Origin of the sequence: uncultured Roseobacter sp., assembly GCF_947493125.1 — a bacterium.
Classification (GTDB): domain Bacteria; phylum Pseudomonadota; class Alphaproteobacteria; order Rhodobacterales; family Rhodobacteraceae; genus Roseobacter.
Window position 1 is genome coordinate 397,970 of record NZ_CANLQB010000002.1, and the last position, 57,671, is coordinate 455,640.

A 57,671-nucleotide genomic window follows, 5' to 3' on the forward strand; every position below is an offset into this window, starting at 1 on the left:
TAGCTCTGATCATGCAGCACCTTGCTTGACCGCTTTCAAAGCATCTTCGAGCTCTGCAAAGCTGGGTCGACAGTGAGACGGTGTATTTTGCCGACCTACTTCAATACAGATATTGGTGGCATGCGCATGAAGGTTCGCCACAAGAACTTCGCGGATCAATTGATAGAAATGTCCATCGTCCTCGGTGATAGTTTTCACCTTGGCGGCAAAAGGGCCAACAAATCCATAGGCGAGGAACACTCCCAAAAATGTTCCGACAAGTGCACCGCCGATCAGCTTACCAAGGACTTCTGGTGGCTGGTCGATGGATCCCATAGTCTTGATGATGCCCAGCACAGCCGCGACGATGCCCAATGCCGGCAAGCCGTCAGCAACAGTCTGCAGCGCATGCGCTGAATGCATTGCGTGGTGCATGTTGGCTTCCATACGCTTCTCAAGAACCTCTTCGACCTGATGCGGGTCGTCGTAGTTCATTGACGCCGACCTCATTGTGTCGCAGATCAATGCGATGGCTTCCCGATCTTTTAGTATCTTGGGATACTTCGAAAAAATCGAAGATTCATCGGGCGCCTCGATATGCTCTTCAATTGCGACCGGGTTTTGGCGTGCCAGTCGGATCAGTTCGAATAGGAGGCAAAGCAGATCTTTATAATCATCATGGGCCCATTTCGGACCCTTGAAGACTTTGCCCATATCGCGGGCAGTCTGCTTGATCGCTGAGGAATCGTTACTGATCAGAAAGGCGCCGAGCGCGGCACCGCCGATCATCGTCATTTCAAAGGGCAAAGCTTTGAAAATAATGCCCATCTTGCCTCCAGCGGCCAGATAGCCGCCAAAGACCATTGCGAACACACATACAATACCAATGATTCCGATCATCTCGAACCCCAGTCATTACCGAGCGGTAGTGTCGCAAAAGGAAGTTAAAAAAGCCTCTGCGTCACTCTAGGTTTCTGGGACGTCCGCATTGCGGCCGGCTAAGATGACACTGATCGAATATGCAGTTTGCGGAGACAAGCCAGCCATAACACCGGCGGCTGCATCAGGTCGCATGCGACCGAGAAAGCCTGCGGCAAATGCCGGCTCCATCTCCTCAAACAGAGCGGCGGCTTCCTTCGGTTTCATATTTTCGTAAACCGAGGTCAACCGCGCCAAGTCGTCTTCTGCGGCGGTGTTTGCGAGCGCGAGCAGTTCTCGCAGAGAGGCTTCGGCCTGCTGCAGGTTGACCAGTCGCCGTTCGATCTCTTCGTCTGCGACGGAGAGAGCTTTCATTCGCATGTCAATCTGCTCTTCCCGTTGGGCGAGCCGAGCTTCGCGTTCTTGGAAGGCCTGCAACATGTTTGATAGCCGATCCTTCTCGTTGGGCTCCATGGGCGTTTCATCAGCCATCGCTGTTTCAATTGCTGCAGATGGGTTTTCTGTCGCAACCGCCTGCCCTGCCCCAATCCCGATCCTCAGAACAGCGGATCCTACGAGAAGACTGGCGATCAACATGATGGACCCACGCCCGTTTCGAGCCATAAGAAATTTTGGGAGCTTCATCAGTGGGTCTCCGTGCCGCGGTGGCGGACAAACATGGGTTCGCTTGCAACGGGAGCCGGGGCCGGTGCCGGGGTGTGCTGTGGGCCGGGTGTCGGTGATTGCGGAACATCAGGGACGTCGTGAAGAGACGCCATCTGCAATTCAAGCTTGCGAGACATGTCTTCCGCCCGCTTTGTCAAATCGGTCAAGGTTTGCGCCGATGTCGCCGCGGTCGCCTGCGCGGCTGAGAGCGTCTTGGTCAGATCATCGACTTGCGCCGACAGGACTGCGACAGCCCCGCCAACTCCTTTCTCCAGATCGTTGAACCTGTTGAGTCGTCGACCGAGCACAAGACAATAAAGGCCAGCTCCAAGAGCTCCTGCAGCCAAAAGGACATCCGCTATAAGTTCCATGTCACCCTCCTTAATTCAGTACAAATTCCATAATGAGCAGGTCTTTCACTTGCTCGGGGCCCGTGATCACCTGGACCCGCCTAAGCATCTGCGCTCGTAGCCGCGTCAGAGCCGAGGGATTTGTGATATCGTTCGCTTCGATGGCCCTTAGGTAGCCATTCAACACATCGATGATCCTTGGCAGAACGGCTTCAACATCGGATGCGTGCTCTTGAGCGACTTCCAGCTCGGCGCGAAAGCGAAGGTGGCTTTGCGCGCTGCCGGGAGGTAAAGACACCGTGATCGGATCAATCGGCACGAATTTGATCGATGGTCCGTCTTTCTCCTCGACCACTTCCGCTTTCGGCATTTCTGATTCGCCGCCAAAAAGCAGTCCGCTCCACGTCGCATAGAAACCGCCCCCGCCGCCGAGTACAAGCAAGACAAGCCCAAGTATCAAAGGCATTTTTGATGGTTTTGACTCACTTTCGTCTTCAATGGTCGCTGCGTCTGCCATGGCTATCCCATTCTTGGTTACGAAATTTGTTATAAGCGCGATTGCACTAACCGATTGTTAAGCCAGATCGTTCATTGCTGTGCGCAGTGCTGAATAGAATGTTCGGCTTAACGGAGGCGATTGTGCAGCAATTACTGAACGCGTGGACGGGACTTGATTTACGCCGTCAGATCATCGTGATCGTAGCGACTGTGGCCATGTTTTTCGGAATTCTTGCGATGTCCCGCATGGCAACCGCTCCTTCCATGACTTTGCTGTACGCTGGGCTGGAAAATGGTGCCGCTGGCGATGTCGTGCGCGCTCTTGAACAGCGTGGTGCATCTTTTGAGGTTCGCGGCGGCTCCATCTTCGTGGCTGCGGACGAGCGCGATCAACTCCGTATGACATTGGCCAGCGAAGGCCTGCCTGCCAACTCCAATCGCGGGTATGAATTGCTCGATACGCTATCTGGTTTCGGCACGACATCGCAGATGTTCGATGCAGCATACTGGCGGGCAAAAGAGGGCGAGCTGGCCCGTACAATCGTGTCCAGCCCACACATAGCGATGGCACGCGTTCATATTGCAAGCACCGGATCGAACCCCTTCCAGCGCGGCGTAACCCCAAAGGCGTCGGTGTCGGTGACGCCGACCGGAGCTGCAATAACAGCACCGCAAGCAAAGGCGATTCGGTTTCTTGTATCATCGGCCGTTGCTGGTCTGGCGTCCGAGGATGTGGCTGTGATCGATGCAAATGGAGCGCTCATAGGCACGGCGGATGAGGTTGCTCCAGCCGCTTTCGATGACAAAGCGCAGGTTTTGCGTGACAGAGTACAGCGATTGCTCGAGGCGCGCGTTGGTTTCGGGAATGCCGTCGTAGAAGTGAGCGTCGATACGGTCACTGAAAGCGAGGCGATCCGGGAACGGACTTTTGATCCCGAGAGCCGTGTCGCCATCAGCACCGATACCGAGGAGCGAAACAATACCTCGAGCGAAGCTGGCGGCGGGAACGTCACCGTTGCGTCGAATCTGCCAGACGAAGAAGGTGGAAATGGAGAGAATTCATCATCGCAGAACAGCGAAACGCGCGAGCGGATCAACTATGAAGTCTCCGAAACCGAGCGTGAAATTGTCCGAGTACCTGGTGCGATAAAGAGGCTAACGGTCGCAGTACTCGTCAACGATGCGATCGTCGAAGACGAGAATGGTGCGCAGGAGCTGGCGCCACGCGATCAGGTTGAACTTGATGCCCTGCGAGATCTGGTGGCCTCAGCCGTTGGCTTTGACGAAGCCAGAGGTGACATCATTACGATAAAGTCAATGGCGTTGCAGAGCGTGCCACCACAGGGCACGGTCGCGAGCACATCTTTCTTCGATGGGATGCACCTTGATGTGATGTCAGCGATCCAGATGGCGGTTCTGGCATTGGTCACGTTGATACTTGGTCTCTTTGTGGTCCGGCCACTGCTAAGCAAACCGGCGCTGCCAGAAGAGCAAGATATTCCGGCTCTACCTCCCGGGGACTTGGCTTCGGCCGATGATGCTGGCCTGAACGGCGAGGTAGAGTCGGATGACTTCGAGCTGCCGGAATTGCCAATGATCTCTGGTTTTGGCGGTGACCCTTCAGGTGAGCTTCCGGAGCTGCCTATGGGTGGAAGCATGTCGGAAGATCCGGTTGATCGCCTAAGGTCCATGATCGGAGAGCGCCAAGAGGAAACGGTTGAAATTCTTCGAAGCTGGTTGGAAGACAAAGAGGAGAATGCCTGATGTCACTCTCGCACAGGTATCGGAACTTTGGTGGACCAAAGGCGCCGGATCCGCAGGAAGCGGAAGCCAACATTGCAGTGACAGAGGATCAACAACTGGAAGCTTTCGAAAAAGGCTACCAGGCGGGTTGGGATGACGCCGTCAAAGCGCAGTCAGATTCGACAGCGAAGATAAGCGCTGAACTCGGTCAAAACTTGCAGGATATGTCGTTCACCTACAACGAAGCTCTGTCCAAGCTGACGCTGTCGCTCAAGCCCATCCTGACAGAAATCGTTGACAAGCTTTTGCCGTCTATTGCCCAGAGCACACTTGGTCCGAAAATCGTCGATCAACTTATGGAGATGATCAAAGAGCAGCCACATCAACCGATTGAGATCGTGGTCTCTCCAGTAAATATCGAGGCAATACAAACCCTTGCAGCCGAGAAGCTTAAGGACCCGTTCGAAGTTGTCGGGGAGCCGTCGTTGGGCGACGGCCAGGCTTACGTCCGGATCGGAGATACCGAACGCAGTGTCGATTTGGAGGCTGTCCTGTCGGGTGTCAGCAGCGCACTGACGGCGTTTTTCCATGAAACCGAGCAGGAGAACAAAAATGGATGATGCACCCACGGCCCGGAACGCCAGCGCTGAAACAAGCAATCCCTTTACGTCTGTTCCGATTGAGGTGAGCGTTTGCGTGGGCAAAGCGCGTCCATTGATTCGCGATTTGGTCGCATTGGGAGAAGATGCAGTTTTGCCTCTGGACAAGACCGTCGATGACCCTGTCGAACTCTATGTCGGAGATCGGTTGATCGCCCGCGGGACGCTAGAGGAAAAAGATGGCGAGAGCAGTGGACAACTTGTCGTGCGACTGACCGAAATTGTCGATCTGCAGGCTGGTCACTAGAACCAAATGCGCCCCATACGGTTTTCATGGCTCTTGGCTGCAGTCTCGCTGCTGTCGCCCACAGTGGCGGTTGCACAGGAGATCTCTTTTTCTCTTGGAGATGATGGATCGATCAGTGCGAGAACTATCCAACTCTTCGCACTGATTACTGTCCTTAGCCTGGCGCCTGGATTGGCGATCATGGTGACCTGTTTTCCATTCCTTGTAACGGTGCTCTCAATTCTCAGACAAGCTATCGGCTTGCAGCAATCGCCACCGAATATGCTAATCGTCAGCTTAGCTCTCTTTCTGACCTATTTCATCATGGAACCGGTATTTACCGATGCTTGGCAAAACGGCATCGTGCCCCTCAATGACGATCTTATAGATGTCGAAACCGCTTTCACGCGCACTCTGGAACCGTTCAGAATCTTTATGGCGGGACGTTTAGATCCTGAGACCTTTTACGCCATGGCCGAACTTCGACCAGACACGGTCGACGCTACCCCAACGCCGGATGCGCCATTGTCGGTACTGGTGCCCAGTTTTTTATTGTCTGAGATATCTCGCGCATTTCAGATTGGCTTTTTGATATTCCTGCCGTTTCTGATCATCGATCTTGTCGTTGCCGCCATCTTGATGTCCATGGGGATGATGATGGTACCGCCTGTGATCGTCTCCTTGCCATTCAAGCTAGCCTTTTTTGTAGTCGCTGATGGCTGGAGCCTCATTGCCGGCAGTTTGGTGCGAAGTTACTTCTGACCACTACAATTTTGGCATCGCCGGAATATGGCGTAGTAACTTATCTTTAGGAGGACACAAATTTCTTGATCTGAAGTGCTAGTTGCCAGCTCAAGAAGTTCTACAAAATCATGTTGATAGTAATAGGATCTACGTGAGCCACCGACCCCGCAACAAAAGCTTTGGGAATCTGGGCAAAAGCCAATGCAAATTGATCGCACCGCCTTCCATTGCCTAATGTCTTTGCCCAAAATCTTATTGAGCAGAAGGATTTACGATCATAGCACAATCACTATTTTTTGCATAATCGCTTGAACGCAATATCACTATTAAACTAAGCTGGAAAACCGGCTTGGTATCTGGTAGAGTTTATTTGATTTTGCATTTCCCCAAATATAGTTATTCACATATTTTGGTCGTTGCTTCTTCATTTTTTCCCTAAACTCAGGCAATTTGATATTCTCTTCTGCAAGTATGAATTGATTTCGCAGCTCCTGATACGATGCCAGCGTCTTTTCTCGCCGGACTTTGTCGACGTCAACAGCTCCGCCGATGACCATGTCATCCATAAAGCCATTTTTGTTTTGCGTTCTGGTGACGATGTCAGTGAAGTCGCAGAACTTCAAATGGATGAGATAGAGATCATCAGACAAAGTGCGTGGTCCGAGGTTGTTCCGATGCCCGCCGGGGCCAAAAATCACCGGAGCACGAACAAGGGTTGGCTTGCTGTAAACCCGACTGGGGTAGAAGTAGCGACGGCGGGATAGGATCGTTTGATCTGAAACGATCGGCAAGGGCTCCTCCTCCGGTACATGAACAATGTTCAACCCAAGTGGGCTTATACTGGTCGGCGCGGTAGAAATATCGCTGAATTTGCTCTCCAGATACTCGACGAGCGAGGGTGATACCTCTGGATCAACAGCAAAAATCTCGTCGATATCGGTGACCAGCATCCAGTTGTAATAGTTCAGATATCCGCTGGCAAAGTGACTCATCATTCGCCAACGGCGCGCGTCGAATTTGATGACATCACGGTCTCTAGGCACGCCAATCACATGCGCGCCCTTGGCTATGGCGTGGTGCTGTGGATCATTACCGTGGCTGAAGAGATACAGGTTTTCAGCGCCGACTTGCGCGGCATAATAGTCAAACCACCTTTGCAGCATAGCATAGTCGCCGAAAACCATACCGATGACACCAAGTGGTCTTTTCGAATTGTCCATAGAGGTGCCTTTCCGTCTGCAGACCGGCCGGCAAAGCGGCTATTCCAACTCATACTCCATCCCGTATTCGGCGCAGGTCGAGATCAAGCTATCCTGCATCTCGGCAAAGGCCGGGTGGTCTAACCCCAAGCTTTTTAAGTTCCAGATATCATCTGTCAGGTCAAAAAGCTGTGTGCTCCCGTCCATATATCGCGCAAAACGGAAACTACCCTTCCGAACGGAAGCGTTATCATAGCGAAAGGTGGGCACTGCGCGATCCGGCAGCGATGCCCCAGCTATCTGCTCGCTCAAGGAGCGGCCGATCATCTGCTCGGACGGTAAAATACCTGCGTATTCGAGAATTGTGGGGCCAACATCCAGCAAGGCCACAGGGTCGTTGACCACTGTAGCAGCATGTTCCGGATCATAGATGATCAGCGGAACACCGGCAGATTGCTCCCAGACAGTGCTCTTGTAGAAGCGGTTTCGCGCACCCAGAAGAAACCCATGATCAGTCAGTATGATGACAATCGTGTTCTCGGCGAATCTGGAGGAATGAAGCGCGTCCCAAACTCGACCAAGATGATAATCACCATGACTAAGGCCGGAGAAATAATTGCGGACGTTGCGGCGCCACCAGTCCTCATTGCCCGATGCGAGCGCAGGCGTTTGCGGCCAGTGCTCTTCAGTATAAGGATGATCATCAAATCCGGTGCGCCAAACCTCCGGTATCTCGAACTTGTCAAGAGCGTATATCTCCTTGAACCGAGCCGGCGTGAAGCGTGGACCGTGCGGGCTGAAGAATCCGACTTCTCGATAGAAGGGCTCGTCGCGATCATAGGATTGCAGGAATTCAATCGCCGAATTGGCAGATTTTGCATCATAATAGATATCATCGTCCAGTGGGTCCGTGGTGCCCCAGCCGCCTCTTATCCCGCCATAACGCTGTTTGGCCACATCGGGCGGCAACGAGAAGTCGCTACCAAAACGTTTTTGTTCGTCGGAATAAAGAACATCGTGAATTTGTTTTGGAAGCGGGCTGTAGCCGTGATGGACCTTTCCACCGGAAGAGCAATAATATCCGCTTTCCTTGAGTTGATAGGACCATATGTCTTTGGGCCCGAGTTTTTGAAAAACGTCGTGATCGTTGTTAAACAACTGTAGCTGATGCGGGGTCCGACCGCTCATCAGGCTCGCGCGAGACGGGCCGCAGATCGGGGCCTGGCAATAGGCCGACTGAAATTGCGTGGCGGACGCCGCAATTCGGTCAAGGTTTGGGACCTGCAAGGTCTCCCCAAAGGCGGACCGATAGTGGTGATAGGCAAAGCAATCGTCGAAGCTGATGAGCAGAATGTTCTTGCGCGGATCGGTCATGTCCCAAGACCCCGCAGAATGTGTATATGGCTGTCGCGGATCTCCATCATGGCATATTCATCTCGAGCGGGGGTCACACGTAGTGGCTCTGAACCACCGGAGAGGGTGCGTGGTCCCGTGGCTGTTTCTGTACAACATAGAAGATGAACTGCGGCGTCTCATAGCGATGCTCGGCGCCCCGGGCGCGATGGGTCGGATCTTCGATCACGCGGGGGGCTCCCCGTCCCGCACGATCAAATGTCCAGCACCCCAGCATGTTATAGCCCATGCTGGCCACCCAGTATCGCCACGGGACATCCGGGCCAATTTGGTAAAACCCATGTCCAAACCACCCATCTGATCCCACACAGGACACGAAAATACCGCCGTCCATCAGCATCTGGTCCACGTTACGAAAGGATTGCGCAATATCGAAGACATGCTCGGTTGTGCCACCGTCATAAACCAGGTCAAACCTTCCAGACAGCCTATCGTCGAGCGCACGGTTCAGGTCGTGAACATACTCGGCCCCTTCCGCATCGGTGAAATCCAGGCTGTCGAGTTGTGGCCAGCCGATAGTCTCGAGATAGGTCTCGCAATAGCCATCAGGCTGAAAAATGTCTTCGGGCGTTGCGTTAATGCCCAACCGTCCGAGGCTCTCGATCAGGCGCGGCGTCCAACCCCGGGGAGCGAAATGCATCTTTTGGCGGCCCAGCATGACTCCGTTTTGGCAGCGTGACACGAGAGGGGCAATTCGAGCGAGCTGTGTCGCGATATTTATGCTGATACCCATGTCAGCCTACTCCGTCGGATTGGCCCAAAAGGTGAAGTCTTGCCGCGCATGCGCTTGGATGTGCACTTTCTTTTCGTACGATAGGGATAACTCGACAAGCGCGACCTAGGAGATAAACGGCAAGCGCGGCATATTGGCCATAGACGTCTGCTAAAGTGGCTATTGGGGCAGCCTATTGACCGTCGAGCCGTTGCCGCTTTTACCGCCTTCATGTTAGCGTTGTGGTCCATGATACGCATTTGGAAACCCCATACCAGCAGAACTCTGGGCTGCTATCACATTGACCTGGTTTAATTATTCCCAAGCTCTCCAACACAGCTTCGGCGGATAGAGAGCCACTTCATGTCACTCACGCTTTTTTTCATCGTTGAGCCGCCCGCGTATCAATATCTTGCTTGCTATCTTGCGGCTTCGATCCGAGAAAACTTACCGGACGAGGTTCAACTGGTCGGCTACTGTCCGGCGCATCGTTTGGCCGAGGTTGATCCGGACGCTGCCGAGACGCTGCGGCGCATGCGGTGCGACTTACGCACGATCCAGGCTGAGGGCAGGTTTGCCCCAGATTATCCGCACGGGAACAAGATTCTGGCCTGCCTGGAGCCTCGAGAAACCGAGTATTCCGGATTTATGGACTCAGATGTTCTGATGATCCGGCGGAATAGCATCGAGACGCTCATCAAGCCCAATCATGTGTCAGCTTCTGCTGCCGCGTCGATGCACTGGGCGCCGCAGAGTATCTGGGAAACGATCTACGATGCCTTCGATATGGAGATACCGACCGAGCGGATCACCCTTATGCGCGACAAACGCAAACCGGTCGTTCCCTACTACAGTTCGGGTTTTGTAGTTTTCCCAGAAGGTTATCGAACGACGCTTGGCCTCAGCTTTCCGCAGATATGGATGGACACCGCTCAGCGGATCGACGCCATCGACGGTTTGATCCGCAGGCGTCCCTACCTCGACCAAATGAGTCTGCCATTGGCCATTCGGCGGTCTGGCCTTGCGTGGAATGAATTCCCGGAGGAACAGCATTACATCCTAGGTGGGCGATTGCGTGGGAAGCCTTTTCCAAAGACGCGTGAGATTTTCACCGTGCACTATCGCAAATGGGAGGTCCTAAAAGAAAACGAACTCGCCGAGCGAGGTTATAAATATCTCAAGCGACAGGTCGGCGCCCGCAGGGTCAGCAACATCAGCGGCAAACCGCTGCCAGCAGGAATTGCCCCAAATCCAAACTACTCAGGGAACGACCATTTTCAGTTGTGAGCTTTTGCGTATAGCAGAGCGGCTACACAACCGATTGGGTATTTGGGCGATGTGGGCCTTCAAGCCTCCAACCAAATCTGCGCAAAAAAAGCTGATGGAAGATATCACCCAGCCGCTTTACCCTGCTATTTGCAGCGCACCGACAGCGTATTAGGAACTCTGGATGGCTGATGCCCGCAGATAAAACGGATGCCCTCAATCAGCCATCGGTCGTTGCGACAGCGCAGATCGCCGCCGCAAAGGACTCGTTTGTGCTCAGCACAGACCTAGTGGATGCGCAGTTTCACCGTCGCTCACCAGTTCTTTTTGTCACCTTTGACAATCTCGGGTCCGTCGGTGAATACGACCCTCCGCAACCTTGGTTACATGCTCGCGTGGCCAAGGCAGGGTTTTCGATCCTCGGGCTCATCGCCCGTCGAAAGGACTGGTATCGAAACGCCGATACTCCACGCCTGCTTGAAGACCTGCGTGATGCCGGCCTTTTCGACGGCTTTCAACGCATTGTTTTTACGGGCACTTCAATGGGGGCCTACGCCGCGCTGACCTACGCGCGCATCGTTCCAGGATCTGACGTTCTGGCTTTCAGTCCGCAGACGACACTGAACCAAAAAATTGCGCCGTTTGAGCACCGATTCAAATACGCACTTCGCAAATGGGACTGGGAGGCCCCTGCGTTTTTGGACGCCGCCGAAGCGATCCCGCGAGCCGGTCAAATTCTCCTATTTTACGATCCTTTCGTACGCGAGGATCGTGCGCACGCGATGCGCCTGCAAGATCCGCGTGTCATCCATGTCAAATGCCGACACTTCGGTCATCGACTGATCCGGCAACTCAAATCTTGCGGAGTTCTTGAGGATCTGATTGCACACGTCGGCAATGGTCGGTTTGACGAAGTCGCATTTCAAAAGAGCCTGCGAAACCGACGTGATATACGCGCTTGGTGCCGCGAGATGCTCGAAAACAGCATCAAGGCCCATCATTTGAAGCTCACCGACGCTGCCCTCGGTCATCTTGAAAAACGTGAACCTGGAGCGCGCCACCTGGCCAAACTACGCGACAGGCTTGATGCGCGGCGTGCGATCCCAATCGCGCGGGACATCATTTATACAGACGGTAGCCCGCAGCAGCCATTCTCTGGACGAATCGTCAAAGCCGGTTACGCAAAAGTCGTTCCGGAGCGACCGCATGACACCAAGCTCGCATCCGGCGTATTGCTTGCCGATGGTCGCTATTGCGACCTGTCTCGCACGTGGATCCGTGCCTCAAAAGCGACACCGCCCCCTGTTTTGTCTCGTGAAGAACCACTTCAGACGCTGAGCGGCACGCATCTTTTTGGCGGTCATATACGGGGACATTTCGGCCACTTCCTGGTCGAATCCACTGCGCGCTTATGGGCGCTGGAAAAACTCGACACCGAGATAGAGAGCTTGCTCTATCTGCCGTTCCGGGGCGCGGCCGGAAAAGCACGTCGCGCGCGCCGCGCGCTAAAGAGCTTCTTTGATCAACTTAATCTCAAGGTGCCAATTCGCATCGTCGACAAAACGGTCGAGGTCGAAGCGCTTTACGTCCCCGAACTTGGTTTTGGCTGGCGGGACAGATACGCGGGCTCACCTCTATATCGCCAGCTTGTGCGCGACCGTTTGGGTCGCGATGTCCAAGCCGAAGGATGCGAGAAGCTCTATATCAGTCGAGCCCGCCTGCCGTCGCAACGCGGTGGTATTCTCGGAGAACAGTTTGTGGAGGATAATCTGGCTCAGCAGGGCTACGATATTTTCCACCCGGAGAGACATCCACTCGAGGTTCAGATCGCCCGTTACAAGGCCGCAAGACAGGTGGTCGCGCTTGACGGCTCTGCATTGCATTTCGCCGCCTTCTGTCTGCCCTTGCGACCAAAACTCTGCATTATCCTGCGCAGGTCGCAAGCCAATGTGGCCGACTACATCAAGCAATATCAGACCTTCTGCGAGGTGACGCCGGATGTCATTGATGTGGTCTGCAACGATTTGGTCTCCCGTGATGCGAAACGGGTCAATTTCCGCTCCGTCGGTGAGCTCGATTTTCAGGCTCTCTTTGAAGAACTCAAGAGACTGGATTATGTCGCGCATGCATTCAAACCGGTCCTCCCATCCTCTGCCGATCTGAACCGACTGGCGATGGAGGTCCCGGAAGGGGCCGATAGGGACTACGCGGCGGGCAATCAAAAAGACTAGGCGCGCGCCCGTTCCAAAACGAGTATGCCCGATTTATGTGGCTCAACTGATGCCGCGACTCCAATGGATGTAAGCTCTCCCGGCCAGAGACTGGAGTCCAACCTCGTACTGATCATGACACGCTTCACAGCTGGTGTGAGAGCGGTGGCCAAAGCCTCGGGCAAGATCCGCGGGTCATCGAGGAAGATCAAGGATGGCCGAAAGTCCTCCACCAAAGCCCGTAGGCCCGAAGCCGTCTTGGTGGGATCCTCCGTCGGGAAGAATAAGGGACCATCGATGATTTTGAGTCTGTCGCTTGCCAGATCCTGTGCCGACGCGATTTCGCGCCCGAAGCGCGCAAGATCGGTGTGTGATTCGTGCGCCAAGGCAATCAACCCAGGCTTTTCAAGACAGGCCAGCACCGGCAGGAAACACACACCCGCTCCCAGCACCAATAACCTGTCAGTGTCATTGATCAGCCCCGGCAAATGGCGGGCGTGTCGCCTGTCAAATTTGCCATTTCGGACTTCTTCGAGCGCCTCGGCACTGAACACGCGCGGATCGGCGGGCAACATGATCCCGTGATTGGCGACCTGCTCGACCATTGCATCCCCGGTTCGGTCGATCCGTCCGGCAACGTAGCAGGCGCTTTCAAAGGCGGCGTTGCTGATCTCAGGCGCCGGTCGATTGCGGCGCTCGGACTTGGGCCGTGCGGCAGCGGTCTGCTCGACCTCGCTCATCAAAGCCGCGATCTTGGCTGGGTCACGCGCCTTGGGTGGTTTGGCATTTACCTTCGCCAGTGGCACTTGGGATGCGGCAATGAGACTTTCCTTGAGGGTTTCATAGTCCTCCGTCTGCTTGAAGACCGCCAACTGTGCCTCGACACGTTCCAGCGCGGCATGGTGCAGACGATTCAGGACCGGATCTTTCAACAACTCCGCGGCGATCCTTGCACGCTCTGAGGCATAGCGCAGGATCGCCGTATCGCGGACCTCATTGCGATCCTGCAGTGCCCAGTAGTCCGCGTTGTATTTGTCGGCTTTGAGGTTCACATTTCCGCGGAACTTGCGCACGGCGTAGGCGTCAATGGATTTGACCGCATAGTGGTTCATCTGCGCCCAGTCATAACCCACCGTACGCCGGATGGACCGCCAGCCACGGAACTTGAAGTAGTCTTCCATCGGCACGCCCGACCCGTTGAGCCAGCGCACGCTATCTGGGAAGTCGGTCTTCAGATGCTTGGCTTTGATCTTGGGCCGGTGAATGCCCAGCTTCCAGTAATGCGGGTCGTGTTTGAAGAGGGCCTTGACCCCCCAACCCTTGTTCCAGAACGTGGGTGCTGCACGCTGATACTGCTCGGTCACCGGCGCACGGCTCCAATCCACCACGCCACTTGACCCAAAGATGCGCCAGGTGATCACGACGCCATTGGCCTCCCCTGCAGCATCCAGAAGGCTGTCGATCCGCCCGTCCCCGTAGTTGATGCAGAGAAACTCGTCGGCATCAAAAAGGAGCACCCAATCCGCCTGCTGCACGATGGGTTCATCCTGCGCATGCTTGATTGCCGATGGCTGCGGTTTGCGACCTTCCGGGATCACGTTGCGCCGGTGATGCCCAAGCCCAAGCTCCTGCAGCCGGATCAGCATGTCATCTGTGCCGTCGGTACAGTCGTTGGTGTAGACCAATATATCCGTGAATCCGACCGCCAGGTGATGCGCCACCCATTCGATCAGGTAGGGCGCCTCGTCCTTCATCATTGAGACAGCCAGCGTCGTACCATGCGCGCTTATATGCTTTTCAAGGTCTATCCCGGTGCCTCCGACGGGTCACTCTTCCAGCGCTTCCGCCGGATCAATACCCACCTGCAGGCACATGCGGGCGGCATAGGAGCCCGGTTCCGGTGTGCGCTTGCGCCACCACCGGCGCGTGCCGCTGGTATATAGGTGCACGGAAAGCGTGTTCTGGGTGAAGTGGCCCTCCACATGACCATGCGGGTCGAAGAACACATCGTTGAGTTGGAACGGCACAGGGTAGAGCACGTCCTGTGAGCTGGCTTTGTCAAAGATGCCCGCGACCTTCGCAAAATGGGTGAGCGCCTGTGGCCCGAAGGCCGTCCGCTCCGTCGCGTAGATCCGCGCGGCATGCGAGATATCCCGATCCGAGAGCGCCTCCATCTTCTTGCGTTGCCGCTTGCCCCACCACGGCGGATAGTCGGGCAGGCTTTCGTAGTAGTCGAGCAAAAGCGCCAGCACCTCGCTGTCCTGCGGCAGGCCGATCACCCCGCAATTCAGCGCCCCGCGATAGCTGTGTTTTCCGAAAATATACCCTTGATCCTCTGGAAACGGCTTGTGGCAAAAGGCGTCGCAGTCGATCCAGATTGCCCCGGTTTTCTCGATCATTTTGTAACGAAAAACATTCGACAGAAAGGAGGGGCTGGTTTTGCCCACCAGGCCCATGTCGATGTTGTAGATCTCCGAAGCCGGGCGGCACACAACCCCCTCGGGAACATTTACGACCTCATCCGTACAGTAAAGCGTGGTGGGGTGGCCTGCCACGACATGCGATTTCAGACAAAGCTGGTTGAGATAGTGCAGCCGCGTGCCGATCCAGAGGGAAGCCACGGGACGGCGCGTTAAATCAGCCATGATGTCGCCCGTTATTTTGCGTTTGTCGATGCTCATGGCTGCGATACTACATCTGTGCCTGACAACAAAGGTTTACTTGTCTGGCTCGGGTTTGCTGACGTGCAGTGGAAACCATGCCTTTGACCGGCCGCGCTTGCTGCTCTAAGCGGTCATGAGAGACGGCAGAGTGATCCCATCTTTGTACGAGGGCGGCTGACAAGGAGGCACATATGGCGCAGATGTCAGCGGCGGAGGAGCTTGCAAAGCTCAAGCGCCGGCAGGAGCGCAATATGCGGCGCGCCCACGCGAAGGGGCTCATGCAGGGTATCCTATCCATGCTCAAACCGGGCGATATGGTGCTGGATTGTGGGGCCAACATCGGCGAGGTGGCCACCCCGCTGGCTGACACCGGCGCAACTCTGCACGCGTTCGAACCGGACCCCTATGCCTTTGGAGAGTTGGAACGCGCAATTGCCGACCGACCCAACGTGACCCTGCACAATGCGGCGGTGGGCCTCTCTGATGGGAGCACCCGACTGATGCGGGCTGTGAATTTCGCCGACCGGCCAAAAGGCGCTTCGGTGAAAAGCACCGTGATCCCGGGCGGTCGCAAGATCGACGAGACAGCGGATCGTACGATCGAGGTTGCGCTTGTCGACCTCCGCCGGGTGATCCGCGAAGCTATCGCGCAGTGTGGTGAGGTTGCGTTTCTTAAAATGGACATCGAAGGTGCCGAACTGGAGTTGCTTGAGCACATGCTGGCCGAGGATCTTTTTGCCAACGTGAGACTGACTGTTGCCGAAACGCACGAACGAAAGTTTCGCCACCTCGCCCCACGTTTTCAGGCGCTGCGCACGACAGTCGCAGAACGATATCCAACAACCCAAGTCTATCTCGACTGGATATGAGTCGTCCCACCTCAGGCCTCTTTGTGATTTGCGCGTGACCCTTTGATCGGTTTCTGGAAGAGATGGAAACGAGGAAGGTGCGAAGCCCCAAGAAGGTAGTGGCGTGTGACAGATCGGCCCCCCAATATCATCGCCGAGTACCATGGCATTGAAGTGCCCGAGGCCCCGCATTTCGGGCCCGGTATGATCCGCTCCATGAAAGAGGGCAGCTACGAAGGTAAGGAGGTTCGCGCCGGGCTGTCTACCCTGCGGCCCGGCGCGCGCATTCTGGAAATGGGGGCAGGGTCCGGGATCGTAGGTGCTGTGCTCGCCAAGAACTGCCACCCCGAGAAGATGCTGGCCATTGAAGCCAATCCGAACCTGATCCCGCACATAACACAACTCTATGCGCACAATGGTTTGTCGGGCCTGATCGAAGTCCGGCACGCGGTTGTGCTTTCCGATCCGACCGCTCCTGCGCGGGTTGATTTCTTTCTACGCGGCAACTTTCTGGGGTCGGCTCTGACTGTCCTGAAAATGCCTGAAAAGGCAGAAAGGGTGTCGGTGCCTGTCCTCCGCTATGGCGACCTCAAGCAGGCCTTTCCCCACTCAGTGATCGTTATGGACATTGAGGGGGCAGAGCGCGAGTTCCTGCGCCATGCCGATCTGGAAGGTGTTGAAACCCTTATCTTCGAGATACACCGCAAGATCTACGGACGCGCAGGCATGCAGGAGATACGCGATGTTCTGGCACGGCAGGGCTTTCGCATGGATGATGAAGCGTCTGTGCCCGGCGTTCATGTCTATCACTGCGCTGATCCGCGCTGACACTGTGGCACTTGGATCACCAAAGTCGATCCTAGTCCATCTTACCGTCTAAACCTTTGATATAGAGTCTGTCTAGGTGTCGCACCGACACTACGGCGCGGCGCGTAACGCATAGTCTCGCAGAGAGAATGCCTTGCCGGAAATTGAGTTTGCCTTGTGATGCAATCAGTGAAAGTTGCTGTTCACATCGGTCGAAATGACGCGCTCGGCGGGTATCGCAGCGACCCACACCGCACTGATTTCGCAGTTGCTTAGGATGTTTTTGCAGAGGCGCACCACGGTTTAGCTGTTTTTGGGACCGTTAACCAAAGATCAAATGACGCGCGGGTACTCCGGTGTTAGGTTGCCACCATAAGGAGAATCCTCGTGGCCAAAGTTTTTGCCCCCAACCGTGGTTCCGTTCAGAAATCGCCCAAACGCCCGTCTGAAGTAACGCGCAACGCGCAGGGGGGCGGCTTGGGCGCATTGCAGCGGAAGGCGGATAGCAGTGTGGTGGTGCAGCGACTGACCCGGTGGTCAGGCGGAGGGGTTGCCCAGCGTCAGCCTCATGAAGAGGAAACTGCTGGCGGCTTGCCCGCGGCGCTCAAAGGCGGGGTCGAGAGCCTCTCCGGCGTCGATATGAGCGACGTAAAAGTGCAGTATAATTCCAGCAAGCCCGCCCAGATCCAGGCGCATGCCTATGCGCAGGGTACAGACATTCATCTGGCCGCCGGTCAGGAGAAACATCTGCCGCATGAAGCCTGGCATGTGGCCCAGCAAAAACAGGGCCGGGTACAGGCAACCACGCAGATGAGGGGTGTGAGCATCAATGACGATGCGGCGCTAGAAAGAGAGGCCGATACGATGGGGGCCAAGGCTGCATCGGCCCCCGCGCAGATGGTTGAGGACACCAAGGACGGCTGATGCGGGACCACGTGATCCGACTGCTGGCCTTAACGGGTCTGCTGCTGATGGGGCTGCTTGCGCCGGTGCTGGCCCAGGCCTGCGAAGCACCCGAGGGCGCGCACGATCTTGTGGTGGCGATCCGCTCAGCGGAGCCGTTCACCTATGCCGGTCCCGACGGATTGCCGCGCGGGTTTGCGGTGGACCTGTGGCATTCGATATCCACCGACATCGACAAGACCACCGCCTTTGTGAGTTGTGACAGCATCGATGCGCAGGAGCAGGCGCTGCGCCGTGGGGATGTGGATGTGGTGATCTCGCCGCTGACGATCACGGCGGAGCGGATGCTGACCTATGATTTCAGCCAGCAGTATCTGTCGTCGGGTCTGACCCTGGCGGTGGCGCAGACCGGGGCGATTGATTTCGAGGTGGCCATCGAGACGATCACCGACACCGTGTTTCAGCCCACCGTCGCGCGGGCGATCATCCTGTTTTTGCTGCTGAACCTGATCACGGCCTACCTGTTGCGTGCGCTCATGCGGAGCCTGCCGGATGATCTCGATGCAGAGGGCGAGGTGGGCCGGGGGCGGGCATTCATGGCCTATATGCTGGAGGCCGTTGCACGCACCTCGGGGCTGAAAGGGGTTGGCAACGGGTTTCGGACGCTGCTGGGCAAGGTCTTCGAGATGATCATGGCGGTGGTGGGCACGGCGCTGTCGGCGATGATTCTGGGTGTGATCACTTCGGCCTTTGTGGGGGCCATTGGAGAGAACCCGCCGGTCTCCTCCCAGGCGCTGCCCGGGCTGAGCATCGCGGTGCTGCGCTGTTCGACGGCACAGGAATTCCTGCGGCAGGAGGTGACGGAGGCTGCGTTTCGCGCCGATGAAGGCAGCGAGGCACAAGAGTTGTTGAAGGCGCGGGCGGCATGGCTCGATTGCGCAGCGCATCAGGATGACAATATCCGCAAGGTGGACGCGATGCCCGAGGATGGCTTGCCCGGGGGGGTGGTACTGACGCCCACATGGAAAGAGGCGGTCGAGCAGCTCTATCAGGGCAAGGTCGAGGCGGTTTTGGGCGATTGGATTGCACTGTCGTATATGGCGCGGCGGGCGCCTTATGATGGCCAGATCAGCGTACAAAACAGTGTCTATCGCAATGAACCTTATGGCTGGGCGATCACGCGGGCAGGCGGCAATGAGGATCTGCGCCGGGCCATCGACAGCGCACTGATCGTGCGGATGCGGGATACTGATTGGCGCAAGCGGATTGAGAACACGCTGGGCTCGGGGGCGATTGCGCCGAACTGATGGGACGTCACCAGGATATCCGCCCGGCACCGCCGGAGAACCCGACGGAGGGGTCGTATCGGCTCTATTTCACGTCAGGGCATTACGACCGGCGCTATCCCAACCCGAACCTGAGCACCTGGCGGCGGATCGTCGAGCTGCTGCCGCCGGGCGGGCATGTGATCGATTATGGCTGCGGCAACGGGCGGTATCTGCTGCGTTTGCGGGAGCGGGCCGGGGTGGCGGCGGGGTTCGACATCAACGCGGCTGCGCTGGAGATGCTGGCCGAGCGCGCGGTGGAAATGGGGTGGACAGATCTGAAGGTGCTGGGCCCGGATGCGGATGCGCTGGCCGCCCATGTGCGCTCGCGCGGGCCGGCGGATTTGATGCTGTGTCTCTTCGGCGTGCTGGCGCATATCGAGGCGCGCGAGGAACGGCTGGCCGTGCTGCGGCAGATGCGGCGTTTGCTGAAGAAAGACACCGGGCGGTTGTTGATTTCCGTGCCGAACCGGCGGCGCCGGTTCCGGCGCGAGCAGCGGCAGGCGGGGCCGGGCGCCAAGGGGCTGATCCGGTATACGCGCGTCATGCAGGGGGCGGAGGTGACCTTGCCCTACCAGCTTTATGACCCGAACCGGCTGCAGGAAGAGCTGGCCGAGGCGGGGTTCTGGATCCAGGGCATCCGTGCGGAAAGCGTGCTGCCCGAGAGTGTGCTGACCACCTATCCGACGATGCGCTGGCTCGACAGCCTGCTGACGCGGGTCTGCCCGGCAGCCTTGGGGTACGGTCTGATCGCTGTGGCGGTGCCATGACATGGGCGGTGCGGGCGCTTTGCGTTGTTCTGGGCCTGCTGGGGCAGGGGGCTGGCGCTGAAGTCCAACTGCCTGAGGCGCCGGACGGGCGACTGGCGCATATCCTGCAACGCGGCACGCTGATCGTGGGCGTCAAGACGGATTATCCGCCCTGGGGCATGCTGGATGCCGAGGGGGCGATCATCGGGCTGGAGCCGGACCTCGCGCAGGTGCTGGCGGACCGCATGGGCGTCGGGCTGCAGCTGGTCTCGGTCAGCGCGTCCAACCGGTTGGGGCGTCTGGAGCAGGGTGTGGTGGACGTGGTGATCGCCACGATGGGCGACACCGAGACGCGGCGGGCGCAATCAGGCTTGTTAGAGCCGAGTTATTACTCGAGCGGGGTCGTCGCCTATGGGCCAGAGGACCGCCCGCACCAGTCCTGGGACGACCTGCGCGGGCAGCCGGTTTGTATGACGCAGGGCGCCTATTACAACCGGACGCTGGAGGAAACCTATGGTGTGGAGGGGCGCTATTTCCCGGCGAACCGCGAGGCGAAGATGGCGCTGTCCTTCGGGCGCTGCGTGGCCTGGGCCTTTGACGACACGGCGCTGGTACAGCGGGTTCTGACCAACCCCGAGGACGGCTATAGCGTCATGGAAGAGCGCATCCTGGTGACGCCTTGGGCCATCGCCGTGGCACGGGCCGAGCGGGAGGCGACGCTGGGGCGCTTTGTCTCGGCGATGATCGGCGAGTGGCACGCGACCGGCGCGCTGCTGGCGCTGGAGCGGAAGTGGCAGATCGGCGAGAGCGCTTATCTGCAGGCGCTGAACCGGGCCTGGGCGCAGCCGGGCGCCTGCGCGGAGGGGCCGGAGGGGTTGCCGCCTGTGTGCCAGGGCGCGCCGCCGTTTCCCGCCGCGGAAGACCCGGCCACGCCCCCGGCGTGGATCACGGGTCTGCGCGACACCACGGGCGTTGATCTGCTGGTGCTGCACGAGGCCTACACGCGGGGGCGGCTGACCCAAGGTCTGGGCCTCACGCTGGCGCTGTCGGCCACGGCGATCCTCGGCGCGCTGACGGTGGGGCTGCTGCTGGGCACGATGGATGCGGCGCTGCGCGGACGCGGCTGGTGGGGGCGGGCGCTTCTGGTCCCGCAAAAGCTGCTGGTGACGGTGGCGCGGATGACGCCGCCCATTCTGCAGATGTATATCGTCTTCTTCGGGCTTGGGGGCGTGCTGGCGCAATCGGCGATGATCACGCCCGGCGCCTTTGCCACGGCGGCGCTAATCCTGTCGCTCTATGCAGGCTCTACCAACGCGGTTTTGATCGCTCACGCGCTGGCGCTGGAGCGCGCGGCGCATCCCGAGGCGGGCGTCTGGGCCTTGCTGCCAAGGGCGTTTCAGCGCGCTTATGACGGGCTGGTCGCGGCCTGCGTCAACATCGTGAAAGCGGCGGGGATGGCGAGTGCCATCGCGCTGGCCGAGCTGGTGTCGACCGTGAACCTGATCGTCTCGGAAGGGGGCGATGTAGCCACCTTCATGAACGGGCTGCTGGTCTTCTACTTCCTGCTGATGCTGGGGGTGCTCTGGCTTTTCCGACGGTTGCGGCGCTGGATCTTGGGGGCGGGGGCATGATCGAGCTTCTGCTGAGCCACACCAATTACCTGGCGCGCGGGTTTGCCACCAACTTGCTGATCTCGGTGCTGTCCATGAGCTTCGGCACGGTGCTGGGCGGGCTACTGGGCTGGCTGCGTGCGCGCCGAGTGACCGCGCTGGGGCCCGCGGCGCATATGGCCACGAATGTCTGCCGCAACGTGCCCAGTTTTGTGCTGCTCTTCTACATGGCGTCGATGATCCCCAGCGAGGTCACGATCAGCGGCACAATCATGGCGGTGCCGCTCTGGATCAAGGCGACACTGGCGCTGACCTTTCCCGTCATCGGCTTCACCTCGGACCAGTCGCGCGGCTATTTCGAGCAGCGCCGCGCGGGCCTTTCGGGTGCTGCGGAAACCTTTGTGGTAGCCTGGGTGCAATACTTCTTAATCATTATCATGGCTTCTGCGACGGCCTCGGTGATCGGCGCAGACGAGATCGTGGGGCGCGCAAATATCGTTATTTCTCAAAACGAAAGCCCGCAGTTCCTGCTCATCACCTACCTCTATGTATCGCTGTGGTTCCTGATGGCCGGACTGCTCATGACCAGTGCCGTTAAGCTTCTGACCCGCCCCCGTTAACTTTACCTTAGGGAAAGGACGCTTGCTTTTTAGCGACTCATCGGTACGGTAAATTTCAAACTGAGGTTGAAATTTCCGGGCGGACACACGTGTGTTTGCCCGCCCGGACCATGGAATGCTGCCGATGATCGACCAGGCACTACAACTCGTACGGGATCGGTTGAACGATCACCTGCGCGTACGATTTGCAGTTGCCGAAGACCTCGTCAGCCTCTCTCCACTGACCGATGCAGAAGGCAAACCGGCGCAGGAAGCGCGCAACCGGCTGGCGCTGTTCCTGATCAACATTGCGCGCGATGCGGTGCCGCGGGCGCGGCGCGGGCAGGGGGCCGCCGTGATCACCCAGCATCAGCCGCTGCACATGGACGTCTATTTCATGATCGCCTCGGGGCATGATGCGGATCTCTATCCCGAGGGGCTGAAGCTCGTGTCGGCGGCGCTGATGTTCTTTCAGTCGCAGCCGGTGTTCACGCCGCAGACCACGCCCGACATGCCGCAGGGGCTGACGCAGCTGACGGTCGAAGTGAGCAACATGGCATTGGAGGAGATCGGGCAGATCTGGTCGAACCTCGGCAGCCGCTATGTGCCCTCGGTGATGTTCAAGATGCGCTCGGTCATGATCGACGCGAGCGTGGTCACGGGCGTGGTGCCGACGATCACGGCGCCGTCGCAGCGCGCGCAGCCGGAAGAGGTCTGATGGCCTACTCGGAGATCCTGCGACTGAGCCTCAGACATGCGTATTTCGGTGCCGATGTGCCCCCGGTGATGGTGCAACCCGGCGATGCGCGCGCTTTCGAGCGCGCCGGGTGCCTGCTGCGCCAGCGCGGCGCGGTGAGCCATGTGCTGGTCGATGACGATGAGACGCGGCCCGAGGCGGTCGCGCTGACCCTGGTGGCGGGCACGCAGGACATGTTTGCCGTGACCAAGGGGGCGGCTTGGGGCGCGCAGCGGCAGATCACCGCCCCGCTCGATCAGGACGAGATTGCCTTTGCCGCCGGTGAAACCCCCGAGACAGAGCCGTTTTCGGGCCGGTTCGTGCCCGAGATGGCAACGCTCGAGATTGCGCTGCCCGAGGCCGGGCGCCGTGATCTGGTGCTAAGCTTCGAGGCGGTGGCCAGTCATTGGGCCTATCACCTGATCGGCGTGCCCGAGGCCGAGGGCCTGACCGTGATCGATACGGCGGGCGTGGTCGCTTTCGAGGATCTGGGCACCCAGGATTTGCCCAACGGCCAGGCGGCGCGGGTGATCCGCTCGGCCCAGACCGTGGCGGCGCGGGCCCGGCCCGTGGAGCGCTTTGCGTTGCAGAAAGCGGGGGCCTTCGGGCCGGAGACATTGGTGTCTGTGCTGCCTGCGGGCGCGCCTCCGTTCAAACCCATCCCTGATGCGGGCGCGGAAGGGCGCCTGCAATCCGACATTTTCGTCACGCTTTGGTAAAGGAGAGCCCAGAATGGCTATGAAGACCCCCGGTGTATACATCGTTGAGAAGAGCGCGTTTCCCAATTCGGTGGTCCAGGTGGCCACCGCCGTGCCGGCCTTCATCGGCTATACAGAGATGGCGATGAACGGGAATGTTTCGCTCAAGGGCACGCCTTGGCGCATCACCTCGATGTCGGAGTTCCACAGCTATTTCGGCGGTGCGCCGGAGCCGATGTTCGAGATCAAGCCGTTTGAGGCCTTCGATGGGGTCTCGCCCTTGTCGGCGGATGGCGCGGACAAGAAGCCGACGATGCCGCGGGCGGTCTTTACCACCCAAGGGCCGCGCGGGGCGGAAGAGTTCGAGTTGGTGCAGACCAACCCGGCCTATGCGCTTTACGGGGCCATGCGGCTTTTCTTCCAGAACGGCGGCGGCGCCTGCTATGTGACTTCGATTGGCTCTTATGCCGATGACATCGACGCGGATGCGATGATGGCGGCGATCACCCGGCTGAAGAAGGAGCCGGAGCCGACGATGGTGGTGATCCCCGAGACGACGCGGCTGGTGCGGCAGAACGCGGTCAAGGTGCAGCAGGCGATGCTGAAGCACTGCGGCAATGACATGAAGAACCGCTTTGCGATCCTCGATATCTCGGGCGGCTACCTGCCGCAGTCAGATCCCTTAGGCAATCCGGTGGCGACCTTCCGCAACGATGTGGGGATCAACAATCTCGATTTCGGCGCGGCCTATTACCCGTGGCTCGACAGTTCGATCTATCAGTCGCGCGACTTCACGTTCGAGAACATCGAGCCGGGCAGCCGCAAGACGCTGATCGGGCTGATGCGCCGGTCGGTCGGCAAGTCGGACGAGCTGCGCACCGAGATAGAGCGCATTTCGGCCCCTTCGATCATGGGTGATTTTACCCTGTCGGTGCCCAAGGGCGGCACGATTGCGGTGACGACCACCGACATTACCGCGACGGATGACGAGAGTGATGCCGAGGGGCTGACCTATAGCGTCGAAGGCAGCGAAGACAGCATGGCCGGCAAGCTGGTCAAGACCGGGTCCACAGACGCGCTCAACAGCTTTACGCAAGCCCAGCTAGAGGCGGGTGAGGTGAGCTTTATCCACGATCCGTCCAAGGGCAATATGGGCCAGTTCGATCTGGTGGTGAGCGACGAGAACGAGATCGCCACCGATGCGCGCACCATCGCCGTGGAAGTTGTGGGCGGTCTGCTGGATGCGCCCGCGGTGGCCGCCGGAACATCGGTCGTCGTCGATGTGCCCGCCGATCATCCCGATGGCGACAAGGCGACCGTGAAGCTGGTCGAGGCCGATGACGATGCGGGCAAGAACAAGGCCGTCGAAGGCGTGGGCACCTGGAAGGTGGGATCGGGCGGTAAGGTGACCTTTGCGCCCGATCCGGCCTTCATCGGGCCTGAAGCCTCGGTGAGTTACACCATCGAAGTCGGCGGGGCGACACAGCCGCCTCAGCAGATCCGCATCCTGATGAACGACAGCGAGGCGGGCGTGGAAGAGGGCAGCCCCTCGGCCGCGACCATCGACAAGACGCTGCGTGCGGTGGTGCCGCTCTACACGGAGGTGATGAACGAGATCACCGGGTATATGAATTCGATGCCGCCGTCCGCGGCGATGGCCGGGCTCTATACGATGGTCGACAACAGCCGCGGGGTCTGGAAGGCGCCTGCGAATGTCTCGGTCAACTCGGTGGTGGCTCCGATGGTCAACATCAGCCACGAGGAGCAGGAGAACCTCAACGTCTCGACCACGGGCAAATCGATCAACGCGATCCGGCCGTTTGTGGGCGAGGGCACGCTGGTCTGGGGTGCGCGCACGTTGGACGGCAACTCGCTCGATTGGCGTTACATCAACGTGCGCCGGACCATGATCATGATCGAGGAATCGATCCGGCTCGCCTCGAAAGCTTATGTGTTCGAGCCCAACACGGCGCAGACCTGGGTCACCATGCGCTCGATGATCGAGAACTTCCTGACCTCGATCTGGAAGCAAGGCGGCTTGGCGGGCGCTGTGCCCACCGACGCGTTCTCCGTGCATGTGGGCCTCGGCGAGACCATGACACCGGTGGATATTCTGGAAGGCATTCTGCGCATCACCGTGCTTGTGGCGGTCACGCGGCCTGCGGAATTCATCGAGATCACCTTCCAGCAGCAAATGCAGAAATCGTAAGTTAGAGAGGATTATCAGACATGGCAGACGACGGTTCCGCACAAACGCAGGCCATCTGGCCGCTTCCCAAGTTCCATTTTCAGGTGAAATGGGACGACACCGAGCTGGCCTTTCAGGAGGTCTCGGGCCTCGATATCGAGAGCGAGCCGATCGAGTACCGGGCGGGCAACAACCCGGTCTTCTCGACCATCAAGATGCCGGGCATGATCAAGACCAGCAACATCACCATGAAGAAGGGCGTCTTCGTGAAGGACAATGCCATCTGGGACTGGTTCAACGAGATCAAGATGAACACGATCACCCGCAAGGCGCTGACGATTTCGCTGCTCGATGAGGGGCAGAACCCCACAATGGTCTGGAAGGTGCAGAACGCCTTCCCGGTCAAAGTGACGGGGACCGACCTGAAAGCCGATGGCAACGAGGTCGCGGTCGAGACCATCGAGATTGCGCATGAAGGGTTCGTGATCGAGAACGCGTAACATCGCATGGCTGATTTTGATCTGCCCGTCGCCTTCCATTTCTCGGTGAGCTTCACCGGGGCGGGGCCTTCCATCTCGGACGCTGCCTTTCAGGAGGTGTCCGGGCTGGAGTCCTCCATTGAGGTGGAACCACTTGTGGAGGGCGGTGAGAACCGGTTCATTCATCAGCTGCCCAAGCCCGCCAAGCGCAATAACATCGTGCTGAAACGCGGGCTGACGGAGAATTCCAGCGGTTTGGTCAAATGGTGCAAGGCGACGCTCGAGGGCGACTTCGCAAAGAAGATCGAGCCGAAGAACCTGGTGATTTCGCTGCTCGATGAGGAGGCCAACCCGGTGGCGAGCTGGTCGGTGGGCAATGCCTATCCGGTCAAGTGGTCGGTCGGGGGATTTGACGCAATGAAAAATGAGCTGGCCATCGAGACCATCGAACTGGCCGCCACAACACTCAAGAGGGACACATAATGGCAATTGAGATTGGATCTTTGGTGGTGAAGGGCCAGTTTGGCCCACCCACTCGCGATAGCCGGGACGGTCGGCTCGAGACCGAACGCGCGCTGGCAGAGATGCGCCGTGACATTCTGGAGGACGTACGCGAGATGATGGCAGAGGCGGCCCGCCGATCCAAGGACCGGTGATCCATGGCCAAGCTCAAGATCATCCGCTGCAGGATTCAGAACGGTCAGATCAAGGAGCAGAAGGGGTCGTCGAACACCTTTGAAGCCACGATCAACCCCCAGGATTATTCGCACACCTTCGGGCTGAAATACTCGGGCACCGGCGAGGGCAGCAGCAGCGCGAGTGCCGTGGGAAAATCGGCGCCGGTGGCGAAATTCGCCAGTTCTGAGGCGGAGAAGCTCAGCTTTTCCATCGTGCTCGACGGCACCGGTGTGGTGGCGGATGCGGCCAATACAACCGTCGCCAAGCAGGTCGATAAGCTGCGCGGCATCGCCTATGACTATGATGGCGACGAGCATGAGCCAACGCCGGTCAAGGTGGTTTGGGGCAAGGGCCTCAAGGCGTTTTACGGGCGGCTGACCTCTCTGAGCGTGGATTACAATCTCTTCCATCCCGATGGCACCGCGCTGCGGGCAAAGATCAAGCTGGATTTCGTCGAGGCCAAAACGGACGCCGAGGAGGCCCGGGAGGCCAAGCGCAAGTCCCCCGATATGACCCATGTGATCCGTGTGCGCGAGGGCGATACGCTGCCGCTGCTCTGTCAGCGGGTCTACAAGGATGTGAGCAAATACCTGGAGATTGCGCGGATCAACGAGCTCGACACATTCCGCGACCTGGAGCCCAACACACTGTTGCGCTTCCCGCCGATGCGATGAGGATTGGCGATGGCGGATAGTCCTCTCGACAACGCGGATGGGCCGATTTCGGTCACCATCAAGGTCGCGGGCAGCGCCATTGATGACGCGCTGCAAATCCTGCGCGTGCAGGTCGACAGCGCGGTGGGGCAGATCCCCGAGGCGCAGGTTGTGCTGCAAGCGGGCTCGATTGCGGAGAACGAGTTTCCCGAGGCCGATGGCAATGATTTCAAGATCGGATCGGAGATCTCTATCGCCGCGGCCTATGGCAGCGGCTCGGATCAGGATCTCTTCAAGGGGGTGATCGTCTCCAAGCGGATGCGGATCACGCGGGGCGCGCCCCGGCTGGAACTGGGCTGCATCGACAAGGCGGCGAAGCTGACCTACACGCGCAAATCTGCGCTCTATGAGGCGAAGAAAGACAGCGACGTGATGAGCCAGATCATCTCGGACGCTGGGCTGAGCGCGGATGTGAGTTCCACCACCGATACGGAGCGGGACATCCTGCGCTACGCTTGCAGCGATTGGGGCTATCTGCGCAGCCTTTCCGACCGCGCGGGGCATGTGATCACGATCACCGGTGGCAAGGTCACCTCCAAGCCGCCGGCTACATCGGAGGCGGCGGTGCTGGTCGTGACGCTGGGCGTCGATATCATCAGCTTCGATGCGCGGGTCGATGCGGAGATGAGCCTCAAGGGTGCGAAAGCATCTGCTTGGGATTCCAGCACACAGGAGGTTGCGGAGGGCACAGGGAAAACTCCAGCGGCGCCGGAGTGGGGCAATTACACGCCCTCCGCGCTCGCTGAAGTCTTGGGCGATCGGGAGTTTCACGTGAGCACCGCGCGCGAAGTGCCCTCGGCTGATCTGACGATCGCGACGAATGCGCGGACGCTGCGGACGGCACTGGCCTCGATCCAGGGCGAGTGCACCTTCCAGGGCTCCGGCAAGGCGGTGCCTGGGGTGGTGATCGAGCTAGCGGGGTTGGGCGACCGGTTCAGCGGCGACGCCTATGTGAGCGGGGTGCGGCAACTCGTCGAGGAAGGGGCCTGGACCACCGAGGTGGCGCTGGGGCTGCCCGACAGCTGGAACGTGGATTCCGGGACCTTCGCCAGCGAGAGTGCGGCGGGCCTCGCGGCGCCGATCCACGGGTTGCAGGTGGGCACGGTGCTGCAGATCAATGAGGACCCCGACAGCAAGGCGCGCTTCAAGATCAGCCTGCCGATGGTGGCGGACCCGGCGCCGCAGGTCTGGGCGCGCTATGCCCAGCCCTATGCGACGAAGGAGGCAGGCTTTGAGTTCTACCCGGAAGTCGGAGACGAGGTGCTTGTGGGGTTCCTCAACGCCGATCCGAATGCGCCGGTGGTGCTGGGCTCGGTGCACAACGGCAAGGCCGCGCGGCCCGATGAGCCGACAGCGGATAACTTCATCAAGCAGATCGTGACCAACCAGAAGATGAAGCTGATCTTTGATGACGAGAAGAAGATCATCACCATCGAAACCCCAGGTGGCCATTCGGTCGTGATGGACGACGATGCAACCTCGATCACCCTGAAGGATTCCACCGGCAACAAGATCGAGATGGCCAGCGGCGGGATCAGCATAAACAGTCCCGGCGATATCACCCTGTCCGCCGATGGGGCGATCAGCATCGCGGCGACGACCGATGCCACCCTGACCGGCATGAATGTGACCGCCGAGGCCGACACGGCCTTTACCGGCAAGGGCGGGGCGACCGCCGAAGTCAGCGCCAGCGGTCAGATGACCGTCAAGGGCGGCATCGTGATGATCAACTAGGAGGAACAGATGCCACCAGCCGCACGACTGACCGATATGCAGACCTGTCCGATGGTGACCGGCGTGGTGCCGCATGTAGGCGGGCCAGTCATCGGGCCGGGCGAGGCGACCGTTCTGATCGTGAGCCTGCCCGCCGCTGTTGTCGGCGACAATTGCACTTGCGTGGGACCGCCCGCGACCATCGTGAAGGGCTCAGCCACGGTGATGATCGGCGGCAAGCCCGCGGCGCGCATGGGCGACACGACTTCGCACGGCGGCAGCATCGTCGCGGGCGCTCCAACCGTGATCATCGGAGGGTAAGATGGCAGACGCAGACCCTTCCTTCCTCGGGCGCGGTTGGGCTTTCCCACCCGCGTTTGACAGCGGCACCGGGCAGGCGAAGCTGGTGCAGGCCGAGGAGGACATCGTCGAGAGCGTCCGCATCCTGATGGAGACGCGGCCCGGCGAGCGCGTGATGCACCCGACCTATGGCTGTCGCCTGCATGATCTGGTGTTCGAGCCGATGGATGGCGAGACTGAAGCCGAGATCGAGGTGGCGATCCGCCGCGCGATCCTGTTCTTCGAGCCGCGCATCAAGATTGGCGAGATTGCGGTGGATATCCAGAACGCGCTGGAAGGGCACCTTGGTGTCACGCTGAGCTATACGGTGATCGAGACCAACGAGCGGCACAACATGGTCTTTCCCTTCTACATCACCGAGGGCACCCTGGTGTCGCAAAAGCCGGTGCCCGCAGCGTGAGGCTGATGGGCGCATATCTGGCGCTTGGGCTGCTTGCGGGCTGTGGCGCGGTGGAGGCGGTGCAGACCAGCAAGACCTTCGAACTGCTGGGCCTCGCGCCGGATGATCCCTGCGTGGTCACGCGCCGCGAGGGCAAGCGGCTCGCGGGCTCCTACCTGCGGCAGGCCGCGGCCTCCGAGGGGAGCGAGGTGTTCTTTGTCACCGGCAAAAGCTCGCGCCAGGGGTTGCCCCGCAATCTGGAATTCAACGATCTGACCGTGCGCCGGATTCGTCCGACGGGCGAGGGCCCGCTGGAAGGGGCGCGGCGGTCGGTGGCGACGCCCATTCAGGGCATTGGCGTCTCGGGCGCCTTGCCCGCCGCCTATACGCTCGCCTATCGCGCGGAGCGGATCGACTATGAAGGCCCGGTGGTCGTAGGGCCCAGCCCGACGGGATTTGAAATCCCCACCACGGGGCAGGTGGTCTATGAAGGCGATGTGCAGCTGACGCTCACCACGGCGACGGCCGAGGGGACCACCGAGACCGTGCAGCTCGCCAAGTTCATCACCGAGATTGGCTATGGCTCGCAGCAGGCGCGGTTCTCCATCGACACCAGCGGCGCCGGTCTGCCCTTTGACGGGGTGCGATGGACGCGGCTGGGCATCTGCGGCACGCGGGTAACAAGCTCGGGCCAGGGGCAGGTGCTGTTCGTCGCGGCGGACGGGTCGCGCGCGGTGCCGTTTCAGGCGGGCCGGGACGCCACACCGATTCGCGCTTTACTAGAATCATCACAGTTTGCGAGCGAGGATCGTCCGGGGCCACCGGACAGCTATGGGGGAACTTTTGTGATTGCGGGCGACATCGGCACCCTGACCGGCGTCTTCATTGCAACACAATCAAAAAGTGAGGTGAATACCGACCCGTTATGAGGGCGCACGGCGCGGTTTTGCTTGCGTCTGTCACATGGGGTCATAGAGTTGCAGGGGCTCTGCTTTTCTCAACTGTTTATGATTGCTCACGTTTTCGCGGTCCGGGGTGGCCGTTTCTTTTGAATTGCCAAAGGTGTCGATAGCTGCCGTGCATCGGAAATGGGACGATATTCTTGTAACACCAGGGTCGCTGTGCAGTGACCGCCTGCCGCCTGCGCTGGCTGAGGACCGGCGCGACGTACGGCCCGAAACGCTGGCCGAGGCCTTCTGCAAGGCGGGGCGCCGGTTGCACGCTAAAGATGTGCCGCAAGGTGTGCTCGATAAACGCTCTGGGCCCTGGGTGCGGCTCTTCCGGGCGGAGCCGGCCTATACCTATTCGGAGCTGATTGCCTTTAACGTGCACCATGCGGCCTTTGCCTTTGACCGGGCAATTGAGACTGATCCGGAGGAGGCAGGCCAGCTCATCTGGGAGCTGGCGCGGCAGCTCAAGGACTGGATCGCGCGATTGCCGGTGCGCCAGCCGTCGCAGTTTTCCAAGCAGGTGCAGCAGCTCAATGCCGAGGCCGATCTGGAGGCGCGGCTGGAGACATTGGCGGGCGTGGCGCCCACCGGGGTGATGCGTGTCATTCGCAGCACCACGCCAATCATCAGCCGCCGCCGGGGCGATGCGTTGTCGCAGGCGCGGGCGCTGTTGACGGCGTACCGTTCGACCCATGCGCTGTTGCGCAATGCGGTGGAGACGCTGCGGCCCCATGCTTTGGCGGCATTTGAGGCGCGCATCAAGTCGGGGGATATGGATCCGTCGCTGGGGTTGCTGATCGCGGAGTTGCGGGCGGCCTTGCTGGTCGACGGGGCGATCAACGATGTGGTCGAGCGGGTCGTGCAGTTCTACTATCAGGACATCATCGGACAGACCCCGGCGCGCGCCTCACCCGAGCGGGTGCTCTTGCATCTGGGCGCAGGGCGGCAGGCGTTGGTGGTGCCGGATAGTGCGCGGCTGACGGCGCGCAAGGCGGACAACACGGTGCAGAGTTTCGCGACCGAAGCGCCGGTGCATGTGAGCTCATCGCAGCTCAAATCGGTGGCGACGCTGACCTATGAGACCGACCCGCAGATTTCCTTCAACGCGGAGCTGGGCGGCATCACCGGGCTGCAGGTGACCCATTGGCAGCCGGGGGCCGAGGTGCCCCTTGACCAGCCGGGTATCGAGGCCGCGGGGCAGGGGGTCTTTGGCGTTGGCACGATGGGGCCGGCGCGCATGGGGCTCGACATCAGCTCGCCCATGCTGGCGCTGGCGCAGGGGCAGCGGCGCATCACCATGTCGCTGAACCTTCAACGCGCCTCTGGGCTGCCCGCGCTACCGGAACCAGTTGAGACCGGCGCGGTCTCTGAGGATGGGTTGGCCGGGGCAGAGACGCTCGTCACACTGCAGTCGGACCCCGCGCTGGTGCAGGCCTTTCACCCCGACCGGCCGCAGCGGGGCCTGTTGCGCATCGCCAGGGAGGCCGAGCAGATGGCGGCCGAGGCTGGCCAGACCATCTGTCTCAGCGGGCTCTACCATTGTCTCGCGACGCAGGTTGAGACGGCGGATCAGCTGCGCCTGCTGCTGGGTCGGGTTGTGACGCTCTGCCTGATTGAGCGGGTGCCGTTTCCGAGCGGGGCGTTTCGGAGCCTGCTGAACACACTGATCGGCACGCATCACAAGGCGCTCTCCGAAGGGGTGCGGCAGGTGGCGCGGGACGGCGGTGCGCCAGGCTCGATGATCCTCGATCTCTTTGCCGAGGGGCAGGAGACGCTGACGCCGGAGGATCTGTTCCAGAAGCTTTTGGGCGATGCTTTCGAGGCGACGCTCAGCACCAAGGATGGCCCGATCCGCGCCGCGGTCACCCAGGTGCTGCCGTCGATGCAGACCGGCGTGGCGGGCATGACGCTGGTGCTGGAGCTGACCTCGGGCATGCCGGAGATTGCGGCGGGCGAGGGCATGCCCGCGCCCACGCTTTTTTTGCGCAACGCGGCCAACCCGCGGATCTGCCCGGTGTCGTTCTTTGAAAGCTATACGCTCGAATCCATCGGCATCGAGGTCACGGTTGCCGGCATGCAAAAACTGCGGGCCTGGTCGGATGACGGCCCGCTTGCGGTGGACCAGTCCTTCCTACCCTTCGGCGCCCGCCCGCAGGATGGTGCCACCTTCATCGTGGCCAGTCCGGAGATGGCGCAGAAGCCGGTGACCGAGATCGGGGTGGAGCTGGTCTGGGCCGACCGGCCCGATCCTCTGGGTGGGTTCGAGGCCCATTACAAGGATTATGCGGGCAAACCGGACACGCCACAGCCAACCCTCTCGGTGAGCTATCTCAGTGGGGACGGCTGGAAGCCGGTGGCCGAACCCGAATTGCCGCTGTTCGAGACGGAGCCGGTCACGGGCGAGCTGATGGCCGAGCGCAGCTTTGGCGGGCGCGTCAAGGGCCATTCGGTGCGGGCTACCGGCCGGGTGCGGCCCGAGATGTTTGCGGCGCGCCAGAGCCTGCCCGCAGGTGCCGTGCGCCTGTCGCTGATGGGTACGGCGGGTGGATTTCATGCAGACCAGTACCCGCTGGCGCTGGTCGAGGCGATGCGGCCTCGGCTCATGCCATTTGGCGAGCGTAAGATCCCGCCGCCGCCGTTCGTGCCCAAGATCGATGTGTTTTCGCTGTACTACACGGCGCAGGCGACGATCGAGGTGAACGCGCCGGATGCGGCCAACCCTGGCGAGCGCATCATCCAAATCAACCCCTTCGGACAGGTCGAGGTTTTCCCCAAGAGGATGCTGCGCGAGATCGGGCTCTTTCCGCCCCGGCTGGGCTATGGGCATCTCTTCCTACATCTGACGGGTGATCAGGCCACGGGGCCTGTGCCGCTGCTCTTCAATATGGCCGAGAGCGGGCATCTGCGGCTTGTGCCGCGGCCCAACCCGGTGAAGTGGTACTACCTCGCCGCCCATGGCTGGGCCGAGCTGCCGGATACGGCGATCTCCTCGGATACCACCTCGGGGCTGATGCGGTCGGGGCTGGTGATGGTCGATCTGCCGGAGGACGCCGCCGCGCATTCGCCCGAGATGCCGGAGGGTGGTGTGTGGATGGCGGCGGTGGCGACCGAGCCGGACCTCAGCGCCTTCCCGACGCTCGCGGGGCTGCAGACCAACGGGGTCTGGGCGCGCTGCACCGACGAGAGTTACCACGGGCAGGACCGCGACCGGGTCTGGACCTTTGATCCGGCGCAGCCGGGGGTGGCGTCGATCACCGAAATCCCCACGCCGGCCGAGGTGCGCCCGCCTGAGCAGCGCGACGCCTTCGTGGCGCGGGTGTCGGAACGGCTGCGCCATCGCAAACGCGCTGTGACCCCGTGGGACGTGGAACGGCTGGTGCTCGACGCCTTCCCAGAGGTCTGGATGGCGAAATGCCTCGCAGGCATGCGGCGCGACGACCCGGACCCGGCGCCGGGGCAGGCGATGCTGGTGGTCGTGCGGCAACCGCCCAGCGAGCCCTCGGCGCAGATGTTTGACGTTGGTACCTTGCAGCGCATCCGAGACTATGTGCAGGCGCATGCCTCGGGCTTTGCCGAGATCGAGGTCGCAAACCCCGCCTATGACCGGCTCTATGTGCGCGCGAAGCTGGCCTTTGACCCGTATCGCGACGACGGGGCGATGGCGCAACGGCTGCAGCGCGATCTGCGGCGGTATCTGTCGGTCTGGACCGCGCCGCCGACGCTGGGCCGGTTCGGCTGGTCGATCAATCTGAAGATGCTGAACGCCTACGTGAACGATCTGGAATACGTGCGCGGCGTCACCGATTTCTCGCTCCTGCATCTGGCGGCGGATGATGCGGGCGCGCATGTGCTGCTCGATTCCGCGCAAGGAGATTGGCGTGGCACGATCGGGCCGGTGCTCCGCGGTTCGCGGCCCTGGAGTCTGCCTCTCTCAGCACGGGAACACGCGCTGACCATCGTGCAGGCGACGCAGACCGAGACACCGGTGCAGAGCGGCATCGGGCGCTTGTCGGTGGGCGACAATCTCATCGTCGGGCAAAGGAGTCCCTCGTGACCAAACAGGATCGCACCACTCTGAAATCGTTCTTTCGCGATGGGGCGCTGCCCACGGCGCGCGAATATCGCGACTTGATCGACAGCAGCGTGAACCAGGTCGAGGACGGCTTTGCCAAGACGCCGGGAGACGGGCTGCAGTTAAATTCCGTGGGCACGTCGCTGCGGATCATGAGCTTTTACAAAGGGCTCGGGGCACCACGCGCGTCCTGGGTCATGGAACATGGCAAGGCTGAGGGCGCGCTGCATCTGCGGCCCGAACCCTCGCTGTTGGATGACCCCGCGGCACCTGGCGCACCGCCGCAACCGCTGGGCCTCTGTCTGACAGCGGATGGGCGCACGGGGTTGAACACGGACGCGCCTGACTGGCGGCTGGATGTGGATGGCGTGGCGCGGATGGGCGGGCGCATCGGCGTGCAGTCCACCGATATTCCGCATGTGCCCGCCGACGGCAAATGGCATGACATCACGCCTGATATCACCGGCTGTCAGGCCTTTGAGGTCATGGCGGGCGTCGGCGGCACGCCGCGCACCGGGCGCTATTCGATGCTGCATGCGATTGCGATGAACGCGTTTCACCCGCGCAACCCGATCCTGAACTGGCTGTTCCGGCGGCGCAGCATCCGCGCGCAGACCGCCGTATACGGCAGCTATGCGGACCGGCTAAAGCTGCGCTGGGTCGCAGGCGAGGGGCGGCATTTCTTCAAGCTGCAGATCCGCTCGAACGCGCGGTTCGGCAAGGGCATGGTGATCCGCTATGGGCTCACGCGGTTATGGTTCGACACGACCATGGGTGGCTCGCGCGGTGAGGGCGACCGAGACGAGGGGCTGTTGTGAGCGGCCCTGTCGCCACCGATTTCGACAGCCTGCGCGCGCAGGCGATTGCCTTTGCGCAAGCGGCCTCTGGCAACATCTGGACGGATTACAACCTGCATGATCCGGGCGTGACCCTGCTGGAGCAGACCTGCTTTGCCCTCAGCGAGATCGGCTATCAGGCGGCGCATCCGATCCGTGATTTGCTGACCGATGAGCAGGGCAGGCTGCGCTATACGGATCTGGCGCTCTATGACCCGCGCAGTGTATTGCCCGGCGCACCGGTGACCGATCTGGACCTCACTTCCTATCTGTCAGACCAGCCCGACGTGACCCGCGCATGGGTGTCGCAGACCGCGACGCCTGGCCTCTATTCTGTTGTCGTGATTCCAGCCGAGCAGGAGGATCTGGACGAGGCGGTGCTGGCCGAACGTGTGCGGGGGTGTTTTGCGCGCGTCCGGCCTCTTGCGACCGATCTGGCCGAGGTGGTGATTGCACGCAAACGCGAGACGGTGCTGACCTGCGAGATCGAGATCAGCCCGACGGCAGACCCGGAGCGCGTGGCGGCCTGGTTCTACTACAACGTCTCGGCCATCCTGCGCGGGCGTGCGGCCGAAGAGACGGCGAAGGCCAGTGCGACGCGCGCGGCGGTCTATTCCGCGCCCGAGCTTTTCTTCCGGCCCCGCGCCGAGACGGGCGCGCGGATGCCGGATATCGATGTGCATCTGGCTCGGCTACGCGCCATCCCCGGTATCCGGGACATCGGGCCGCTGTCGTTCCGTGAATTGCCGCTCGGGCCGGGGCAGGACACGCTCAAACTGACCTATCCGGCCCTGGTGCTACCCGCTGCTGCGGATGAAATCGAGCTGCAGTTGCGGGTGGGCGATAATATCCTGACGCTCGATCACAACCGCATTCAGGAGGAATACATCCGCGTAGCCGCCGAGAGCATTTCGCGCGCACACCACCATCTGGACGATGGGGATTGGTCGGTGCTGAAAGACGGGCGGCGGCGACGGTTCGATCGGAGCCATGTGGATGACATGCTGCCCGCGATCTATCGCATCTATGGTGATGGGCGCGCGCAGGGTCGGGCGGTGCAGAACCTGCAGCCAAAGGTGCCGCGGGAGGACGACCTCTTTCTACAGTATCGCGGGGCGATCAATGCTCAACTCGATGATATGTCCACAGCGCTCGCGGAGCTGCCCCGGCTCTTCACCGCAGAGACGGACCGTACGACCGATGATCCCGCGCTGCACGCCGGGCGGGTCAAGTTGCTTGACCTGCTGCTGGCGCTGCAAGGTGAGACACTGCCATCAATCCGGCATGCTGGGCTACATCAGTATCGCTCCGCCGCCGCGCGGCAGGCGTTCGATCTGCACTGGCGGTTGTCGATACTGCGTGCCTTGCCGGAGCTGAACGCTGCGCGTGGAACCGCGCCGGAGGGAGCAGCCCCCGGTGGCTTCATGGCGCGGCTCGGACTGCTGGCAGATCTATCGGTGCAACTGTCGACAGACCCAACCGCGGGTTTGGCGGCGCTCGGATGGGAACTTGACCAAACCTCCGAAGCACCCGCGCCTGATTTTCCGCGCAAGGACTTGCTCTTGCCGCTTAACCCGTTTGAAATGATCGTGCCCCGTGATGATCACGCAGAGCCTTTGGCGCCCGAGGACCTCAAGTCGCAAAGTCCGTGGGTTGCAGATGACAAGTTGCAGCCAGCGTTCTTCCAGCGTGCGGCAACCCCCGATGCCTTTGCCATCACGCCGGTGAGCGGCGGGCGCTATGCGGTAGTTTTTGACAGCGGCGACGAGGACGCGCTCTACCGAGTACAGACGATGCAGGATAAGGCACAGGCCATCGCATGTGTGAACCGGCTGCGTGCAAGCTGGCGTGCGCTGCATGAGGAGGCGGAGGTCGCCTATCTGGTTGAGGACGTGCTTTTGCGTGGCACTGGACGCGTTTTCGAAGCAAACCGATGCACGTTGGTGCTGACAGGATGGACAGCGCGCACGGCTCTGGACAGCTATCGCAGCTATGTGGCCGAACTGGTCCAGCAGCTGGCGCCAGTTCACGTTGTCATCTCGTTGGTCTGGCTCGATGTGGCCGAGATGACGCGCTTCCACGGGCTCAAGGCAAAAGTGGAGAGCCCAGAGGCAAGCTCCGATGACTGTGAAGCGTTGCGACTCTTTCTGAAGACTGCGGGCGCCGGGTCATGAGCATGCCGATGCCTCTCACCAGCGAAGAAGAGCGTAACACGATCGGCGTTTTCACGACCGAGTTCTCAATAACTCGCGGCGACGGGCCGTTGAGCGCGCCCGAACGGCTGGCCCAATTGATACGTGCTGAGCTGGTGCCTGCGCTGGAGGACGTCTTTGCACATCCGGATGTGGTGGCCAGTGATGCACGTGTCGATCAGATGGAGTTGGATTTAGGGCACTGGCCCAGCACCCCCGATTGGCCTGCAGTGCGTACGGAGTTTCGTGAACGGATGCTCGCCGCACTTGCGCCGTATCTGCGCGGACGCCAGATAGTCGCGGACCTGGGCGATGTCGGAGGCGTTTTTGATAAGGGAGACTGCGGAGCCGTGATGCGTGACGGGGTCACGACTTTGTCGGATGGGCTCATCTCGCATGATACTCCGGGTACCGGGATCGCCGAAGATCGCCCGGTTGTGACGTTTCCATCGGGGGAACCAGCCAAAGTTTCCAGGATGCCGAACGGTTCCCGGCTTCCGGCTGTTTCTGCAGACCGATGTATTGCTGATGCGGCTTCGGTTCTGAGAGCCGCCCAAGAGGCTGATCCTGCGCAACTCGACAGGATCTTGCGCTCGCTACCAGACACGCAGCATCGCCGCGCGCTGGCTGAGGTACTGACCGATGGCGATGCAAAACGCCAGAGCCAGGGACTGACGGCTCTCCAAGGCGCCTTGGAGGCGGTTTTCGCTTCGGCAGGGCATCCCTCTGACATCGCGCGAGGCTTCGCGGCACAGATGGCGGCTGAGTTTTTTGCCCAGCCCTCCGGTGTCGTTCTATTGCGGGAGTCCAAGGAGTTGGACCGCTCCGCTGGTCCAGATAGCCGCTCGGCAGTGGAGCGATCAAATGCCATCACCGACGTACCCCACCCTAGTGTTCCAGAAACCAAGGAGTTGCGGGACGGATCGGAGGCCGCCGCTGCGGCGAAACACAGCGATCTAGAGCAGAACGATCAGCTCTACGGTGCTCTCAAAGACACTGCTTCGCGACGCTTGACCGATACGGAGCGGTCTCTCGATCTCGGCGATCCAGGCGCAGTCAGAGCTGCTTGGGGAGCGTCGCCGGAGCATGTGAAATCACAGCTTCGCAATCTTGGAGCGGCAGAACTCCGCGCGCTTCTGGGTCTTCTGATGCCGCAGGCACCACACACGTTCTTCGATGCGGTCGACTCAGTGCTCGCCCGAATAGAGCTGGGCGAGGCGTTTCTTGTGTCTGTCGTGACGGCTGCGCTCGAAGGTCGCGCGATTGATCTGGCGGAAGCCAAGGCTGAAGCACGAGCACGATCCTCTGAGATCCCTGCAACAACAGGCGTCGCTGGCACTGATGCAGGCGCCGAGGATCAGGCCGGGCCCGCGATACGCGACAGCTATGGTCCCGTGCAGCACGACGCCTGGACCCGCGTGTTGGCGCTGCTGGAAGTCGGTGGCGAAGAAGACAGCCTGCGCGCGGGCTCTCATCCGCGGTCGTCCGAAGAGGACGCGGAGAAAGTCGATGATCCAGAGAACGGCCATGTTCCGATTCCGGGCGCTGCGCTCACTTATCCCGCCTCGTCGCAAGCTGGGTCGCTGTCCGACACGCAACGGGAGGATGCCGATCAGGGTGCAGATCTGCCGCAGGCCGGAAAGTCGGATGCAGGTTGGTCAAACGATCAGGCGAAAAAAGGCGACCGTTCTCAACGGCAGAGATCCGCGGCGGACCACAAGGGTGTCAATCGCACCGCATCGCAGGTGGAGGAGAGCGACCGACCGCAAGGTGATACAAATGCGCCCAAGACTCGCACAGCCGGTCCGGTCTTGGAGGATGCTGCTAGCCCCATCCATCCCGGAACAGAAAGAGCCACGAAGCCTGCGCCTGAGCAGCCAGACGACCCGTCGCATGGCGCGAATCAGGCGGATGCCGCGGACCAGGCGGATGCCGCGGACCAGGCGGATGGCGCGGCCCAGGCGGATGCCGCGGACCAGGCGGATCGCGCGGCCCAGGCGGATCGAGGCTCGTTCGAAGAGCCTGAGGCAGCGGCTTTTTTGCAAGACAGAGGGGGAAGTACAGCGGACCGTCCCACCTCAGCGGTTGAGGATCGGCCCGATGTTGCCGCGACATTTGATGACGCCGCCGCAGCAATGCGCAAAGGCAATGACGCGGGAGATCCCCAGCCGTCTACGATGGATGACCTTTCGGTGGGCGACGACGACGCGTCCCCTACGAAAGATGCGTTCGATCCAGCGGCGCGTGCAGTGTCAGGGGACGAGGTGCTGAAAGCTCCAACTGCTGACGAAGACACCCCAAGTGAAGTGAGAGTTGAAACACAAGCAGATACGGCAAACTCTCATTCGGCGACTGGCGAGGAGCACGAAGCGGAGCGCGACAGCACCCCCGAAGCCAGATCTGATCCGTTGCCATCGGGCGCGTCTCCCGAGGAGGCGGACGTTCGAGACGATCCAACAGGGCCCAAGTCTGATCAAGAGTCGCTTTATCAGACGGCCGTGACGCCTTCATCCGACAAGCGGTTGAGGTCCGTCGACGAACTGGATCAGGACACGGATTCTGATTCTGCCGAAGCGCAGGCAGAAGATGCAAACGGCATTTCGACTCCGAATGTCATCCCGGGCGGCATGCAGCGCCATCGGAACGTTCGCGCGCCCACCCAAGACAAGACCCAGCATTCGGATACAGATCGCGATACACCCGAGATTGTGGCTCCACTGGACACCCGCGCCACAATCACCGCGCTCGAAGAGGCGGCGTTTGGCTCATCGACAGAAGCGGTACGCGATATCTTAGCGCTCGTCTGGTCAGCGCTGCCGCCGACCGTGCAGACTGAGGTCGCCGACCGACTAAGAAATCCGTCTTGGCAAATGGGCAACGCCAGTGACCAGGATGCTAAAGAAGTTGGGCCGCCAGACCGGTTGATGCTGGAGCTGATTGCGGCCGTTGGGCCCAATCAAACAGATGTTGATGATCTGCTGTGTCAGCTGCTTGGTATTCTTCGACCCGACCCATCAGCGCGCGCACGGCTGCTACGCCACCTGCTTGCTCGCTTGCGTTATATGGGTGGCGGTCGGGTTTCAGCGCTTCAACAGCTGGTGGTGCAGGCGCTTCAGCGGATCTATGAAGGAGAGGCCCAGGCGGATCTGCCGCTGCAGACACGCCCGGTCGTCGACAGGCAGAGCTTGCGGTTGCAGCTCACCGAAACCGCAGGTCTTGTTCTGTTTCACCCATTCCTGAAGCTGCTGTTCACCCGTCTTGACCTGCTGACGCCAGAAGGTCCTGTTCGGCCCGACCGCTTGAGCCTCGGTCGAACCGCCCTTGAGGCGCTGGCTGGAGCACGGAAGCCGGATCCGATGATAGATCCGCTCGTCCGCATTTTGCTGGGGCTCACGGATGATATTGCCCCGCCTGCCTGTGTGCCGCTCGACGAGGATCAGGAGGCGCTGATCGACGGTCTGCTGCGGTCGGTTATCGCGCAGTGGTCAAAGCTGGGTCAGACCTCACCGGCGGGCTTGCAGAACGCGTTTGTGCGCCGCGGTGGTCAGATCCGCTTTGACGATATGGGCGCGCACCTGCGGGTCGATCCGGGACCGTTCGATATGCTGCTCGATGGTTTGCCCTGGAGCCCAGATGGTGTGATCGGGCTACCCTGGATGCCTGCGCCCTGCCATGTGAGCTGGAGATCACAGGATGGATGATGTGCGCGATCCGGGCTTCGAGACTGCGATGATGAAAAGCCACGCAAGGGCCGTTGCGGCGGAGCTCGGTTGGCTCAGTGAGGTGATCGAGGCGCGGCTGATGCATTTCTTTGACGCACCGGAAACCGGATTTGACCCACCGGCACCGCCAGACCCGCAAGTGGGATCGGCACTTGGCGATCTGATCGTTGAGAGTGATCTGGACCCGAGCACGCGTCTGGTGCTGGCTCTAGCAATCGCCCCGCATGTGAACTCGGCCGTGCTGGACCCGTTCTTCGTCAAGAACAGCGCGATCGACCGGCCGTTTTCGCAGTTTGGCGGGGCAGGCGCGCAGGGCAGCGCCTTCCAGCCTACAGCAGAGACGGCGCTTTTCCTGCTCGCGGGTACGGACACGCCTGCGCGCATCGCGGCGATGACCTACTTCGAGGCCGACCATCCTCTGCGCAAGACTGCAGGCGTGACTTTGACCGCGCCGACGCCGGATGCGCCCACCTTCGGTCACGTTCTGACGATCCCCGTGCACCGGCTGGTCGCACTTTGCGATGGCACAACGCCCAAACCGGACTATGCGCCGGGGTTTCCGGCCAAGCGGCTACAGACGGCGTTGGAGTGGTCCGATCTTGTTCTGCCGAATGACCTGCATCATGCGTTGGGGCATATTCTCGCCTGGCTCGAGAACCGCGACCGCATTCTTTCGGACTGGGGGCTGGGCCGGCATTTTGGGCGCGGCTTCAAGGCGCTGTTCTACGGCCCGCCGGGTACGGGCAAGACGCTCACCGCTGCTCTGCTGGGCAAGCGCACCGGCATGGATGTCTACCGGGTTGATCTGTCTATGGTGGTGTCGAAGTACATCGGCGAGACCGAAAAGAACCTCGGGCTGATCTTCGATCTGGCAGCCGAACGCGAATGGATCCTGTTCTTTGACGAAGCAGATGCGCTCTTCGGTACACGCACGGCGACCAGCTCTTCGAACGACCGCTACGCCAACCAGGAAGTCGCCTATCTGCTGCAGCGGATCGAGGACTGCCAGAGCCTGGTGATCCTCGCAACCAACCTGCGCAGCAACCTTGATGATGCATTCTTTCGTCGGTTCCAGATGTCTGTAGGTTTCGTCAAACCCGACGCGGAACAACGCAAGCAGATCTGGTCAAATGTGCTGGAGGGCGTTCCGTTGGCCGAAGATGTGGACGTTGGGCTGTTGGCCAAGGCGCACCCCCTGGTCGGTGGCGCGATTTCGAACGTGGCCCGCAGTGCCGCGATCACTGCCCTGCGCCGGGGCCGTGACACGGTCGCGGCAGAAGATTTCAAACATGCCATCGCTACTGAGATGCGCAAGGAAGGACGCACCACATGAGGGGTCTGATCCGTAACTGTCTGATGGGTCTGTGGTTTCCGCTCTGGCCTGCCGTGGCGCTGGCCAACTGTGCAGTGTTCCAGACGATCGAGCGCGACGCGCTGGAGGGGTATGATATCCGCACGGTGCAGACTGGCCTGCGGGCCGCTTTGGAGAACGACAGCGCGCAGCTGAAAGACGGGCTTCTGGGCGTGGTGACCCGCACCGCACTGGCACAGCTCTGCCAGCGGGTCCCGCGGGCTGGCAACGGCCCGGATGTGTCCCAGACACTTGATCTGGCGACAGACTACGGCACGCTCTCTGGTGCAGTACCGGAATGGCGCAGCCTCGCGCTCGGCAACAACCGTCTGGCGCAGCTGGCGACCTCGAACGGCGAGACAGGCGTGGCGCTGCGTCTCGCGGCCGGTCCGCAGGCGGCGGCTGCGGTACTGACGGAGGCCGGTTCACCGCAGGATTGCACTGCGTTAAGCGGGGCGCCGGACGTGCCGCAGACCGCACAGACCGCGCTCGATCTGCTCGCAGGGCCAGAACGTGGCTATACGATAGTCGATATCTGTCAGACCTTTCCAACCACTGGAACGGCGGAGGATTTCCTCGCAGCTATGGACAGGCTCGGGCAGATGGACTTGCTGCTGCCGGAGGCTATTGATGACCTCAGTTCGGATCAGTTTGGCGCCTGGCTGACACTCGCGCCCGGCGACAGACTGCCGCGCCTGATGGGGTCGCCACCCGCTGTTCTCGCGCTTTTGCAGGAATATCAGGCCACCAAGACTGTGCCACCCCAGATCGAAGACAGCTCGCCCGCGCCCGAGCGCCCGGCGTCCTGTGAGGTGTCGCCCGCCGACAGCTCGACCCGGTTCTTCGCGTTCTCGCAAGCAAACCTCGATGCTCTGACTGAGCCGGTCGACCTGCAGGCTGCCTTCGATGTGGTCAAGGACATGCAGTTCCCTAGTGCCGCGCAGCTTTGGGCTGCACTGGAAGGTCAGCTGAGGCCGCTGCTCGACCAATGCAGCCTCGATCAGATCGAGGCGCTTGTGCTGGGGCCGGAGTTCCTGGGCCGGGCTTTTCTGATCGACGAACAGGCCACGAAGTCGCTCAGCTTCGAGACAGACCTGCAGGACGTGATGCCTATTGTGGAGACCTTCATCGGGCGGATCGCGCCGGATGAAGACACGTTGGTCGCCGGTCTGACAGCGGCGGTCAAGGAGGCGGTCACGACCACCATCGACGCCGAGGTCGAACTGGCTGCCGCGACCCTCGCCGCCGCTGCGGAGCCGGTGGCTCCTGTGTTCGATACCTTGCCAGAGGGTGTTCCGGAGTTCGACCGGCCGCCCCTGCCCGAGACCATTGGCGTCACCGATGCCACCGATCTGGCCATCGCCAGTACCATCGTGAACGACGCCTTCCGAGAAGCCCTGGCGCAGAGCAATTACCTGCCTGCCACGCAGCCGGAAATACTCAAGGGCGACGTCCGGCGCATCCTGCGGCCTGTGGCGCAAGAGCAGATCGACACGGCAGTCACCACCAAAATGGCACAAATCCAGCCGGTGGTCCTTTCCACATGGTCGCTCACGCCGGCATTGAAGGCGCGCATCCTCGCCGTACCCGACATCGGTGTCACAGCGGATGACCCCACGGGGGTTGACCTGGCTGCGCGCATGCGGTCGCTTGTCGGCCTGGAATACCCCAACATCGGTCTCTTCCGGGCGGCGCTCGACACCGTGCCGCCCGCACCGGATGCGCCCGAGGGCCAGCCGCCGCTTTCACCGCAGCTGATCGAGGCGGCGAAAACGCTCGCGCAGCGGGAGGTGGATGATGTCTTCAAAGAACGGGTCTACGGCCCGCTCGCGGCCCCCGATTGCGGCTGTGTCCCCAACCGTCCACCCACGGCGGATGTCTATGGCTTCTATCCCTTCTGGTTTGCACCGCTTGCCGACCCGCCAGCGCCGCCCGAAGGCGAGGAGGCGCCGCCCGCCCAGACCTTGCAACTCGTTGATTTCAGCCTCGTGAGCCGTCTTGCCTTTTATGGCATGGAGGTGAGTTATGCCAATCCGCAAGGGGACGAGAGCAATCGCAACCTGCGGCTGCTGCACGAAGATCGCTGGATCGAGGCCCGGCGCGATTTCGTCAACTCCGCTCATCGCCATCGTGCCAGAGTCGATGTCGCATTCGATCTGCGCGATTGGTCGAACTGGACCGCGCGCGAGATCGAAGACGCGACCACAGACATGGCGCAGCAGTTGCAAGCCTTTGAGCGCTTCCCGGGTCGCAGCCTCTCGGATATCCGCGCAGCACTGCCGACCTTTTTCGATCCCACGCATCCCGATGGCATCACGCTGATTTTCGAACGGTACGAAGGCCAGACCTTAAGCCAGCTCAACGTGCAGAACATCATCGATATCGTGCGCGGCGTGCATGAGAAGCTGCCTCAACCTGAGCAGCAGCAGATCAACGTGGCCGTCGATTTCGACATGGTCGATGAGCCGGGTGCGCAGCCCGTGTTGAGCGACCTGAGTGATTTGCTGCTCACCGGGCGAACGCTCGACCAAAAGCGCGCAGAGGGCCAGGAAGAGGGGCAGTTCTCCGAGGTCGAACAATTAGAGACCGAAATTGTGCACAAGATCCTGATTTTCCTCGAACGCCCCACAACAGAGACGAAGAAGCGCCTGCGCGCACGCATGGACCGCAGCGACTTCCGTGGTAAGGAGCGCTCCGAGATCCTGCGCAGCATCCTACCCGTCTTGCCGCCCAGCGGCCACGAGTTCGTGTTCCAACGTCAGCAAGCGAATGAGACGCGGGATGAGGAGACATTGCGCTTTTCGCAATTCGTGGACGACATAATCTACTTCGAGGACAATTTCTCAGGTGTTGGCTTCTGGCCGGTGCCACGCCTGGAAGACACGGATTTCTCCGCGATCCGCGAGGCGGTCTCACTTGACTGGAACCAGCCAAGGTTACCCGGCCATCTCAGCGCCTTCGATGCGTCGGTCGCTGATGTCTGTACCTGGGCCTGTCCCAACCGCGCCTATGTCGCCTTCGCTGCCGCTGCCCTGTTTGTTTTCATGACACTGATGACGGCGCGCTCGTTCTACAGTGGCATCGTGCACCAGATCGCCTTCCGCTTGGGATTTGTCTGGATCGGCATGGGCGTTGTTATCTTCATGCTCTTCGTCCTGAACATCTGCGATCACGAGTCCGTCTGGCCGGGCATCCTGATGCTCTGGCTTGTGGCCATCCTCGCGCTGGCCATCGGTTACAACTTTGTGCAGCGTGTGAAGAACGGGCCAAAACCCTGACGCGATGCATTATATGTTACAGAAATCCAGATCACGAAAAATCGCGTAACTTATCCGTTGAGTTTTTGCACGGTCTGCCATAAAACCAACCGCATGGTCGATGAATTCCGGCGGCACGATGACTGAGGCTCTGATCTGCGATGGGGTGCGCACCCCGATCGGGCGCTATGGTGGCGCGTTGTCCTCCATCCGCGCCGATGATCTGGCGGCCCTGCCGATCGCAGCACTGCTCGCCCGGCACCCCTCTCTTGACCCTGCTGCGATTGACGAGGTGATCCTGGGGGATGCCAATCAGGCGGGGGAGGACAACCGCAACGTGGCACGTATGGCGAGCCTGCTGGCCGGGCTGCCGGTCACGGTGCCCGCCGCGACGATCAACCGGCTCTGCGCCAGCGGGATGGATGCGGTGGGCTTTGCTGCGCGCGGGATCAAGTCAGGTGATTATGACCTGACCATCGCCGGCGGCGTCGAAAGCATGAGCCGCGCGCCTTTCGTGATGCCCAAAGCCGGCGCGGCGTTCAGCCGCGCGAACGCAGTTTATGACACCACCATTGGCTGGCGCTTCGTGAACCCGAAGATGAAGGCCGCGTACGGCATCGATTCGATGCCTGAAACGGCTGACAACGTCGCTGCCGACTACAACGTCAGCCGCGCTGATCAGGATGCCTTCGCCGCGCGCTCGCAGGGCCGTTGGAAGGCGGCCCTAGACGCAGGTGTCTTTGAGGATGAAATCGTGCCGGTGGAGATTCCGCAGCGCAAGGGGGAGTCGATTGTTTTTGACACCGACGAGCACCCCCGGCCCGGAACGACAGAGGAGAAGCTTGGCAAGCTGTCCGGCATCAACGGTGCGGATCTGACCGTGACCGCGGGCAATGCCTCCGGTGTGAACGATGGTGCCGCGGCGCTGTTGATTGCCTCGGACGCTGCGGCGGACGCCAACGGGCTGACCCCGATGGCGCGGGTCCTTGGCATGGCGTCTACCGGAGTTGAGCCGCGGGTGATGGGTATTGGCCCGGTGCCAGCCAGCCGAAAGTTGCTGGATCGATACGGACTCACCATCGACCAGATGGATGTGATAGAATTGAATGAAGCCTTCGCGGCGCAAGGCCTCGCGACCCTGCGCGAACTGGGGGTTGCCGATGACGACCCCCGCGTGAACCCGAACGGCGGCGCGATCTCGCTGGGCCATCCGTTGGGTATGTCGGGCGCGCGCCTGGTGCTCACAGCAGCGTACCAGTTGAAACGCACAATCGGGCGCTATGCGCTGTGCACAATGTGTGTGGGCGTGGGGCAGGGGACAGCAATCCTTATTGAAAGGGTCTGAAAGATGTATGCACAGATGATCAAGTCCGAAGCGACGCAGGACGATCCTGAAAAGCTCGCCGCCTTTCAGGCGCGCATCGATGCGGGCGAGAAGATCGAACCGAAGGATTGGATGCCCGAGGGCTATCGCAAGACGCTGATCCGCCAAATCGGCCAGCATGCGCATTCCGAGATTGTAGGTCAGCTGCCCGAGGGCAACTGGATCACCCGCGCACCGACGCTGGAGCGCAAGGCGATCCTGTTGGCCAAGGTGCAGGACGAGGCGGGGCACGGGCTCTACCTCTACTGCGCCGCCGAGACGCTGGGCGTGAGCCGGGATGAGTTGACCGAAATGCTGCTCGATGGCCGCATGAAGTACAGCTCCATCTTCAACTATCCGACGCTGACCTGGGCCGATATGGGCGCGGTGGGCTGGCTGGTCGATGGGGCGGCGATCATGAACCAGGTGCCGTTGCAGCGCACCTCCTTCGGGCCCTACGCCCGAGCGATGATCCGGATCTGCAAGGAAGAGAGCTTCCACCAGCGGCAGGGCTTCGACATCATGATGAAGATGGCGAATGGCACCGAGGCGCAGCGCCGCATGGCGCAGGATGCGCTCAACCGCTTCTGGTACCCGTCGCTGATGATGTTCGGCCCGTCGGACAAGGACTCGGTGCATTCGTCGCAATCCATGGCGTGGAAGATCAAGATGAACACCAACGACGAGCTGCGCCAGAAATTCGTCGACCAGACCGTGCCGCAGGCCGAGTACCTCGGGCTGACTGTGCCAGATGAGACGCTCATGTGGAACGAGGAGAAGGGCGGCTATGACTTTGCCGAGCCGGATTGGGCTGAGTTCCACGATGTGCTCAAGGGCAACGGCCCCTGCAACGCTGAACGGATGCGCGCTCGGAACAAGGCCTGGGACGACAACGCCTGGGTGCGCGAGGGGCTGATGGCCCATGCGGCCAAGAAAAGAGCAGCAAAGGTGGCCGCAGAATGAGTGACGTAAAGACAGAATGGCCCCTGTGGGAGGTCTTTATCCGCGGTCAGCATGGGTTGAGCCACCGGCATGTGGGCTCGCTGCACGCAGCCGATGCAGAGATGGCGATCAAGAATGCCCGTGACGTCTATACCCGGCGCAACGAAGGCGTGAGCATATGGGTGGTTGAGGCTGCGCAGATCACCGCGTCATCTCCCTCCGACAAGGGCCCGCTCTATGAGCCGTCGGAAAGCAAAGTTTATCGCCACCCCACCTTCTTCAACATTCCCAAGGATGTGGGGGCGATGTGATGAGCGCGCTCTTTGAGTTTCTGCTGCGGATGGGGGACAATACGCTGGTGCTGGGCCACCGTGTCAGCGAATGGTGCGGCCATGCGCCGGTGTTGGAAGAAGACATCGCGCTCGCGAACACCGCGCTTGATCTGATCGGCCAGACGCAGATGTGGCTGGGCCTTGCTGGCGAGGTCGAAGGGCAGGGACGCAGTGCTGACGATCTGGCGATGCTGCGCGATGTCTGGGACTTCCGCAACCTGCTGCTGGTCGAGCAGCCCAATGGTGACTTCGGTCAGACGATCATGCGGCAGTATCTGTTTGATCAATTCCATTTGTTGCATTTGCAAGGGCTGAAAGACAGCTCCGACGAACGCATCGCAGGTATAGCGGCGAAGGCGGTCAAGGAGGTCGCGTACCATGTGGAGCGGTCTGCCGACATGGTGATCGGCCTCGGCGACGGCACCGAGGAGAGCCATGCACGCATGCAGGCCGCACTGGAGTTACTCTCTCCTTACGTGGGCGAGATGTTTAACTCGGATGAGATTGACCGCGCAATGGCCGAGGCCGGTATCGCGCCAGATCCAACCAGTTTGCGCGATGCCTATGACTTGGCGGTCGCCAAGGTGTTGGGCAAAGCCACGCTGAAACGCCCCGAAGGCGATTTCGCGCATCAGGGTGGCAAGACGGGCTTTCGGCATTCCGAACACCTCGGACCGATGCTCGCCCAGATGCAGTGGCTCCAGCGTGCCTACCCGGGGGCTGAGTGGTGAAACCGGCAGACGCCGAGATCTGGGCTTGGCTCGATCAGGTGCCGGACCCGGAAATCCCGGTGATTTCAGTGGTCGATCTTGGTATCATACGCGGCCTCTCTTGGCAGGGCGAAACGCTGGAAGTGGCCGTCACCCCGACCTACTCCGGCTGCCCGGCCACGCGCGTGATTTCGATGGACATCGAGACCGCACTGCGCGACCGCGGCCTGAACGATGTGCGCATCAAAACCCAGATCGCGCCACCTTGGACCACCGACTGGCTGAGCGACAAGGGCCGCGCGCGGCTGGAAGACTACGGCATCGCGCCGCCTTCTCCGGCAGGCGGACCGGAGCGCTGTCCCCATTGTGGGGCGCAAGAGCTCGCCCGGATCAGCCAATATGGCTCCACTCCCTGCAAGGCGCAGTGGCGTTGTACCAGCTGTCTCGAGCCCTTCGACTATTTCAAATGCTTGTGACGGATCGAAAGAGGATTTGTGATGGCGCGGTTTCATGAGCTGACCGTTACCGATGTGCGCAAGACCATCCGCGATGCGGTGGTGGTCACACTGGCACCGCGCAATGGCGGCAACTTCGATTTCATTCAAGGCCAGTATCTGACCTTCCGTCGCGCGTTCGACGGTGTCGAAGTGCGGCGCTCCTACTCGATCTGCTCAGGCCGAAACGAAGGCGTGCTGCAGGTCGGGATCAAGAAGGTGGACGGAGGCGCGTTTTCGAACTGGGCCAATGAGGAATTGCAGCCGGGCATGGTCGTCGAGGCCATGGAGCCCATGGGCAGCTTTCACGCTGCGCTCGACCCGGATGCTGCAAAGACCTACTTGGGTTTTGCTGGGGGCTCCGGCATCACGCCGGTCCTGTCGATCCTGAAGACGGTGCTCGCTGAGGAACCGAAGTCGCAGTTCACGCTGGTCTATGCCAACCGCGGAGTGAACACGATCATGTTTCGTGAGGACTTGGAGGACCTGAAGAACCGCTACATGGGACGGCTGAGTGTGATCCATGTGCTCGAATCAGACGCGCAGGAGATCGAGCTTTTCCGGGGGCGCGTCGACGAGGAGAAATGCGCGGCCCTGTTCGAGCATTGGATCGATATCACATCGGTCGACACGGCCTTCATCTGCGGGCCAGAGCCTATGATGCTGGGCATTTCAGCGGCGCTGAAGGATCATGGGCTGACCAAGGATCAGATCAAATTCGAACTGTTCAAGAGCGCGCAACCCGGACGGCTGACCCGGAAAGTCAGCTCCGATCTGGCCACAAGCAGGGAAAGGTCCACTCAGGCGCAGGTCACGCTCGACGGTGCAAGCGTGAGTTTTGACATGGACCGCGAAACGACGGTGCTGGAAGCGGCGCTCGCCAATGCGCTCGACGCACCGCACGCATGCAAGGCCGGGGTGTGCTCCACCTGCAAGTGCAAGGTGATCGAGGGCGAGGTCGAGATGGTCGCCAATCACGCGCTGGAGGACTATGAGGTCGAGCGCGGGTTCATCCTGTCATGCCAGTCCTTCCCGATCACCGACACGCTGGTGGTGGATTACGACCAGCACTAGTCTGTCGATTTAAGGTAGGGAAACGCGTTGAGAGCCTCGACTGACCAAGGGTGTGTTTGAAACAACTGCATAACACGGGTGATCTCCAGAAAGGCCACAGTCGTATGACCTGCAAGGTCGCCAAATCGCTCTCGGGTGGTGCCATCGGGCGAGGCATGCCGACCGCTGCCCTTTAGATCCGCGCGGGGCAGACCGGCCTCAAAGCGAGTCGGATTGAGTGTCCAACCCGCGCACCCCGTTCACCGACATGCTCGCGACCAGCCGCGCATAGTCTTCCCGCGCGGCACGGTCTGCGCCCGGGTTCCACATGTAGAACCAATTGATCATCCCGAAGACCGACATGGTGGCGCTGCGCAACCGGCTCCCGTCTCCCTCAAACGCCGCCGGCGCAATCTCCCGCAGCGTGTCGGAGAGGCGCCGCACCATCTCGCGCTGGTAGGCTTTCAAGACCTCCTGCTGTTCTGAGGAAAGCAACGGCAGACCTTCCGACTGGATCTTGTGTTCTGCGTCCATTCCCTCATAGGCCAGCAAGGCCTCTCGTACGAAATACACCACGCGGTCCTCCGGCGCCGCGGCCGACATGTCGAGACCGCACAGCCGGTCACGCAGCTCTGACAAGTACGTGTCGAGGATGTCGAAAAGTAACGCATCCTTACTATCGTAATAATGATAAATGTTGGCCTTCGAGATCCCGCAGGCGGTCGCGATCTGCGACATGGACGCGCGCGCAAAACCCGCATTCGCAAAAACACGCGCCGCCGTCTTGAGGATATGCGTTCGTTTCTGATCGTGATCCTTGGCGATGGTCCGCGCCATGCCCTCAGCCCCCGCGCTTGTCGATCACCCGCACAGCCTTGCCCTGCGACCGCGCGACCGAGCCCGGAGCGCCGACCACGACCTCGGTCGAGACGCCAACCACAGCCTTGATGCGCTTTCGCAGCGCGGTCCCAAGCTCCAAAGCGCCACCGTCCGCCTCGACCAGTACGCGCATCGCATCCATCGGCCCGTCCTTTACGAGTTCGATCTGGAAATGCGGGGCGAGGCCCTCAGTCGCCATAACCTGCTCCTCGATCTGGGTCGGGAAGACATTCACACCGCGCAGGATGATCATGTCGTCCGAGCGTCCTGTGATCTTGTCCATACGCCGCATTGAGCGTGCAGAGCCGGGGCGCAATCGCGTCAGATCGCGGGTGCGATAGCGGATCATCGGCATACCTTCCTTGGTCAGTGTGGTGAACACCAGCTCGCCTTCCTGCCCGTCCTCCAGCACCTCACCCGTCTCCGGGTCGATGATTTCGGGATAGAAGTGATCCTCCCAGATGTGCAGCCCGTCCTTCGTCTCGACGCATTCATTGGCGACGCCTGGGCCAATGATTTCCGATAGCCCGTAGATGTCGACGGCATGCATGTCGAAGGCCTGCTCCACCTCCTGACGCAGCGCGTTGGTCCAGGGTTCGGCCCCGAAGACCCCAACCTGCAGCGAGGTCTCGCGCGGATCACGGCCCGCGGCCCGGAACGCCTCCAGAATGTTCAGCATGTAAGACGGTGTGACGAGGATGCCTTTCGGCTCGAAGTCCGTGATCAGGCCGATCTGTTTCTCGGTCTGCCCGCCGCTCATCGGAACCACCATCGCGCCCAGCTTCTCGATCCCGTAGTGTGCGCCGAGGCCCCCGGTGAAGAGTCCGTAGCCATAGGCGTTGTGCACGGTATCACCGGCGCGCAGCCCCGAGGCGCGCAGCGACCGCGCCATGACAATCGCCCATGTGTCGATGTCTTTCGCGGTATAGCCCACCACCGTCGGTTTGCCCGTGGTGCCCGAGGAGGCGTGCACACGGATGATCTGTTCCTTTGGAACGGCGAACATGCCGAAGGGATAGTTGGCCCGCAAATCGTCCTTCTGCGTGAAGGGAAACCGCGCGAGATCCGACAGATCGTTCAGGTCGTCCGGATGCACCCCAGCCGCATCAAAACGCGCGCGATACATCGGCACATTCTCATAGGCGTGGCGCAGCGACCATGTCAGGCGCTCCAGCTGCACCTGTCGGATTTCATCAACCGAGGCAATCTCGATCGGGTCAAGCTCTTCTGGCCGGGGGGTGAGATCCTTCACGACGCATCCTCTCCGGTCTCATCGAACAGCCGACCCTTAATCTGCCGCGACAACCCGCGAAACTCGGCGATCACGGCGCCTGTCTGATTGGTCACCTGCACGTCGTAGATGCCGCTGCGTCCGTTGAGAGCCCGTTCCTCGGCCCGGGCGGTCAGCGTGTCACCCTGATGCGCCGGGGCGACATAGGTGATGCTGTTTTGCTGCGCGACCGTGGTCCTGTTCCGGCTGTTGCAGGCAAAAGCAAAAGCGCTGTCGGCGAGCGCAAAGGTGACGCCGCCATGACACATCCCATGCCCGTTGCAGTGATGCGGCTGAACCTCGAGGCTCAGCGTCGCTGTCCCCTCATCCACCTCGTGCAGCGCCATGCCCATCCAGTGCGACGCGCGATCCGGCGCCCACATCGCCTGAGCGGACCGTTCTGCCCGCTCTTTCGGAGTAAGTGTCATGGGCTCTGTCCAATCATATTTTCCGAGCATCTTGCATAAACCGACCGGTTGGTCAATAAATATGAAGTTGAGAAAATCCGGAGGCCACGATGACCCTGATCGACGTGAAAAGCTTTGCCGCGGGTCAGTGGATCGCCCCCGATGATGGCGCCCGGGTAATCGAGAATGCGGTCACCGGGAGAGTGATGGCGCGGGCGGGAAACCACGCGCTGGACGTACAGGCCATGCTCGACCATGCACGCGGTGTGGGCGGCCCGAACCTGCGCAAGCTCACCTTTCACGACCGGGCGCGGCTGCTCAAGGCGCTGGCGGCGCATCTGAACGCGCACAAGCAGGAGCTTTACGATCTCAGCTTTTGCACCGGCGCCACCCAATCCGATCATCTGATCGACATCGACGGCGGCATCGGCACCATGTTCGTCTTCGCCTCGAAAGGCCGCCGCGAGATGCCGGACGCGCATGTCTACCTCGACGGCGCGGTCGAGCAGCTCTCGCGCAACGGCAGCTTCCTGGGCCAGCACATCTGCACGCCCCTGCGTGGCGTCGCGGTGCATATCAATGCCTTCAACTTCCCGGTCTGGGGCATGCTGGAGAAACTTGCACCCGCGCTTCTGGCCGGCGTGCCGGCCATCGTGAAACCGGCCACAGCCACCTGCTATGTGACCGAATGCGCGGTGCAGATCATGCTCGAGAGCGGGCTGCTGCCCGAGGGCGCGCTGCAATTGGTCGCGGGAGGTTTAGGCGATATGCTGAATCATCTGACGCACCAGGATGTGGTCAGTTTCACCGGCTCCGCCGACACGGCGCTCAAGCTGCGCTCCGCACCCCACCTGTTGCAGAATTCGATCCGTTTCATTGCAGAACAGGACAGCCTCAACGCCTCGATCCTCGGCCCGGACGCGGCCCCAGGCACGCCGGAGTTCGATCTCTTCATCAAGGAAGTGCAGCGCGAGATGACGACGAAGGCAGGTCAGAAATGCACCGCCATTCGCCGTATCTTTGTCCCTGAGGCACAGATTGACGCTGTGACAGATGCGCTCTCCGCCCGGCTGGCGAAAACGGTGATTGGTGACCCGAAGGCTGAAGGCACGCGCATGGGCGCATTGGTGTCCAACGCACAGAAGCAGGATGTGCTCGACAAGGTGGGGCTCATTGGCACTGAAGCCGAGCGCATCTTCGGTGACCCACAAAGCTTCGAGGTGACCGGTGCCGACACTCAGGGGGGTGCCTTTTTGCCGCCGATGCTCTTCCACTGTGCTGATCCCGACAACGCGACCCATGTGCATGCAACCGAAGCCTTCGGGCCGGTATCGACCCTCATGGGGTACCGCGACCTCGACCACGCCATCACACTCGTGAACCGTGGGCAGGGCTCGTTGGTCGCCTCGGTCATCACCCACGACCCCGAAGTCGCCCGTCACGTGGCCCTGGGCACGGGCGCCTTCCACGGACGTCTTTATGTCAACAATCGCGACTCAATGGGGGAGAGCACCGGCCACGGCTCCCCCCTGCCGCATATGGTGCATGGCGGTCCGGGCCGTGCGGGCGGCGGAGAGGAGATGGGCGGCGTGCGCGGCGTGATGCATTATATGCAACGCACCGCCGTACAGGGCAGCCCCGACATTCTCACAGCGGTCACGGGCCAGTGGGTTCCGGGCGCGACCGAGAGCGAAGGCCCCGCGCATCCTTTCATGCGCGGCTTCGACGACCTGTCCATCGGCGAGACGCTGCACAGTGCCGCGCGGCAGGTCACGCTCGACGACATCGAAACCTTCGCCCATTTTACGGGTGATACCTTCTATGCCCATATGGATGACGCCGCCGCGAAACGGAACCCGTTCTTCCCCGGTCGGGTTGCCCATGGCTATCTGCTGATCAGCTTTGCCGCCGGACTCTTCGTGGAGCCTTCCGAGGGCCCGGTGCTGGCCAACACTGGGCTCGACAACCTGCGCTTCATGAAGCCGGTCGAGGCCGGAGACAGCCTCAAGGTGCGCCTGACCGTGAAGAAAAAGACCCGGCGCAACGACGACTATGGTGAAATACGCTGGCATGTGACGCTCACCAATCAAGACGACGACCTGGTCGCCGAATACGATCTGCTGACCATGAACGCTTATACATCCTGACCCCTTGGAGCGCTGCCCGCGACGCCCTAGAAGGAGCCCATGAGCCAACCGCTCCATCAAGATCTGGTCCGTTGTCTGACCGAGGAGACCTTGCCACCTGTTTGGTCGCTGCTCGTCACCGTGTTTGGCGATCTGGCCCAAGCACCCGGTGCGCAGGTCTCTGGCCGCGCGCTCAGCAGTCTAGGCGATGCCATCGGCGTCAAACCCGCTGCGCTGCGGGTCGCTCTGCACCGGCTGCGAAAAGACGGTTGGATCGAGAGCCGCCGCAGCGGTCGTGGGAGCTTTCACCAACTGACAGAGACGGGGTTGCAGCAATCCATCGCGGCGACTCCACGCATCTACGGAACCGCGCGCCCAAGCGCGGAGGCTTATCTGAGCGTTTTCGACCGTATGGGTGACAAGACTTTCCCGGAAGGCGTCTGGGTGATGCCAAACACGCTGATCTCGGCAGCAGATCCTGTCTCGGGCAATGCCTTCACGACCTCGCTGAGCCCCAACATCCGCCTACCGGAGTGGATGCGCGAGAAAATCTGCCCACGGGAGACGCTGGCACAGGCCATAGCCTTCGCCGAGCGCCTCGACCGCTGCGTCCGGTTGATGGAGGAGACCCGGGCGGTCTCGGTCAGGGACATAGCGGTGTTGAGGGTGCTGGTCGTTCACGGCTGGCGGAGGATTGTCCTGAAGGTCCCTGCCCTGCCGGATCACCTCTTTCCCGAGCCATGGCCCGGGCAAACCTGCCGTGGTCACGTGCGGCAGTTGTTGCTTGAGTATCCGCGGGTGGACTTGGCGGGACTTGGTGCTCTGAGCGGAGTTGAGAGCTCCTGAACCGCATCCAAAGGTGGGCGACTTCAGCGCGAGCCGGGGTGCAGCGCAAAGGAAAAGCGCCAGCCCTTTCCTACTGGTGGTCATCCCCGCGCAGCTGGTGTTCGAAGTCGCGCTTATGCGAAAGACGGATCACACGGCAAACTGTTTGTACGCGATGAGCCGCTGGCGAGTGTTATCGAGGAAGCACCAAATGGCTATGCGGGAAGGCGCTTTGGTACCCAGGCCGAAAAGTACGCTTACTACGTTTGCCAGACGAAAGAACATGCGCTAGCTACGGCAAGTCGATTGCCCGAGACAAGTTGGAGGGTGAGTTTGAAGAGCTGCTGCAGAACATCACGCCGACGAAGCCTGCCTTTGCGCTTGCCAGAACGATGTTCCGCAAGGCTTGGGACCAGCAGGTCGAAAGCGCCGAGCAGGGACGCAAAGAACTCCAAAAGCAGATCAACGCCACCGCCCGGAAGTCAGAGGAGATTCTCGACAAGATCGTCGCTACCACCAACGAACTGGAGCTCAACAAGGCCGCGCCCGAAGAAAAATTGCAAAATCAGGGGGAACCTTGCTGGCCATTCGAGGAGGCGCTCGAACACACCCTCAAAGTCGTCGTAAGTACTTGGAAAAAAACGAAAATGGTAGCTTCGAACTTCGCCGAGCTATCCTCAAACCAGTCCTTACAGCCCCCTGCACTACCACTGAAACGAGGGGCCTCGAACACCAAAATTAGCGTTTCCGCTCAATTCATTAGCGGAAAATTTTGCTGGAAATTCAAATATGGTGCCCAGGAGAGGACTCGAACCTCCACGTCCATACGGACACTAGCACCTGAAGCTAGCGCGTCTAC

Annotated in this window: 51 protein-coding genes and 1 tRNA gene (2 of these 52 running past the window's edge); 38 read left to right on the forward strand and 14 right to left on the reverse strand. The window is 60.8% G+C overall.

Features of this window, described 5'->3' with window-relative positions:
- The 5 genes from Q1A71_RS05705 to Q1A71_RS05725 form a co-directional block, all read right to left on the reverse strand.
- A protein-coding gene (locus Q1A71_RS05705; RefSeq protein ID WP_299672834.1) for a hypothetical protein crosses the window boundary here: on the reverse strand, positions 1-13 show its beginning. The gene continues 2,243 nt to the left of window position 1, outside the view; only the first 13 of its 2,256 coding nucleotides appear in the window; it begins with the start codon at positions 11-13; its stop codon lies beyond the left edge, outside the window.
- A complete protein-coding gene (motA, locus tag Q1A71_RS05710) occupies positions 10-879 on the reverse strand; it encodes a flagellar motor stator protein MotA (protein WP_299672837.1) in 870 nt (289 codons plus the stop codon). Before motA ends, Q1A71_RS05705 begins: the two co-directional genes overlap by 4 nt.
- A 66-nt stretch (positions 880-945) precedes the next feature.
- Positions 946-1,542: a hypothetical protein gene (locus tag Q1A71_RS05715; protein WP_299672840.1), complete on the reverse strand. Its 597-nt coding sequence runs from the start codon at positions 1,540-1,542 to the stop codon at positions 946-948.
- A complete protein-coding gene (locus tag Q1A71_RS05720; protein WP_299672843.1) occupies positions 1,542-1,934 on the reverse strand; it encodes a hypothetical protein in 393 nt (130 codons plus the stop codon). The genes Q1A71_RS05715 and Q1A71_RS05720 overlap by 1 nt, the downstream gene beginning before the upstream one ends.
- 10 nt (positions 1,935-1,944) lie before the next feature.
- Positions 1,945-2,430: a flagellar basal body-associated FliL family protein gene (locus tag Q1A71_RS05725; RefSeq protein ID WP_299672846.1), complete on the reverse strand. Its 486-nt coding sequence runs from the start codon at positions 2,428-2,430 to the stop codon at positions 1,945-1,947.
- Between the two features lie 122 nt (positions 2,431-2,552).
- On the opposite strand from Q1A71_RS05725, the gene fliF reads away from it, so the two are divergent.
- Genes fliF through fliP form a run of 4 tightly spaced genes read left to right on the forward strand, consistent with a single transcriptional unit; the run spans position 2,553 to position 5,801 of the window.
- Complete coding sequence (gene fliF, locus Q1A71_RS05730; protein ID WP_299672849.1) at positions 2,553-4,175, forward strand: flagellar basal-body MS-ring/collar protein FliF; 1,623 nt, start codon at positions 2,553-2,555, stop codon at positions 4,173-4,175.
- Positions 4,175-4,774: an ABC transporter ATP-binding protein gene (locus tag Q1A71_RS05735; RefSeq protein ID WP_299672852.1), complete on the forward strand. Its 600-nt coding sequence runs from the start codon at positions 4,175-4,177 to the stop codon at positions 4,772-4,774. Before fliF ends, Q1A71_RS05735 begins: the two co-directional genes overlap by 1 nt.
- Positions 4,767-5,060: a FliM/FliN family flagellar motor C-terminal domain-containing protein gene (locus tag Q1A71_RS05740; RefSeq protein WP_299672855.1), complete on the forward strand. Its 294-nt coding sequence runs from the start codon at positions 4,767-4,769 to the stop codon at positions 5,058-5,060. The genes Q1A71_RS05735 and Q1A71_RS05740 overlap by 8 nt, the downstream gene beginning before the upstream one ends.
- 6 nt (positions 5,061-5,066) lie before the next feature.
- The gene (gene fliP, locus Q1A71_RS05745; protein WP_299672858.1) at positions 5,067-5,801 is read left to right on the forward strand and encodes a flagellar type III secretion system pore protein FliP; all 735 of its coding nucleotides are present in this window, start codon (positions 5,067-5,069) and stop codon (positions 5,799-5,801) included.
- A gap of 308 nt (positions 5,802-6,109) precedes the next feature.
- Here the strand turns inward: fliP and Q1A71_RS05750 are convergent, their stop codons facing one another.
- The 3 genes from Q1A71_RS05750 to Q1A71_RS05760 form a co-directional block, all read right to left on the reverse strand.
- A complete protein-coding gene (locus tag Q1A71_RS05750; RefSeq protein WP_299672861.1) occupies positions 6,110-7,003 on the reverse strand; it encodes a glycosyltransferase family 2 protein in 894 nt (297 codons plus the stop codon).
- A gap of 39 nt (positions 7,004-7,042) precedes the next feature.
- Positions 7,043-8,356 carry a sulfatase-like hydrolase/transferase gene (locus Q1A71_RS05755; RefSeq protein ID WP_299672864.1) on the reverse strand — a complete coding sequence of 438 codons (1,314 nt, stop codon included), beginning with the start codon at positions 8,354-8,356 and terminating at the stop codon, positions 7,043-7,045.
- Positions 8,357-8,429: 73 nt separating this feature from the next.
- Complete coding sequence (locus Q1A71_RS05760) at positions 8,430-9,053, reverse strand: hypothetical protein (protein ID WP_299672867.1); 624 nt, start codon at positions 9,051-9,053, stop codon at positions 8,430-8,432.
- 417 nt (positions 9,054-9,470) lie between these two features.
- Here Q1A71_RS05760 and Q1A71_RS05765 point away from each other — a divergent pair, with 417 nt between their 5' ends.
- The gene (locus Q1A71_RS05765) at positions 9,471-10,394 is read left to right on the forward strand and encodes a hypothetical protein (protein ID WP_299672870.1); all 924 of its coding nucleotides are present in this window, start codon (positions 9,471-9,473) and stop codon (positions 10,392-10,394) included.
- Between the two features lie 170 nt (positions 10,395-10,564).
- Positions 10,565-12,604: a glycosyltransferase family 61 protein gene (locus tag Q1A71_RS05770; protein ID WP_299672873.1), complete on the forward strand. Its 2,040-nt coding sequence runs from the start codon at positions 10,565-10,567 to the stop codon at positions 12,602-12,604.
- Here Q1A71_RS05770 and Q1A71_RS05775 read toward each other — a convergent pair.
- Positions 12,601-14,340 (reverse strand): glycosyltransferase family 2 protein, encoded by a 1,740-nt coding sequence (locus Q1A71_RS05775; protein WP_299672876.1) that lies wholly within the window; start codon positions 14,338-14,340, stop codon positions 12,601-12,603. The genes Q1A71_RS05770 and Q1A71_RS05775 overlap by 4 nt on opposite strands.
- Before the next feature lie 69 nt (positions 14,341-14,409).
- Positions 14,410-15,228 carry a hypothetical protein gene (locus Q1A71_RS05780; RefSeq protein WP_299672879.1) on the reverse strand — a complete coding sequence of 273 codons (819 nt, stop codon included), beginning with the start codon at positions 15,226-15,228 and terminating at the stop codon, positions 14,410-14,412.
- Between the two features lie 209 nt (positions 15,229-15,437).
- Here Q1A71_RS05780 and Q1A71_RS05785 point away from each other — a divergent pair, with 209 nt between their 5' ends.
- The 30 genes from Q1A71_RS05785 to Q1A71_RS05930 all read left to right on the forward strand — a co-directional run bounded on the left by Q1A71_RS05785 (position 15,438) and on the right by Q1A71_RS05930 (position 51,326).
- On the forward strand, positions 15,438-16,115 hold the full coding sequence (locus Q1A71_RS05785) for an FkbM family methyltransferase (protein ID WP_299672882.1): 678 nt from the start codon (positions 15,438-15,440) through the stop codon (positions 16,113-16,115).
- 105 nt (positions 16,116-16,220) lie between these two features.
- A complete protein-coding gene (locus Q1A71_RS05790; RefSeq protein ID WP_299672884.1) occupies positions 16,221-16,922 on the forward strand; it encodes an FkbM family methyltransferase in 702 nt (233 codons plus the stop codon).
- Positions 16,923-17,288: 366 nt separating this feature from the next.
- Positions 17,289-17,825: a DUF4157 domain-containing protein gene (locus Q1A71_RS05795; RefSeq protein ID WP_299672886.1), complete on the forward strand. Its 537-nt coding sequence runs from the start codon at positions 17,289-17,291 to the stop codon at positions 17,823-17,825.
- Positions 17,825-19,111 carry a transporter substrate-binding domain-containing protein gene (locus Q1A71_RS05800; RefSeq protein WP_299672888.1) on the forward strand — a complete coding sequence of 429 codons (1,287 nt, stop codon included), beginning with the start codon at positions 17,825-17,827 and terminating at the stop codon, positions 19,109-19,111. Before Q1A71_RS05795 ends, Q1A71_RS05800 begins: the two co-directional genes overlap by 1 nt.
- On the forward strand, positions 19,111-19,899 hold the full coding sequence (locus Q1A71_RS05805) for a methyltransferase domain-containing protein (protein ID WP_299672890.1): 789 nt from the start codon (positions 19,111-19,113) through the stop codon (positions 19,897-19,899). Before Q1A71_RS05800 ends, Q1A71_RS05805 begins: the two co-directional genes overlap by 1 nt.
- Complete coding sequence (locus tag Q1A71_RS05810) at positions 19,896-21,509, forward strand: transporter substrate-binding domain-containing protein (protein WP_299672893.1); 1,614 nt, start codon at positions 19,896-19,898, stop codon at positions 21,507-21,509. The genes Q1A71_RS05805 and Q1A71_RS05810 overlap by 4 nt, the downstream gene beginning before the upstream one ends.
- Complete coding sequence (locus tag Q1A71_RS05815) at positions 21,506-22,108, forward strand: hypothetical protein (protein ID WP_299672896.1); 603 nt, start codon at positions 21,506-21,508, stop codon at positions 22,106-22,108. Before Q1A71_RS05810 ends, Q1A71_RS05815 begins: the two co-directional genes overlap by 4 nt.
- A gap of 115 nt (positions 22,109-22,223) precedes the next feature.
- Positions 22,224-22,805 carry a DUF4255 domain-containing protein gene (locus Q1A71_RS05820; RefSeq protein ID WP_299672899.1) on the forward strand — a complete coding sequence of 194 codons (582 nt, stop codon included), beginning with the start codon at positions 22,224-22,226 and terminating at the stop codon, positions 22,803-22,805.
- Positions 22,805-23,542 carry a hypothetical protein gene (locus Q1A71_RS05825; protein WP_299672902.1) on the forward strand — a complete coding sequence of 246 codons (738 nt, stop codon included), beginning with the start codon at positions 22,805-22,807 and terminating at the stop codon, positions 23,540-23,542. Before Q1A71_RS05820 ends, Q1A71_RS05825 begins: the two co-directional genes overlap by 1 nt.
- Before the next feature lie 13 nt (positions 23,543-23,555).
- The gene (locus Q1A71_RS05830; protein ID WP_299672905.1) at positions 23,556-25,730 is read left to right on the forward strand and encodes a cadherin-like domain-containing protein; all 2,175 of its coding nucleotides are present in this window, start codon (positions 23,556-23,558) and stop codon (positions 25,728-25,730) included.
- Between the two features lie 20 nt (positions 25,731-25,750).
- The gene (locus Q1A71_RS05835) at positions 25,751-26,209 is read left to right on the forward strand and encodes a phage tail protein (protein WP_299672910.1); all 459 of its coding nucleotides are present in this window, start codon (positions 25,751-25,753) and stop codon (positions 26,207-26,209) included.
- A gap of 6 nt (positions 26,210-26,215) precedes the next feature.
- On the forward strand, positions 26,216-26,671 hold the full coding sequence (locus tag Q1A71_RS05840) for a phage tail protein (protein ID WP_299672913.1): 456 nt from the start codon (positions 26,216-26,218) through the stop codon (positions 26,669-26,671).
- Complete coding sequence (locus Q1A71_RS05845) at positions 26,671-26,844, forward strand: hypothetical protein (protein WP_299672916.1); 174 nt, start codon at positions 26,671-26,673, stop codon at positions 26,842-26,844. Before Q1A71_RS05840 ends, Q1A71_RS05845 begins: the two co-directional genes overlap by 1 nt.
- A 3-nt stretch (positions 26,845-26,847) precedes the next feature.
- Positions 26,848-27,540 (forward strand): peptidoglycan-binding protein, encoded by a 693-nt coding sequence (locus Q1A71_RS05850; protein WP_299672919.1) that lies wholly within the window; start codon positions 26,848-26,850, stop codon positions 27,538-27,540.
- 9 nt (positions 27,541-27,549) lie between these two features.
- Positions 27,550-29,313: a type VI secretion system tip protein VgrG gene (gene vgrG / locus Q1A71_RS05855; RefSeq protein ID WP_299672922.1), complete on the forward strand. Its 1,764-nt coding sequence runs from the start codon at positions 27,550-27,552 to the stop codon at positions 29,311-29,313.
- Positions 29,314-29,322: 9 nt separating this feature from the next.
- Positions 29,323-29,613 (forward strand): PAAR domain-containing protein, encoded by a 291-nt coding sequence (locus Q1A71_RS05860; protein ID WP_299672925.1) that lies wholly within the window; start codon positions 29,323-29,325, stop codon positions 29,611-29,613.
- Between the two features lies 1 nt (position 29,614).
- Positions 29,615-30,052, forward strand: coding sequence for a GPW/gp25 family protein (locus tag Q1A71_RS05865; protein WP_299672928.1), 438 nt, complete (start codon positions 29,615-29,617; stop codon positions 30,050-30,052).
- A 5-nt stretch (positions 30,053-30,057) separates the two neighbouring features.
- A complete protein-coding gene (locus Q1A71_RS05870; protein ID WP_299672931.1) occupies positions 30,058-30,960 on the forward strand; it encodes a hypothetical protein in 903 nt (300 codons plus the stop codon).
- 133 nt (positions 30,961-31,093) lie between these two features.
- Positions 31,094-35,035: a hypothetical protein gene (locus Q1A71_RS05875; RefSeq protein WP_299672934.1), complete on the forward strand. Its 3,942-nt coding sequence runs from the start codon at positions 31,094-31,096 to the stop codon at positions 35,033-35,035.
- Entirely contained in the window at positions 35,032-35,871 is an 840-nt protein-coding gene (locus Q1A71_RS05880) for a hypothetical protein (protein ID WP_299672936.1), read from the forward strand. The genes Q1A71_RS05875 and Q1A71_RS05880 overlap by 4 nt, the downstream gene beginning before the upstream one ends.
- Positions 35,868-38,063, forward strand: coding sequence for a hypothetical protein (locus Q1A71_RS05885; protein ID WP_299672939.1), 2,196 nt, complete (start codon positions 35,868-35,870; stop codon positions 38,061-38,063). The genes Q1A71_RS05880 and Q1A71_RS05885 overlap by 4 nt, the downstream gene beginning before the upstream one ends.
- 8 nt (positions 38,064-38,071) lie before the next feature.
- Positions 38,072-41,782: a contractile injection system tape measure protein gene (locus Q1A71_RS05890; protein WP_299672942.1), complete on the forward strand. Its 3,711-nt coding sequence runs from the start codon at positions 38,072-38,074 to the stop codon at positions 41,780-41,782.
- Complete coding sequence (locus Q1A71_RS05895) at positions 41,775-43,136, forward strand: ATP-binding protein (RefSeq protein ID WP_299672945.1); 1,362 nt, start codon at positions 41,775-41,777, stop codon at positions 43,134-43,136. Before Q1A71_RS05890 ends, Q1A71_RS05895 begins: the two co-directional genes overlap by 8 nt.
- Positions 43,133-46,432 (forward strand): hypothetical protein, encoded by a 3,300-nt coding sequence (locus tag Q1A71_RS05900; RefSeq protein ID WP_299672948.1) that lies wholly within the window; start codon positions 43,133-43,135, stop codon positions 46,430-46,432. The genes Q1A71_RS05895 and Q1A71_RS05900 overlap by 4 nt, the downstream gene beginning before the upstream one ends.
- A gap of 118 nt (positions 46,433-46,550) precedes the next feature.
- Entirely contained in the window at positions 46,551-47,756 is a 1,206-nt protein-coding gene (gene pcaF, locus Q1A71_RS05905; protein ID WP_299672951.1) for a 3-oxoadipyl-CoA thiolase, read from the forward strand.
- A gap of 3 nt (positions 47,757-47,759) precedes the next feature.
- Positions 47,760-48,737 carry a 1,2-phenylacetyl-CoA epoxidase subunit PaaA gene (gene paaA, locus Q1A71_RS05910; protein WP_299672954.1) on the forward strand — a complete coding sequence of 326 codons (978 nt, stop codon included), beginning with the start codon at positions 47,760-47,762 and terminating at the stop codon, positions 48,735-48,737.
- The gene (paaB, locus tag Q1A71_RS05915; protein ID WP_299672957.1) at positions 48,734-49,027 is read left to right on the forward strand and encodes a 1,2-phenylacetyl-CoA epoxidase subunit PaaB; all 294 of its coding nucleotides are present in this window, start codon (positions 48,734-48,736) and stop codon (positions 49,025-49,027) included. Before paaA ends, paaB begins: the two co-directional genes overlap by 4 nt.
- Positions 49,027-49,779 carry a 1,2-phenylacetyl-CoA epoxidase subunit PaaC gene (gene paaC / locus Q1A71_RS05920; protein WP_299672960.1) on the forward strand — a complete coding sequence of 251 codons (753 nt, stop codon included), beginning with the start codon at positions 49,027-49,029 and terminating at the stop codon, positions 49,777-49,779. Before paaB ends, paaC begins: the two co-directional genes overlap by 1 nt.
- Complete coding sequence (gene paaD / locus Q1A71_RS05925; RefSeq protein WP_299672963.1) at positions 49,776-50,234, forward strand: 1,2-phenylacetyl-CoA epoxidase subunit PaaD; 459 nt, start codon at positions 49,776-49,778, stop codon at positions 50,232-50,234. The genes paaC and paaD overlap by 4 nt, the downstream gene beginning before the upstream one ends.
- A 21-nt stretch (positions 50,235-50,255) precedes the next feature.
- Entirely contained in the window at positions 50,256-51,326 is a 1,071-nt protein-coding gene (locus Q1A71_RS05930) for a 2Fe-2S iron-sulfur cluster-binding protein (RefSeq protein ID WP_299672966.1), read from the forward strand.
- Between the two features lie 198 nt (positions 51,327-51,524).
- On the opposite strand, the gene Q1A71_RS05935 is transcribed toward Q1A71_RS05930, so the two are convergent.
- From Q1A71_RS05935 to paaI, 3 genes are read right to left on the reverse strand one after another with little or no spacing between them, the layout of a single operon-like run.
- Positions 51,525-52,142 (reverse strand): TetR/AcrR family transcriptional regulator, encoded by a 618-nt coding sequence (locus tag Q1A71_RS05935; RefSeq protein ID WP_299672969.1) that lies wholly within the window; start codon positions 52,140-52,142, stop codon positions 51,525-51,527.
- Between the two features lie 4 nt (positions 52,143-52,146).
- Positions 52,147-53,436 (reverse strand): phenylacetate--CoA ligase PaaK, encoded by a 1,290-nt coding sequence (gene paaK, locus Q1A71_RS05940; RefSeq protein WP_299672972.1) that lies wholly within the window; start codon positions 53,434-53,436, stop codon positions 52,147-52,149.
- Positions 53,433-53,882 (reverse strand): hydroxyphenylacetyl-CoA thioesterase PaaI, encoded by a 450-nt coding sequence (paaI, locus tag Q1A71_RS05945; RefSeq protein ID WP_299672974.1) that lies wholly within the window; start codon positions 53,880-53,882, stop codon positions 53,433-53,435. The genes paaK and paaI overlap by 4 nt, the downstream gene beginning before the upstream one ends.
- Before the next feature lie 89 nt (positions 53,883-53,971).
- Here paaI and paaZ point away from each other — a divergent pair, with 89 nt between their 5' ends.
- Together paaZ and Q1A71_RS05955 are read left to right on the forward strand one after the other, a co-directional pair.
- On the forward strand, positions 53,972-56,008 hold the full coding sequence (gene paaZ, locus Q1A71_RS05950; RefSeq protein WP_299672976.1) for a phenylacetic acid degradation bifunctional protein PaaZ: 2,037 nt from the start codon (positions 53,972-53,974) through the stop codon (positions 56,006-56,008).
- Positions 56,009-56,047: 39 nt separating this feature from the next.
- Complete coding sequence (locus Q1A71_RS05955) at positions 56,048-56,833, forward strand: PaaX family transcriptional regulator C-terminal domain-containing protein (RefSeq protein WP_299672978.1); 786 nt, start codon at positions 56,048-56,050, stop codon at positions 56,831-56,833.
- Between the two features lie 769 nt (positions 56,834-57,602).
- Here Q1A71_RS05955 and Q1A71_RS05960 read toward each other — a convergent pair.
- A tRNA-Leu gene (locus Q1A71_RS05960) sits at positions 57,603-57,671 on the reverse strand (it continues 17 nt past the right edge of the window).

Coding starts and splice junctions, on each gene's coding strand:
- Q1A71_RS05850 (WP_299672919.1), top strand. CDS start 26,848: ATGGCCAAGCTCAAGATCATCCGCTGCAGGATTCAGAACGGTCAGATC.
- paaB (WP_299672957.1), top strand. CDS start 48,734: ATGAGTGACGTAAAGACAGAATGGCCCCTGTGGGAGGTCTTTATCCGC.
- Q1A71_RS05870 (WP_299672931.1), top strand. CDS start 30,058: ATGGGCGCATATCTGGCGCTTGGGCTGCTTGCGGGCTGTGGCGCGGTG.
- Q1A71_RS05845 (WP_299672916.1), top strand. CDS start 26,671: ATGGCAATTGAGATTGGATCTTTGGTGGTGAAGGGCCAGTTTGGCCCA.
- Q1A71_RS05775 (WP_299672876.1), bottom strand. CDS start 14,340: ATGATGAAGGACGAGGCGCCCTACCTGATCGAATGGGTGGCGCATCAC.
- Q1A71_RS05715 (WP_299672840.1), bottom strand. CDS start 1,542: ATGAAGCTCCCAAAATTTCTTATGGCTCGAAACGGGCGTGGGTCCATC.
- Q1A71_RS05760 (WP_299672867.1), bottom strand. CDS start 9,053: ATGCTGGGCCGCCAAAAGATGCATTTCGCTCCCCGGGGTTGGACGCCG.
- Q1A71_RS05785 (WP_299672882.1), top strand. CDS start 15,438: ATGGCGCAGATGTCAGCGGCGGAGGAGCTTGCAAAGCTCAAGCGCCGG.
- Q1A71_RS05865 (WP_299672928.1), top strand. CDS start 29,615: ATGGCAGACGCAGACCCTTCCTTCCTCGGGCGCGGTTGGGCTTTCCCA.
- Q1A71_RS05935 (WP_299672969.1), bottom strand. CDS start 52,142: ATGGCGCGGACCATCGCCAAGGATCACGATCAGAAACGAACGCATATC.
- Q1A71_RS05860 (WP_299672925.1), top strand. CDS start 29,323: ATGCCACCAGCCGCACGACTGACCGATATGCAGACCTGTCCGATGGTG.
- Q1A71_RS05780 (WP_299672879.1), bottom strand. CDS start 15,228: ATGGCTGATTTAACGCGCCGTCCCGTGGCTTCCCTCTGGATCGGCACG.
- Q1A71_RS05720 (WP_299672843.1), bottom strand. CDS start 1,934: ATGGAACTTATAGCGGATGTCCTTTTGGCTGCAGGAGCTCTTGGAGCT.
- Q1A71_RS05725 (WP_299672846.1), bottom strand. CDS start 2,430: ATGGCAGACGCAGCGACCATTGAAGACGAAAGTGAGTCAAAACCATCA.
- Q1A71_RS05895 (WP_299672945.1), top strand. CDS start 41,775: ATGGATGATGTGCGCGATCCGGGCTTCGAGACTGCGATGATGAAAAGC.
- pcaF (WP_299672951.1), top strand. CDS start 46,551: ATGACTGAGGCTCTGATCTGCGATGGGGTGCGCACCCCGATCGGGCGC.
- Q1A71_RS05770 (WP_299672873.1), top strand. CDS start 10,565: ATGCCCGCAGATAAAACGGATGCCCTCAATCAGCCATCGGTCGTTGCG.
- Q1A71_RS05825 (WP_299672902.1), top strand. CDS start 22,805: ATGGCCTACTCGGAGATCCTGCGACTGAGCCTCAGACATGCGTATTTC.
- Q1A71_RS05800 (WP_299672888.1), top strand. CDS start 17,825: ATGCGGGACCACGTGATCCGACTGCTGGCCTTAACGGGTCTGCTGCTG.
- Q1A71_RS05835 (WP_299672910.1), top strand. CDS start 25,751: ATGGCAGACGACGGTTCCGCACAAACGCAGGCCATCTGGCCGCTTCCC.
- paaA (WP_299672954.1), top strand. CDS start 47,760: ATGTATGCACAGATGATCAAGTCCGAAGCGACGCAGGACGATCCTGAA.
- Q1A71_RS05740 (WP_299672855.1), top strand. CDS start 4,767: ATGGATGATGCACCCACGGCCCGGAACGCCAGCGCTGAAACAAGCAAT.
- fliP (WP_299672858.1), top strand. CDS start 5,067: ATGCGCCCCATACGGTTTTCATGGCTCTTGGCTGCAGTCTCGCTGCTG.
- Q1A71_RS05955 (WP_299672978.1), top strand. CDS start 56,048: ATGAGCCAACCGCTCCATCAAGATCTGGTCCGTTGTCTGACCGAGGAG.
- Q1A71_RS05820 (WP_299672899.1), top strand. CDS start 22,224: ATGCTGCCGATGATCGACCAGGCACTACAACTCGTACGGGATCGGTTG.
- Q1A71_RS05890 (WP_299672942.1), top strand. CDS start 38,072: ATGCCTCTCACCAGCGAAGAAGAGCGTAACACGATCGGCGTTTTCACG.
- Q1A71_RS05840 (WP_299672913.1), top strand. CDS start 26,216: ATGGCTGATTTTGATCTGCCCGTCGCCTTCCATTTCTCGGTGAGCTTC.
- Q1A71_RS05830 (WP_299672905.1), top strand. CDS start 23,556: ATGGCTATGAAGACCCCCGGTGTATACATCGTTGAGAAGAGCGCGTTT.
- paaI (WP_299672974.1), bottom strand. CDS start 53,882: ATGACACTTACTCCGAAAGAGCGGGCAGAACGGTCCGCTCAGGCGATG.
- Q1A71_RS05900 (WP_299672948.1), top strand. CDS start 43,133: ATGAGGGGTCTGATCCGTAACTGTCTGATGGGTCTGTGGTTTCCGCTC.
- paaZ (WP_299672976.1), top strand. CDS start 53,972: ATGACCCTGATCGACGTGAAAAGCTTTGCCGCGGGTCAGTGGATCGCC.
- Q1A71_RS05755 (WP_299672864.1), bottom strand. CDS start 8,356: ATGACCGATCCGCGCAAGAACATTCTGCTCATCAGCTTCGACGATTGC.
- motA (WP_299672837.1), bottom strand. CDS start 879: ATGATCGGAATCATTGGTATTGTATGTGTGTTCGCAATGGTCTTTGGC.
- Q1A71_RS05750 (WP_299672861.1), bottom strand. CDS start 7,003: ATGGACAATTCGAAAAGACCACTTGGTGTCATCGGTATGGTTTTCGGC.
- paaC (WP_299672960.1), top strand. CDS start 49,027: ATGAGCGCGCTCTTTGAGTTTCTGCTGCGGATGGGGGACAATACGCTG.
- Q1A71_RS05815 (WP_299672896.1), top strand. CDS start 21,506: ATGATCGAGCTTCTGCTGAGCCACACCAATTACCTGGCGCGCGGGTTT.
- Q1A71_RS05810 (WP_299672893.1), top strand. CDS start 19,896: ATGACATGGGCGGTGCGGGCGCTTTGCGTTGTTCTGGGCCTGCTGGGG.
- Q1A71_RS05930 (WP_299672966.1), top strand. CDS start 50,256: ATGGCGCGGTTTCATGAGCTGACCGTTACCGATGTGCGCAAGACCATC.
- vgrG (WP_299672922.1), top strand. CDS start 27,550: ATGGCGGATAGTCCTCTCGACAACGCGGATGGGCCGATTTCGGTCACC.
- Q1A71_RS05805 (WP_299672890.1), top strand. CDS start 19,111: ATGGGACGTCACCAGGATATCCGCCCGGCACCGCCGGAGAACCCGACG.
- Q1A71_RS05735 (WP_299672852.1), top strand. CDS start 4,175: ATGTCACTCTCGCACAGGTATCGGAACTTTGGTGGACCAAAGGCGCCG.
- Q1A71_RS05765 (WP_299672870.1), top strand. CDS start 9,471: ATGTCACTCACGCTTTTTTTCATCGTTGAGCCGCCCGCGTATCAATAT.